This is a genomic window from Flavobacterium sp. UBA5153 (assembly GCA_002413745.1).
Taxonomy (GTDB): Bacteria; Bacteroidota; Bacteroidia; order Flavobacteriales; family Flavobacteriaceae; genus Flavobacterium.
Genome location: DHXP01000067.1, coordinates 30636 through 88306, shown reverse-complemented (window position 1 = coordinate 88306; position 57671 = coordinate 30636). Strand labels below are relative to the sequence as shown.

The 57671-nt window shown below is 35.7% G+C and carries 43 protein-coding genes and 1 tRNA gene (1 of these 44 only partly in view); 15 read left to right on the top strand and 29 right to left on the bottom strand.

All coding sequences use genetic code 11. The features are described 5' to 3' along the window. The 4 genes from B2145_RS13545 to truA all read right to left on the bottom strand — a co-directional run. A protein-coding gene (locus B2145_RS13545; protein ID WP_291103237.1) for a PAS domain S-box protein crosses the window boundary here: on the bottom strand, nucleotides 1-3565 show its 5' portion. 71 nt of this gene lie to the left of the window's left edge; the window shows 3565 of its 3636 coding nt (coding positions 1-3565); the start codon lies at nucleotides 3563-3565; the stop codon falls past the left edge of the window. A gap of 258 nt (nucleotides 3566-3823) precedes the next feature. Next, entirely contained in the window at nucleotides 3824-5212 is a 1389-nt protein-coding gene (gene lpdA, locus B2145_RS13540; protein WP_291103234.1) for a dihydrolipoyl dehydrogenase, read from the bottom strand. A 196-nt stretch (nucleotides 5213-5408) separates the two neighbouring features. Next, nucleotides 5409-7163, bottom strand: a complete 1755-nt coding sequence (locus B2145_RS13535) for an ABC transporter ATP-binding protein (RefSeq protein WP_291103231.1) — start codon at nucleotides 7161-7163, stop codon at nucleotides 5409-5411. 36 nt (nucleotides 7164-7199) lie between these two features. Continuing rightward, nucleotides 7200-7961: a tRNA pseudouridine(38-40) synthase TruA gene (truA, locus tag B2145_RS13530; RefSeq protein WP_291103229.1), complete on the bottom strand. Its 762-nt coding sequence runs from the start codon at nucleotides 7959-7961 to the stop codon at nucleotides 7200-7202. Between the two features lie 217 nt (nucleotides 7962-8178). Here truA and B2145_RS13525 point away from each other — a divergent pair, with 217 nt between their 5' ends. Next, complete coding sequence (locus B2145_RS13525) at nucleotides 8179-8673, top strand: metallophosphoesterase family protein (protein WP_291103226.1); 495 nt, start codon at nucleotides 8179-8181, stop codon at nucleotides 8671-8673. A gap of 61 nt (nucleotides 8674-8734) precedes the next feature. On the opposite strand, the gene B2145_RS13520 is transcribed toward B2145_RS13525, so the two are convergent. Beyond that, on the bottom strand, nucleotides 8735-9148 hold the full coding sequence (locus tag B2145_RS13520) for a DUF4293 family protein (protein WP_291103224.1): 414 nt from the start codon (nucleotides 9146-9148) through the stop codon (nucleotides 8735-8737). A 181-nt stretch (nucleotides 9149-9329) separates the two neighbouring features. Between B2145_RS13520 and rho the strand changes: the two genes are divergently transcribed. Continuing rightward, nucleotides 9330-11051: a transcription termination factor Rho gene (gene rho, locus B2145_RS13515; RefSeq protein ID WP_291103221.1), complete on the top strand. Its 1722-nt coding sequence runs from the start codon at nucleotides 9330-9332 to the stop codon at nucleotides 11049-11051. A 108-nt stretch (nucleotides 11052-11159) separates the two neighbouring features. Here rho and B2145_RS13510 read toward each other — a convergent pair whose 3' ends face one another. The 3 genes from B2145_RS13510 to B2145_RS13500 form a co-directional block, all read right to left on the bottom strand. Further along, nucleotides 11160-12401, bottom strand: a complete 1242-nt coding sequence (locus B2145_RS13510; RefSeq protein WP_291103219.1) for an RsmB/NOP family class I SAM-dependent RNA methyltransferase — start codon at nucleotides 12399-12401, stop codon at nucleotides 11160-11162. 140 nt (nucleotides 12402-12541) lie between these two features. Then, nucleotides 12542-14503, bottom strand: coding sequence for a KUP/HAK/KT family potassium transporter (locus tag B2145_RS13505; RefSeq protein ID WP_291103216.1), 1962 nt, complete (start codon nucleotides 14501-14503; stop codon nucleotides 12542-12544). Nucleotides 14504-14629: 126 nt separating this feature from the next. After that, complete coding sequence (locus B2145_RS13500) at nucleotides 14630-15940, bottom strand: hypothetical protein (RefSeq protein ID WP_291103213.1); 1311 nt, start codon at nucleotides 15938-15940, stop codon at nucleotides 14630-14632. A gap of 219 nt (nucleotides 15941-16159) precedes the next feature. Between B2145_RS13500 and B2145_RS13495 the strand changes: the two genes are divergently transcribed. Continuing rightward, nucleotides 16160-17119, top strand: a complete 960-nt coding sequence (locus B2145_RS13495) for an oxidoreductase (RefSeq protein ID WP_349677760.1) — start codon at nucleotides 16160-16162, stop codon at nucleotides 17117-17119. Nucleotides 17120-17182: 63 nt separating this feature from the next. Here the strand turns inward: B2145_RS13495 and B2145_RS13490 are convergent, their stop codons facing one another. From B2145_RS13490 to B2145_RS13475, 4 genes are all read right to left on the bottom strand, one after another. Then, nucleotides 17183-17638 (bottom strand): sensor of ECF-type sigma factor, encoded by a 456-nt coding sequence (locus B2145_RS13490; protein ID WP_291103211.1) that lies wholly within the window; start codon nucleotides 17636-17638, stop codon nucleotides 17183-17185. 7 nt (nucleotides 17639-17645) lie between these two features. Beyond that, entirely contained in the window at nucleotides 17646-18059 is a 414-nt protein-coding gene (locus B2145_RS13485; protein WP_291103208.1) for a hypothetical protein, read from the bottom strand. Between the two features lie 33 nt (nucleotides 18060-18092). Beyond that, nucleotides 18093-18635, bottom strand: coding sequence for an RNA polymerase sigma factor (locus tag B2145_RS13480; RefSeq protein WP_291103205.1), 543 nt, complete (start codon nucleotides 18633-18635; stop codon nucleotides 18093-18095). Nucleotides 18636-18697: 62 nt separating this feature from the next. Further along, complete coding sequence (locus B2145_RS13475; protein WP_291103202.1) at nucleotides 18698-19810, bottom strand: SRPBCC family protein; 1113 nt, start codon at nucleotides 19808-19810, stop codon at nucleotides 18698-18700. 299 nt (nucleotides 19811-20109) lie between these two features. Between B2145_RS13475 and B2145_RS13470 the strand changes: the two genes are divergently transcribed. Further along, nucleotides 20110-22146, top strand: a complete 2037-nt coding sequence (locus B2145_RS13470) for a dipeptidyl-peptidase 3 family protein (RefSeq protein ID WP_291103200.1) — start codon at nucleotides 20110-20112, stop codon at nucleotides 22144-22146. A gap of 339 nt (nucleotides 22147-22485) precedes the next feature. Then, a complete protein-coding gene (locus tag B2145_RS13460; protein ID WP_291103195.1) occupies nucleotides 22486-22875 on the top strand; it encodes a nucleoside triphosphate pyrophosphohydrolase family protein in 390 nt (129 codons plus the stop codon). A gap of 143 nt (nucleotides 22876-23018) precedes the next feature. On the opposite strand, the gene B2145_RS13455 is transcribed toward B2145_RS13460, so the two are convergent. Continuing rightward, on the bottom strand, nucleotides 23019-24086 hold the full coding sequence (locus B2145_RS13455) for a branched-chain amino acid aminotransferase (protein ID WP_291103192.1): 1068 nt from the start codon (nucleotides 24084-24086) through the stop codon (nucleotides 23019-23021). A gap of 299 nt (nucleotides 24087-24385) precedes the next feature. Between B2145_RS13455 and mnmD the strand changes: the two genes are divergently transcribed. The 3 genes from mnmD to B2145_RS13440 all read left to right on the top strand — a co-directional run bounded on the left by mnmD (nucleotide 24386) and on the right by B2145_RS13440 (nucleotide 25858). Continuing rightward, a complete protein-coding gene (mnmD, locus tag B2145_RS13450; protein ID WP_291103190.1) occupies nucleotides 24386-25048 on the top strand; it encodes a tRNA (5-methylaminomethyl-2-thiouridine)(34)-methyltransferase MnmD in 663 nt (220 codons plus the stop codon). A 164-nt stretch (nucleotides 25049-25212) separates the two neighbouring features. Beyond that, on the top strand, nucleotides 25213-25410 hold the full coding sequence (locus tag B2145_RS13445; RefSeq protein ID WP_291103187.1) for a hypothetical protein: 198 nt from the start codon (nucleotides 25213-25215) through the stop codon (nucleotides 25408-25410). Between the two features lie 250 nt (nucleotides 25411-25660). After that, the gene (locus B2145_RS13440; RefSeq protein WP_291103185.1) at nucleotides 25661-25858 is read left to right on the top strand and encodes a hypothetical protein; all 198 of its coding nucleotides are present in this window, start codon (nucleotides 25661-25663) and stop codon (nucleotides 25856-25858) included. 48 nt (nucleotides 25859-25906) lie between these two features. Here B2145_RS13440 and B2145_RS13435 read toward each other — a convergent pair whose 3' ends face one another. Next, nucleotides 25907-26848 (bottom strand): LysR substrate-binding domain-containing protein, encoded by a 942-nt coding sequence (locus B2145_RS13435; protein ID WP_291103183.1) that lies wholly within the window; start codon nucleotides 26846-26848, stop codon nucleotides 25907-25909. Between the two features lie 243 nt (nucleotides 26849-27091). Here B2145_RS13435 and can point away from each other — a divergent pair, with 243 nt between their 5' ends. After that, nucleotides 27092-27727: a carbonate dehydratase gene (gene can, locus B2145_RS13430; RefSeq protein ID WP_291103181.1), complete on the top strand. Its 636-nt coding sequence runs from the start codon at nucleotides 27092-27094 to the stop codon at nucleotides 27725-27727. A 28-nt stretch (nucleotides 27728-27755) separates the two neighbouring features. Here can and B2145_RS13425 read toward each other — a convergent pair whose 3' ends face one another. Both B2145_RS13425 and B2145_RS13420 read right to left on the bottom strand, forming a co-directional pair. Next, nucleotides 27756-28958, bottom strand: coding sequence for an LETM1-related biofilm-associated protein (locus tag B2145_RS13425; protein ID WP_291103179.1), 1203 nt, complete (start codon nucleotides 28956-28958; stop codon nucleotides 27756-27758). A 114-nt stretch (nucleotides 28959-29072) separates the two neighbouring features. Further along, nucleotides 29073-29600 carry a superoxide dismutase family protein gene (locus B2145_RS13420; protein WP_291103176.1) on the bottom strand — a complete coding sequence of 176 codons (528 nt, stop codon included), beginning with the start codon at nucleotides 29598-29600 and terminating at the stop codon, nucleotides 29073-29075. A 280-nt stretch (nucleotides 29601-29880) separates the two neighbouring features. On the opposite strand from B2145_RS13420, the gene B2145_RS13415 reads away from it, so the two are divergent. Then, on the top strand, nucleotides 29881-30798 hold the full coding sequence (locus B2145_RS13415; RefSeq protein ID WP_291103174.1) for a YihY/virulence factor BrkB family protein: 918 nt from the start codon (nucleotides 29881-29883) through the stop codon (nucleotides 30796-30798). Between the two features lie 235 nt (nucleotides 30799-31033). On the opposite strand, the gene B2145_RS13410 is transcribed toward B2145_RS13415, so the two are convergent. From B2145_RS13410 to B2145_RS13370, 9 genes are all read right to left on the bottom strand, one after another. Next, the gene (locus B2145_RS13410; RefSeq protein WP_291103172.1) at nucleotides 31034-34234 is read right to left on the bottom strand and encodes a PAS domain-containing sensor histidine kinase; all 3201 of its coding nucleotides are present in this window, start codon (nucleotides 34232-34234) and stop codon (nucleotides 31034-31036) included. Between the two features lie 433 nt (nucleotides 34235-34667). Next, complete coding sequence (locus B2145_RS13405; protein ID WP_291103169.1) at nucleotides 34668-36458, bottom strand: acyl-CoA dehydrogenase family protein; 1791 nt, start codon at nucleotides 36456-36458, stop codon at nucleotides 34668-34670. A gap of 65 nt (nucleotides 36459-36523) precedes the next feature. Further along, a complete protein-coding gene (locus tag B2145_RS13400) occupies nucleotides 36524-36889 on the bottom strand; it encodes a four helix bundle protein (protein WP_291103167.1) in 366 nt (121 codons plus the stop codon). A gap of 125 nt (nucleotides 36890-37014) precedes the next feature. Further along, nucleotides 37015-38196: an acetyl-CoA C-acyltransferase gene (locus B2145_RS13395; RefSeq protein WP_291103165.1), complete on the bottom strand. Its 1182-nt coding sequence runs from the start codon at nucleotides 38194-38196 to the stop codon at nucleotides 37015-37017. 242 nt (nucleotides 38197-38438) lie between these two features. Continuing rightward, nucleotides 38439-38900: an IS200/IS605 family transposase gene (gene tnpA, locus B2145_RS13390; RefSeq protein ID WP_291103163.1), complete on the bottom strand. Its 462-nt coding sequence runs from the start codon at nucleotides 38898-38900 to the stop codon at nucleotides 38439-38441. 143 nt (nucleotides 38901-39043) lie between these two features. Next, the gene (locus B2145_RS13385; RefSeq protein WP_291103161.1) at nucleotides 39044-41434 is read right to left on the bottom strand and encodes a 3-hydroxyacyl-CoA dehydrogenase/enoyl-CoA hydratase family protein; all 2391 of its coding nucleotides are present in this window, start codon (nucleotides 41432-41434) and stop codon (nucleotides 39044-39046) included. 45 nt (nucleotides 41435-41479) lie between these two features. Further along, entirely contained in the window at nucleotides 41480-41911 is a 432-nt protein-coding gene (locus B2145_RS13380) for a MarR family winged helix-turn-helix transcriptional regulator (RefSeq protein WP_291103159.1), read from the bottom strand. 214 nt (nucleotides 41912-42125) lie between these two features. Further along, the gene (locus tag B2145_RS13375; protein ID WP_291103157.1) at nucleotides 42126-43178 is read right to left on the bottom strand and encodes a proline iminopeptidase-family hydrolase; all 1053 of its coding nucleotides are present in this window, start codon (nucleotides 43176-43178) and stop codon (nucleotides 42126-42128) included. Between the two features lie 23 nt (nucleotides 43179-43201). After that, entirely contained in the window at nucleotides 43202-44974 is a 1773-nt protein-coding gene (locus tag B2145_RS13370; protein WP_291103154.1) for an AMP-dependent synthetase/ligase, read from the bottom strand. A gap of 172 nt (nucleotides 44975-45146) precedes the next feature. Between B2145_RS13370 and B2145_RS13365 the strand changes: the two genes are divergently transcribed. Beyond that, the gene (locus tag B2145_RS13365) at nucleotides 45147-47078 is read left to right on the top strand and encodes an LTA synthase family protein (protein WP_291103152.1); all 1932 of its coding nucleotides are present in this window, start codon (nucleotides 45147-45149) and stop codon (nucleotides 47076-47078) included. 198 nt (nucleotides 47079-47276) lie between these two features. Here B2145_RS13365 and purL read toward each other — a convergent pair whose 3' ends face one another. Both purL and B2145_RS13355 read right to left on the bottom strand, forming a co-directional pair. Continuing rightward, nucleotides 47277-50930 (bottom strand): phosphoribosylformylglycinamidine synthase, encoded by a 3654-nt coding sequence (purL, locus tag B2145_RS13360; protein ID WP_291103252.1) that lies wholly within the window; start codon nucleotides 50928-50930, stop codon nucleotides 47277-47279. A gap of 84 nt (nucleotides 50931-51014) precedes the next feature. Beyond that, nucleotides 51015-52541, bottom strand: a complete 1527-nt coding sequence (locus B2145_RS13355; protein ID WP_291103150.1) for a hypothetical protein — start codon at nucleotides 52539-52541, stop codon at nucleotides 51015-51017. Between the two features lie 138 nt (nucleotides 52542-52679). Between B2145_RS13355 and B2145_RS13350 the strand changes: the two genes are divergently transcribed. The 4 genes from B2145_RS13350 (at nucleotide 52680) to B2145_RS13335 (ending at nucleotide 55203) form a co-directional block, all read left to right on the top strand. Next, complete coding sequence (locus tag B2145_RS13350) at nucleotides 52680-53114, top strand: PaaI family thioesterase (RefSeq protein WP_291103147.1); 435 nt, start codon at nucleotides 52680-52682, stop codon at nucleotides 53112-53114. A 2-nt stretch (nucleotides 53115-53116) separates the two neighbouring features. Beyond that, complete coding sequence (locus tag B2145_RS13345; protein WP_291103144.1) at nucleotides 53117-54181, top strand: isochorismate synthase; 1065 nt, start codon at nucleotides 53117-53119, stop codon at nucleotides 54179-54181. Between the two features lie 169 nt (nucleotides 54182-54350). Then, entirely contained in the window at nucleotides 54351-55067 is a 717-nt protein-coding gene (gene bshB1 / locus B2145_RS13340; RefSeq protein ID WP_291103142.1) for a bacillithiol biosynthesis deacetylase BshB1, read from the top strand. Nucleotides 55068-55129: 62 nt separating this feature from the next. Then, nucleotides 55130-55203, top strand: a tRNA-His gene (locus tag B2145_RS13335). A gap of 291 nt (nucleotides 55204-55494) precedes the next feature. On the opposite strand, the gene B2145_RS13330 is transcribed toward B2145_RS13335, so the two are convergent. Continuing rightward, nucleotides 55495-56562 (bottom strand): M28 family metallopeptidase, encoded by a 1068-nt coding sequence (locus B2145_RS13330; RefSeq protein WP_291103140.1) that lies wholly within the window; start codon nucleotides 56560-56562, stop codon nucleotides 55495-55497. Nucleotides 56563-56695: 133 nt separating this feature from the next. Beyond that, nucleotides 56696-57469: a dienelactone hydrolase family protein gene (locus tag B2145_RS13325; protein WP_291103137.1), complete on the bottom strand. Its 774-nt coding sequence runs from the start codon at nucleotides 57467-57469 to the stop codon at nucleotides 56696-56698. Nucleotides 57470-57671 lie beyond the last annotated feature (202 nt).

Genomic DNA, 57671 nt, shown 5'->3' with positions numbered 1-57671 from the left:
ATCCTGCTGCTATTGCGTTGTTTTTGTCGCCGGCAAAAGCATTTGCCGTTTGCGCGATGATGATTACTTTTTTATTGAATTGACGTATTTCCTTGGTGGCTTCATAGCCATTCATCACAGGCATGTTAATATCCATCATTATTAAATCAATGTCGGGATTATTGCGGCAAGCCTCAACGGCTTTGATTCCGGTACTTACCGTTAGAATCTCACTGCTAAACTTGGTGACGGCTTTCATAATCAGTAATTTTGATATGGCATCGTCTTCGACAATGAGTATTTTTAGGTTTTTTACCTGATTCTCCGATTCTTTTTCCTGTAGCGTCTTTATGGGAGCAGTTTCTGTTTTTTGGATTGCATTGTAGGGAATAGTAAAATAAAATGACGAACCAACTCCCACTTCGCTTTCAACCCAAATTTTTCCGCCCAGCATTTCCACGTAAGCTTTAGAAATGGACAATCCCAAACCGGCACCCTGGAATGCCCTTTTGTCTGAAATGTCAGCTTGAATGAAGCGGTCAAATACGGCATGTTGCCTGCCGTTTGGAATTCCCACTCCGGAATCTTTTACATAAAATTCAAGTTCGGGACTTTTTCGATCTGTTTTTAATTCATAACCAAAATCTATTATGCCATTATCACAAAATTTAATGGCGTTTTTAACCAGATTGGTTAAAACGGCATATATTTTTTCGCCGTCAGTGGTAATGAAAGCTTCCTTTTTGGCCAAGCCGTTTTTAAAATCAAGATAAATTCCCTTGCTTGATGCTTCCGGTTTAAAAAAATCATATATGAATTTAATTTTTTCGTTGACATTTGTTTCTGAAAGGGAAACCATCATTTGGTTGGATTCGATTTTTGAAATATCAATAATGTCATTGATAATGTTGAGTAGGCGAGTCCCGCTTTGGTCAATGATTTTGATGTATTCTTGTTGATTTTCAGCAGTGAGATTAGTTTCTTTCAACAAACTGGTGAACCCCATAATTCCGTTCATTGGAGTTCTAATTTCATGGCTCATATTGGCTAGGAAAGCTGACTTGAGACGATCACTTTCCTCTGCTTGTTCCTTAGCTTTTATAATTAAATCTTCAGCCTCCTTGCGACTTGTAATATCATGAATCGAAACCTGAACGGCAGGACTTCCGTTATAATTAACCAATATAGATTGTGTTTCTGCGTCTATTGGAGTTCCATCAATCCTAAGAAGTTTTGTTTCTGTCATGGGTGTGAAATCGCCAATTTTGATTTGTATTTTCGACCTTTCCATTATCATTGCACGACTGTCTGGATGAATTAAATCAAAGGAGGATTTGCCCAGTAAATCATGGATATTATTTGCTTTAAGGAGCTTGATGGCAGCAGGATTCGCATAGAGTATTATCCAGTCCTGATGCACGATAATAGCTTCTGGAGACCATTCAACAATTGCACGATACCGCTCTTCACTTTCTTTTAGGGCATTTTCCGTCTGCTTTCGCTCGGTAATATCCTTTATTGTACCCAACATCCTGAGAGGATTTGACTTATCATCGTATTCGAGTTTGCCAATGCCATGAACCCAGCGTACTTCATTGTCGCTTTTTCGTATAATTTGGTATTCTTTATCGAATGGTATTTTATTACCGATCACTTCTTGAATGAAGAAATTATTCATTGTTTCCTGCCACTCAGGATGAATGATTGAAATCCATCCCTGAACTGATTTATCATAATTTTTTTCTATTCCAAAAATTTCGTCCAGAATTTCGGAACTTGACCAAATACCCGTAGCAATATCGAGAGTATAAGCCCCTAACCGCGCAATAATCTGTGTTTCCCTCAAATGATTTTCGCTCTCTTTTATCTGTTTTTGGGCAACATACGAATCGGTTATGTCTGAAAAAACCAAAACCACCCCGTTAATATCACCTTCTTTGGTTTTGATAGGGGCAGCGCTGTCAGAAATCTGGCATTCGGTTCCATTTCTCGAAATCAAAACCGTATGGTTTGCAAGCCCGACAATTCCTCCACTTTTCAATACTTTTTTAACTGGATCATCAACCGTTTCACGGGTTTCCGCATTAATAATTCTGAAAACGTCAGCCAACGGTTTGCCAGCTGCATCGGCCAATTTCCATCCGCAAAGATTTTCAGCTATCGGATTCATTCGAACGATTAAGCCATTATTATCGGTAGATATTACTCCATCGCCAATGGAATTAAGGGTGATGGACAAATTCTCTTCACTCTTAAGCAATATTTCTTCTGCTTTTTTGCGCTCCGTAATGTCATATAAACTGCCTGTTAACCGAATGCATTTGCCATTTTCGTTAAAAATAGGCGAAACAGTAACAATGGCTGTTTTTACTCCGGTGGGATATTCCGTTTCTTCTTCCCATCTGACGGTTCTTCTGGTTCGAATTGCTTCGTGGTATTTACCAAGTACTAAATCTAACGATGGCTGTGGAATAATTTGCTTTACATTTTTATTTCTGATTTGCTCCAATGTGATCCCAATGGCATTCAACCCGGATTCATTCATCGAAATAAATATAAAATCAGTTTCATTTTGGACCTCGATTTGAAAGATGGTGTCATTTACCGAATCATAAATGAGTTGTAGTTGCTGTTTGCTTTCAAGCAACATATTTTCTACCTGTACCCTTTCGGTGATATCCCGAAGTATTCCTTCGTGAAAAAGAACGTTGGTGGTTTCATCATAATTTAACCACCCATGGTCTTCAACCCAAATTTCGGAACCATCCTTTTTTTTCATCCTGAAAATCCCAAGTTCTTTATTGTTTTCCCGAAGCACTATACTATCGCGGTCAGAAGGCTCAAAGTACAATTGGGTTAGAATATTTATGGACATCAGTTCCTCTTGGTTTGCATATCCAAGCATTTTAACTAAGGCCAGATTAACATCAATAAATTTACCTTCCTCAGTACTTTTATAAATACCATCAGGCATATTTTTAACTAAATTACGGTATTTATCCTCATTTTTTAGTAGCGTTTCTTCTGCTTGCTTGCGCTTACTAATATCTCTGGCAACGGCTATAATTGCTGATTTTCCAAAAAAGGTTCCTAGAGACAAATTGACTTCTTTCGGAAAAATCCTGCCGTCTCTTGTAATTCCCCAAAATTCGAAACTCTGGGCGATACCTTTCCAGGCCAATTGAATCACTTTTGTGATTTTATCTAAATCATTTTTTCCGGGAGCAGAAAGAAATTCAGGTGTTTTTCCAATAAAACTTTCCCTGTTATAACCATATGTTTTTTCGGCGGCTTCATTTACATCAAGAAAACATCCGTTTTCGTCTTGAATATAAATCAATTCGGTAATGCTGTTCAGAATGCCACGATATGTTGTTTTTGATAGTCTACTATTTTCCTCTGCCAGCTTGCAGTCAGTGATGTCTTGATGGGTTCCTTCTAAAATATTAGAAAGGCTTTGTTTTTCAATCTGAAGTACTTTATTCTGAGATTCAAGTTCATTCCTTTGTTCCTTCAATTCTTGGATGAGTTTCAGCATTTCGGCTCCTTGAAGGTCGAAACCTAGTTTTTGCAATTTATCTTTCAAAGTATTGTCTTTTATTGGGGTAGACCGAAATTTAATATTTAAATATTGAGTGATTTCATTCCTTTATCTTGTTGGGATTAAAATTATCTTTTTTTATTGGAAAACATTAAAAAAATTCAATTATTTTTTTCAAAATTCAAAATGCACCCTAATAATTTAAATAAAAGGCATAAAAAATCCGACTTGCTTTCACAAATCGGATTTCAATATAATATTGTAGAGACGCACTGCAGTGCGTCTCTACATCGCGTTGTTCATCTACAAATGGATTACCTCGCCATACGCTTCGGCAACGGCTTCCATCACGGCTTCACTCATCGTTGGGTGAGGGTGAATCGATTTTAGGATTTCGTGTCCCGTGGTTTCCAGTTTGCGCGCTACAACTGCCTCGGCAATCATATCCGTAACGCCGGCACCTATCATGTGACAGCCCAACAATTCGCCATATTTGGCATCAAAAATCACTTTTACAAAACCATCCGGTGTTCCGGCGGCTTTGGCCTTTCCTGAAGCAGAAAATGGAAATTTTCCAATTTTCAGTTCATATCCTTTTTCTTTGGCTTGTTTTTCGGTCATTCCTACTGAAGCAATTTCTGGCGTGGCATAGGTACAACCTGGAATATTTCCGTAATCGATAGGATCCACGTGCAATCCTGCGATTTTTTCTACACAGGTAATTCCTTCGGCAGAAGCAACGTGTGCCAAAGCCGGTCCCGGAACGACATCGCCAATGGCGTAGTAACCCGGAATGTTCGTTTGATAGAAATCGTTTACCAGAATTTTATCCCTGTCGGTAGCAATTCCCACTTCTTCCAAACCTATGTTTTCGATGTTGGTTTTAATTCCAACAGCCGAAAGCAATATGTCAGCTTCCAGAATTACTTCTCCTTTTGCTGTTTTTACAAAGGCTTTAACTCCGGAACCCGAAATGTCAATTTTTTCGACAGAGGAGTTGGTCATAATTTTAACGCCCGCTTTCTTCATCGAACGTTCCATTTGTTTCGAAATATCTTCGTCTTCCAATGGTACAATGTTAGGCAAGAATTCAACTATGGTTACATCAGTTCCCATCGAATTGTAGAAATGTGCAAATTCAACTCCTATAGCGCCTGAACCTACAACAATCATCGATTTTGGTTGTGTTGGCATGGTCATCGCTTGACGATATCCAATTACTTTTACGCCATCCTGAGGCAAGTTTGGCAATTCACGGGAACGTGCACCAGTGGCAATAATAATATGGTCGGCGCTGTATTCAGTAACTTTATTGTCTTTATCAGTAACATCGATTTTTTTGCCTAGTTTCAGTTTTCCAAAACCATCAATAACATCGATTTTATTTTTTTTCATCAGGAATTGAACTCCTTTGCTCATGCCTTCAGCGACACTTCTGCTACGATTTACGACAGCCGAAAAATCCTTGTCGAATTGGGAAACAGTCAATCCATAATCGGAAGCGTGTTTTAAGTAATCAAAAACCTGTGCTGATTTCAACAATGCTTTTGTTGGGATACAACCCCAATTTAAGCAAACACCGCCTAAGTTTTCCTTTTCGATTACGGCAACTTTAAAGCCTAATTGTGATGCTCTAATGGCAGTAACATAACCGCCTGGACCACTTCCTAAAACTATGATATCGTATTTCATTTTTGTATGTTTTCTTAATTAATTTCAGTTGGCAAAATTAAGGATTTATTTGATTAAAGAAAAAGTTTAGGGTTTAAAGTTTTGCATTGGAAAAATCTTTGAGAACTATTGTAGATGCTAGGCTTCTCGATGCATCACGCAAAAAAGCGTGATACTCGAAGTGATGTACTATTTTGGGTTATCGGGAAATCAATCACTACTCCAGGGTAACAAACTGTGAATCGTATAAATTTTTGTAATAACCTCCTTCTCGGGATACCAGTTCTTGATGCGTTCCTTGTTCTACAATCAGACCCTTGTCCATAACAACAATTTTGTCGGCGTTGACAATGGTGGCGAGTCGATGTGCAATAACAATTGAGGTTCTTCCCTTGGTGATGGTTTCGGTGGCACGTTGAATCAACTCTTCGGAGTAGGTATCGATGGAAGAAGTCGCTTCATCAAGAATCAGAATGCTGGGATTGCTTACATAAGCCCGAAGAAAAGCAATCAATTGGCGTTGCCCGGAAGACAACATTACGCCACGTTCCTTCACGTCAAAATCGTAATTATCGGGCAGGCTCATAATAAATTTGTGGACGCCAATTTTTTTGGCCGCAGCCAAAACCTGCTCGCGAGATATTTCGGGATTATTCAGGGTGATATTGTTAAAAATGGTATCGGCAAAAAGAAAAACATCCTGTAAAACTACCGCAATTTGCTTGCGCAGCGAACTCAAAGTGTAGTTTTCTATGTTTTGGCCGTCAATGCAAATTGTTCCGCTGTTGATTTCGTAAAAGCGATTCAGCAAATTGATAATCGTTGATTTTCCGGCACCTGTCGAGCCAACAATGGCGATGGTTTTTCCGGCAGGGACAGATAGATTTATACCTTTAATGACATTTTCTTCTGAAATATAGCCAAAATGAACATCCTTAAACTCTATGTTTCCCCTAAAAATAGGTGCTTCGATAGTTCCTGTATCCTGAATTTGGTCTTGTGTATCCAGAATGTTAAAAACACGATTGGCGGCAATCATTCCAAGCTGCATTTCATTGAATTTATCAGCGATTTGACGCAGCGGATTGAATAACATTGATATGAACATCGTGTAGGAAAACAGATCGCCAAAAGTGGTAAAATGATCGCCATCCAAAATCTTGATTCCACCATATAACACGATAAATCCCAAGGTTAATGACGAAATGATATCGGCAATGGGGAAGAAGATGGAGTTGTATAATATTGTTTTTATCCAGGCTCTATTGTGCTTGTCGTTGATGATTTTAAATTTTTCGAATTCAATGTCTTCCCGATTAAACAATTGAACAATTTTCATTCCCGTAACCCGTTCTTGCACGAAGGAATTCATATTGGCAATTTGTGTTCGCACTTCTTCGAAAGCCAGCTGCATTTTTCTTTGGAATATTCGGGTGATGTAAATTAATATTGGCATCGCAACAATCACGATCCAAGTAAGTTTCCAATTCATATAAAACATAAAAATCAGTACGACGGCCATTTTCATCATGTCACTTATAATCATGAACAATCCCTGACTAAAAATGCGAGCTATCGCCTCAATATCAGAAACGGAGCGTGTAACGAGCTGTCCCACGGGTGCATTGTCGAAATATTTCATTCGGAAACTTAAAATATGCCGAAACATTTTAGTTCGAATGTCTTTCACAATATCTTGCCCGAGCCAGTTAGCCCAATAAACGAAGAAAAATTGGGAAAACACTTCTAATAAAAGTACCAATCCCATTATGGAGACATAGACCAATAGTCCGTGTTGATCCTGGGTTTTTATGTAGCCATCAACAGTTTGCTTCAATAAATAGGGACGCAATGCCGCAAAAATCGATAACGAAACGGCGAAAATAATTACTCCGTTAAAACGCGATTGATAGGGTTTGGTGTATTTTAATATTTTTTTGAATAATCGGGTATCAAATGCTTTTGCTTTCATAATTCTGTCATTGCGAGCTTGCGAAGCAATCTGCCGTTATAAATAATTATAATCAATTTTTGTTAAATACAATCCATGTGCCGGTACTGAAAATCCAGCATTTTCGCGATTTTTACTTTTAATAATTTCGCTGAAATCGTCCAAGGTAATTTTGTGCAATCCCACGTTTACCAATGTTCCCACAATGGCGCGAACCATGTTCCGCAGAAAACGATTGGCCGAAATCGTGAAAATAAGCTTGCTGTTCTCCTGTTTCCAATGGGCTTCAAAAATAGTGCAATCGAAGGTGTTTACATCCGTATTTACTTTTGAGAAACATTGAAAATCGGTGTGATGGAACAATAATTGTGCCGCTTCATTCATCAAAGTAACATCCAACTCTTGGTGAAAATACCAACTTTCGTCTTGCGAAAAAACATCCTTAAAGACGTTGATATGGTATTCATACGTTCGTTTCGTGGCATCAAAACGAGCGTGCGCTTCATCGTGAACAGGAATAATGTCATAAACCGCAATGTCTTTGGGTAAATAGGAGTTGAGTTTGTGCACTAAACTGGAAACATCGAATGGAGTTTCAAAATCAAAGTGGGTAAACATTTCCTTGGCATGTACGCCAGTATCGGTGCGCCCTGCGCCCATAAGATTGATTTGCTTCGCCTGTTCGCTATCGCTCGAGCCCGTGTTCAACAAAACCGAAACCGCTTTGTTCAGTGTTTCCTGCACAGAGGAAGCATTGGGTTGGTATTGCCATCCATGATAATTAGTTCCGTTATAGGCCAGTTTTATAAAATACCTCAATTCAGATTTTAGATTTTAGATTTCAGATTTATTCAGAAATTGAAACCGATATTAAAAATGCAAATCTACAAAGATTGTCAATCGTATTGACTATGTTTTATTTCAAAGTTTTGCCAAATCTCAAATCAAAAATCGTTAATCTTCAATCTTAAATGATAACTTTGAGGCTTCGTAAAAAAAAAGAGGATGAGATTGCTTTGTTCCTCGCAATGACAAAATGAAAAAAATTCTATTACTTTCAGATACGCACAGTCATGTTGACGACACGATTTTGAAATATGTTGCACAGGCTGACGAGGTTTGGCACGCAGGCGATATTGGCGATTTAGTCGTGACGGATGCGATAAAAAAAATCAAGCCGTTGCGCGGTGTTTACGGCAATATTGATGACGACAAAGCCCGAATGGAATTTCCGTTGCACAACAGGTTTATGTGCGAAGGTGTCGATGTTTGGATTACCCATATCGGCGGCTACCCCGGAAAATACAATCCAAATATTAAATCCGAAATGGCTTTAAACCCGCCAAAGTTGTTTATTTGTGGCCATTCCCATATTCTAAAAGTGATATTCGACAAGAAACACAATCTATTGCACATGAATCCCGGAGCTGCCGGAAAGAGTGGTTTTCACCAAGTGCGCACGATGTTGCGTTTTGTGATTGATGGCAACAAGATTAAAGACTTGGAAATCATTGAAATTGAAAAGAAATAAAAAAACCGAACTTTTACATTCGGTTTTCCTTCGCACTAATAATAAAATTAAGATTATAGGATTATCTCAATCTGTCCACAGATTTTACAAGATCTTCATCCTTTTTGATGGCCTTATTAGCTAACACTAATAATACGATAGCAACAATAGGTAGAAACATCCCAATACCTTTCTCCGAAACAGCAAGTGTTTCTCCAGATAAATTTAGCGAACGATATACAAACAAGCCTAATAAAATTAAATTTAATATGATATTCAATCTGCCAATAACAAATTGATTTTGTCTTTTTTTATAGGAAATAATACTCAACAAGGAAAGCGTAGTGCTTAACCCCAACAAAACAACATACACTTGGTTTTGCATAAAAAAGTAATCTTTGCCACCGGTCATTGTCCATAACGGAATAAAGAAAGGCAAAATTCCTGTGACCGCAAAGGCAAGAAGTAAATATATGGTTTGAATTCTTTGTATCATTATCTCGATTTCTTTTACAAAAATATATTTTCTTTTTAATAAATACTATTGTATGATTAAATTTTATTCGTAATATTGCATAACAAATCCGTAAGTACTTCATTCTTCGGCCAATTCAAAATCAAAAATTTACTACTCACTTTTATAGTATTCCCAAATTAATTAAACTCATAGAACATTCATGTTTGATATTTCTGCATTAAAAGAAATGAAGCTTTCTGAGCTTCAAGAAATAGCTAAAGCAGCTAAAACAATAAAATTTAACGGCGTAAAAAAAGAGGCATTAATTAGCCAAATTTTAGACCACCAGTCGGCAAGTATGGATTCAACTTCAGACGATAAAAAAATTGAAACCAAAGTCGAAGAAGATAAGCCAAAAAGAGCCAGAATTGTAGCTCCAAAAAAAGTTGCTATTCAGAAATCTTCGAACAAGTCTCTTTTTACAGAGGAAGAAATTACAGTCGAATCAAGTGTTCCAGAAGTAGAAAAAGAGATTACGGAGGCAGTTGTACCTGAAAAGAAAGTAGGTAAAGTTATAAAGTTTAATAAATCGGCTTACGAAAAAAAGATTGCGCTTCAAAAGGAAAAAGAAGAAGTAAAAGAAACAATTGTAGAAAATGAATCAGTTTCAGAATCTGATTCAGATGCTGCAATTATCGAAAATGCAGAAGTTAGCGTTCCTACAAAAAAACTAAATCCAAACCAGCTGCACAAGCAAAATCCAAACGGAAATGTAAATCCCAATTTCAAAAGTAAGAAAAGTAATTTTAGGGATTCTGATTTTGAATTTGACGGAATAATAGAAAGTGAAGGCGTTCTGGAAATGATGCCTGATGGATATGGTTTCCTTCGTTCTTCGGATTACAATTATTTGGCTTCGCCAGATGATATTTATTTATCTACATCACAAATTAGATTGTTCGGACTTAAAACCGGAGATACAGTTAAAGGAGTGGTTCGTCCTCCAAAAGAAGGTGAGAAATTTTTCCCATTAGTACGCGTTTTAAAAATCAACGGACATGATCCACAAGTGGTTCGTGACCGAGTTTCATTCGAACATTTGACACCCGTTTTTCCATCCGAAAAATTCAAATTAGCCGAAAGACAAAGTACTATTTCCACCCGAATTATCGATTTGTTTTCCCCAATTGGAAAAGGGCAACGTGGCATGATTGTGGCACAGCCCAAAACGGGTAAAACAATGTTGCTGAAAGATATTGCAAACGCTATTGCCGCCAATCATCCAGAAGTTTATTTGATTGTTTTATTAATTGATGAACGCCCAGAAGAAGTTACTGATATGCAACGAAGCGTTCGTGGGGAAGTAATTGCTTCTACTTTTGACAGAGAACCGCAAGAACACGTAAAAATCGCGAATATCGTTCTCGAAAAAGCAAAACGTTTGGTCGAATGTGGTCATGATGTCGTGATTTTATTGGATTCCATTACCCGTTTGGCAAGAGCTTACAACACGGTACAGCCTGCTTCCGGTAAAGTATTGAGTGGTGGTGTTGATGCCAATGCGTTGCAGAAACCAAAACGATTTTTTGGAGCTGCCCGAAATGTTGAAAATGGAGGCTCTTTGACTATAATTGCCACAGCACTGACAGAAACAGGTTCGAAAATGGACGAAGTTATTTTTGAAGAATTTAAAGGAACTGGAAATATGGAATTGCAGTTGGATAGAAAAATTGCCAACAAACGTATTTTCCCTGCCATCGATTTGACTTCTTCAAGCACGCGACGTGATGACTTGTTGTTAGACGCAAAAACATTGCAAAGAATGTGGATTATGAGAAAATATCTATCGGATATGAATCCGGTGGAAGCGATGGATTTCATCAACGACCGTTTCAAGAAAACAAGGAATAACGAGGAGTTTTTAATCTCGATGAATGATTAAGAAGAAAAAAGAATATAGAGAATAGAATATAGATTGGTCTCCAGAATACAAAAAAATCCTCGATTTTGTTCGAGGATTTTTTTATGATTCTTATCTTTTTTCTATATTCTATTCTCTATTTTCTTTCTGTTCTAAACTTTCTTTACGTTCCAACAATGCCATATAAAAGCCATCGAAACCAGATTCTGAAGCCAATATTTTTTGATCTTTTATAAAATTAAATTGTTTTCCAATATCCGTTGTAAGGAATTTTTCAACTTGTTCTTGATTTTCTGAAGGTAATATGGAGCAAGTGGCATAGACTAATTTTCCACCTGGTTTTACAATTTTAGAATAATTTTCCAATACTTCGGCTTGCACTTTGCGAATGTTGTCAATGAATTCAGGTTTTAATTTCCATTTGGCATCAGGATTTCTTTTGAGAACTCCCAAACCACTACAAGGTGCGTCAATCAAAACTCGATCAGCTTTTTCGTGCAGTTTTTTGATGACTTTTGTCGTGTCGATAATGCGATATTCAATATTGAAAGCACCATCTCTCTTGGCTCTTAATTTTAATTGTTTCAATTTGCTTTCATATAAATCCATTGCAATTAATTGTCCTTTGTTTTCCATCAAAGCGGCAATATGTAATGTTTTTCCTCCGGCACCGGCACAGGTATCCACCACTCGCATTCCAGGTTTCACGTCAAGGAAAGCGGCCACTAATTGAGAATTGGCATCTTGAACTTCAAAAAAACCTTGTTTAAAAGCATCAGTCATGAAAACATTGGCTCTTTCTTTTAGCACCAAAGCATCGGGTTGATTCTCCAAAAATTCGGTTTCAATGTTCAAGTCCATCAATATGGCTCTTAATTTTTCTTTGGTCGTTTTTAGCGTGTTTACTCTTAGAATTACTTTTGCAGGCTGGTTTTGGGCTGCTATTTCTTTTGCCCAAATTTTCTCTCCTAATTCTTTAACCCCCAATTCGTCCATCCAATCCGGGATAGATTCTTTTAGAGCTCTGGTTTTTGAAAGTTCGTCAAAACGTCCTTTTATTTTTCTTTCGGGAGTTCCTTCCAGTTGGCGCCAATCGGGGATAGGGTAGCCTCTTAAAACTGCCCAAACCGAAAACATTCTCCAAAGGTTATCTCTGTCAAAAGGTTCTTTTACTTCGGCTATTTCGGCATACAGTCTTTTCCAACGCACAATTTCGTAGATGGTTTCGGCAACAAATTTCCTGTCGGAGCTTCCCCAACGTTTGTCTTTTTTTAAGGCTCTTGCTACCACTTTATCAGCATATTCCCCTTCGTTAAAAATAGCGTTTAGGGAATCTATGGTGGTGTAAACTAAATTTCTGTGTAATCTCATTTTAAATAATTGAGGTGCAAAGGTACTACTAAAAGATTTAAAGTTAAATTTTTAATACTGAATGTTGATTTTATGTGTTTTGGACAAAAAAAAACACTGTTTGTGTTACAGTGTTTTTTAGTTCTTTATATAGTAAGAAGTTATGTAATTCTGGTTAATCCCAAATTTTCCGGTGGGTGAAGAACTAATGGGAATTTTTCTATTTTTACAGAACTACTGTCCAATCCAAATGCACTTTCTTCGGATAAACTTAATTTTTTAAGGAAGAAATAGGAGTTCATGATTAATTTTTCGTGCCATAAGATGTCGCTTTCATTTGACAGGAATTTCTCGGACAATACAAATTTGAAATCACCAATAATATTGTTTTTATTCAATGATTCGTATCGACTGGTGATGTCCACTTCGCCATTTTTCACCATGTCTTTGATGACCTCTCGAAACATCAAGTTGATTTTTGTAGGTTCTCTAAAGCCTAAATTAAAATCGACACGGTACAAGTCATCTTTGACAATTTCTGTTACTTTATATTCGGTTTTATAAGGTACTGATAATATATTTACATGCACAAACCAATATATATCCGCTCTTTTTGGTCTGTTTTGTAGAATGGAGTACATTACTTTTTCCTCAATTTCGTCGGTTTTGCCAGCATTTGTCATGTAAACTAAATGGGTTGCATATTTTGGAATGGATAAATCGGCACTTAATTCTATAAGCACTTTTTTATAATCCTCAATTTTTACAATTTTAGTATAACTCTTATTGATTTTCTTGGCTAAATACCATATTGTCATAATCGAAACAAGGACTAAAGCAATAAATAAAGTTACATAACCGCCATGAGAGAATTTTTTAAGATTGGCCAGCAAAAAGCTAAATTCAATCACTAAATAAATTGTAATTAATGGCATTATAAAGTACAATTTGACCCTTTTCATAATTAAATAGAAATTGAGTAGAATTGTAGTCATTATCATGCATAATATAATAGCCAGTCCGTAGGCATGTTCCATATTACTTGATTCCTCAAAATGCAACACAACGCCTACACATCCCAGCAACAGTAACCAGTTTATGGACGGAATATACAATTGTCCCTTTAATTCAGTTGGGTATTTTATTTTTACTTTTGGCCAAAAATTCAATCGCATGGCTTCATTTATCAAAGTAAACGATCCGCTAATAAGTGCTTGAGAAGCAATAACGGCGGCTAGAGTCGCAACTATAATTCCAATGGGCTGAAACCAGTCGGCCATAATCAAATAAAATGGATTTCCATTTTTTCCGCCCAAACCCAGCAAGGTTTCCCCTTCATGGTGAATTAAATAAGCCCCTTGCCCGAAGTAATTCAAGACCAATGTAGTTTTTACAAAAATCCAGCTAATTCTAATGTTTTTTCGTCCACAATGTCCCATGTCCGAATATAATGCCTCAGCACCAGTGGTACACAGAAATACAAAACCCAGTACATAAAAGCCTTCAGGATGAATATTCAATAAATGATAAGCATAATAAGGATTAAGCGCTTTTAGAACTTCAATGTGTTTCGTAATTTGTATTAGCCCTAAAGTACCAAGCATACCAAACCAAAGAATCATCATTGGTGCAAAAAACTTTCCGACTAATTTGGAACCAAATTGCTGAATGGTAAACAATGCAAATAAAATTCCAATAACAATAGGAACTGTATTCATTTTGGGGTAAAACATTCTAATTCCTTCAACGGCAGATGCCACAGATATGGGGGGGGTAATAATACCATCAGCAAGTAAGGCACTTCCTCCAATAATGGCAGGAACAATTAACCATTTTATTTTTGTTTTCTTAACCAATGCATATAGAGCAAAAATCCCGCCTTCACCATGATTGTCTGCACTCAAAGTAATGATTACGTATTTGATGGTTGTTTGTAAAGTAAGTGTCCAAAAAACACATGAAATTCCTCCTAAAACAATGTCTGTATTTATGACATAGTGGCCTATTATGGCCTTCATTACATATAATGGAGAGGTTCCAATATCACCATAAATTATTCCTAATGAAATTAATAAACCTCCTAGTGTTAATTTACTATGAAGGTCTTTGTGCGATGTGCTCATGTATATTTTTTAAAAAACTCGTCAAAATTACTCTTTTTAAATTAGATTAATGATGTTTATTTTTTAAAAATCCACAAAAAAAACACGGTTGATTGAACCGCGTTTTCTACTCTATTTCCGAAGCCTTTATTCTCTTCTGTTATTTCCTCTTGAAGAAGATGAATTATCCCCAGATGATGAATTTCTGGATTGCGAATTATCTCTTTGAGATTCTGTTCTTTGTGGCGCATTTGCTCTTGGAGCTTCAGTTCTGTTTTGAGAATTATCTCTTTGTGATTCCATTCTTTGCGGCACATTTGCTCTTGGAGCTTCGGTTCTGTTTTGAGAATTATCTCTTTGTGATTCCATTCTTTGCGGCACATTTACTCTTGGAGCTTCCGTTCTGTTTTGAGAATAGTCTCTTTGGGTTTCTGTTCTTTGAGGCATATTTACTCTTGGGGAATCAGTTCTGTTTTGAGAATAATCTCTTTGGGTTTCTGTTCTTTGCGGAGAATTTACTCTTGGAGATTCTGTCCTGTTTTGAGAATAATCTCTTTGTGATTCCGATCTTTGCGGAGTGTTTACTCTTGGAGAATCCGTTCTGTTTTGAGAATAATCTCTTTGTGATTCCGATCTTTGCGGAGTGTTTACTCTTGAAGAATTATTCCTGTTTTGAGAATAACCAATTTCATTTCTTGAACCAACATTTCTTGTGTTTCTTCTTTGATCCAATTCGTATCTATTGGTTACATTAGAATTTCTTCTGGAAAAAGCATAATCAGGATGTTGTCTTTCATAACCATTGGAACGTCTGGAATTATATAAGATAGCTGCTTGACTGCTTCTTCTGGAATTTACATAATTATAATTGTTATTAATATTTAAGCTAAGGCCGATGTTATTTCTATATCTGAAAACAGAGAACGGATTCCATGCATAATAATAAGAAGGATAGAAATCCCAAGACCAAGTAGAATAATACGGACGATAATTATAACTCCAGAATGAAGCATAAATTGACGGTGTGTTATAATAAACCGGTTCGTAAATATAATTTTGACCATACAGATAGGCATCACCTATAACTTGTACATGAATGTTATTATACCTGTCTTTTTCCACATCAATTGTGGCTACATCTTGATACACATCGCGATCAAGAACGGACTGTATGATGATAACATGGGTCCGGTTATCAACTGATTCGATTACTCTTAAATAATCGACCTCGTTGTCGTTATTCAAATCTAAATTTGATATTTGAAGATCTGGGTCATTTAATCGTCTTTCAAAATCCTGAAGATTATTTGAATCACCAAATATAGAAGCGACAGCTTTTAGATCTAAATTATCGCTAATTTCGGTATTCATGGCATTTATTCTTGTTCTATCTTGGGCTTGTATTTGTGTCGCAAAAACGAAAGATAATAGGGTCAATAATAGTAGTTGAGTTTTCATAATTAATAAAATTAAGATTAATGATTTCTGAATATCCAATTACTGTGCCAATAAATAATTTGGGCAATCGTTATTATTTTATTTAGTTGTAAATTAGCTTCAGATAATTATAACTTCATGAGAAATATTTTTTTAGAAATATTGGTTTTTTGTATTTTAACATCTTGTAAAACAGATATTTATATAAGTAATGACCATTCTAAAACTATTTTTTAATCAGTGCAAATTGACACTCTTCTAGAAGATAAAATAAGTATTAGAGCTATTCTTGTTGATGAAAATAAAGTTTGGTATTCGGCAAATGAAGGAAGATTCGGGTTTTACAATTTGGATAATAATCAAAAATTTGAAGGTAAAATTACCAAGGACAGTCTTCAAATTGAGTTTCGAAGTATAGCCAAAACTTCAAAATATATTTTTATTCTATCAGTGGCAAATCCAGCTTTATTGTACAGGATTCCAAAAAATGGTGCAGCAACTCAATTAGTGTATCGGGAAAACGATGCGAAAGCATTTTATGATAGTTTGCAATTTTGGAATGATTCCGAAGGAATTGCCATTGGCGACCCAATAGCCGATTGTCTTTCAATACTAATTACACGCGATGGAGGAAATTCATGGAATAAAATTTCTTCCGGTAAATTACCAAAAGTTTTCGACGGAGAAGCGGCTTTTGCGGCAAGCAATACCAATATTGTGATAAAAGGAAATCATACCTGGATTGTTACGGGAGGGAAAAAAGCAAGAGTTTTTTATTCGCCTGATAGAGGAAATAAATGGAAAGTGTATGACTCACCAATAGTGCAAGGAAAAACCATGACAGGAATTTTTACAGCTGATTTTTATGATGCTGAAAACGGATTTATTGCCGGAGGTAATTATGAAGTGCCCAATCAAAATTTTGCAAATAAGGCCATCACGGCCAATGGCGGAAAAACTTGGAAACTTATAGCTGAAAATCAAGGCTTTGGGTTTGCTTCCTGTGTGCAATATGTTCCTAAAAGTAATGGGAAGCAATTGGTGACGGTTGGCGCTTCGGGCTTATATTATTCCTCCGATAGTGGCAATTCCTGGAAACAATTGGCAACTGATTCAAGTCTTTTCACGATTCGGTTTTTAAATAGCCATACTGCTATTGCCGCTGGTTTAAATAAAATAATTCGGATCAATTTTAAATAAAAGAACCAAAAAACAGAATAAACTACCTTTTGGTTCTTTTAGGACTATTGAAATAATGCAATGTTATTTTCTTGGACCTTTGTCCCGATATTGTTGTAATAATTTTCTATTGAAATTCTCTTCGGCTTTTTTTAACTTTATGATTTTTATTGGGGAAATAACGACTTTTAGGTTGTTAACAAAATTTTTTCGATTTTGGTACAAATCCTCTTCGTTACTTTCCATCTGATTAAGTAAATCTGAAGCTTCTTTTTCACTCATTTTGTCCAAAGCGCCTTCATCCATTCTATCCATGAATGATTTCATTTTTTGATGCCTCAATTCAAATTGCTTGTCATCAAAAGCATTATAGATTGGCCAAAATCGGGCTGCTTCATCAGAAGTCAATGATAATTCATTGGTGATAAAAGCTACTTTCAGGGCTTTAATTTGCTCTCTTTTTTCCCCAAATCGTGGTTGCGAAAAAGAATGAATTGAAAGTAAAAATATAATAATTGGAAATAATCTGTTCGTTTTCATTTGTATCTTAATTTAATAAATATTGTTCTAAATTTTCATTTGTTGAAAGTTCATTTTCTATGGATTTATCTTCGATATTTAGGTCAACAGTCATTTTTTGAATATCCTTTTCGTCCAGAAGATTAACTATATCTGCATCAGAAATAGTGGAATTATAGGCAATGTAGTTTTCTAGGGTTACAGTATCAATTTCGGATGAACGATTCGAAAAATGATTGTAAACAGGAATAGTCAATGCTAAAACTATTACTGCGGCAGCCGCATACATCCAGATTTTTCTTCTCGCAAAAAGAGAAACTACTTTTGATTCATTTTTAGGTAATTCTTGTATTATCCTTGACGAAAAATTCTCGAAGTAATTTTCTGGGGATGTAAACCCGGATTTAATTTTCGGTTCGTTTTCTAGTTTAAAAGTTTTCATGATATTCTTTAGACTTAATTTGATGCAAAAGGTTTAATTTGTTGTTACAAAGCTTTCAATTTTTTTTACGGCATGATGGTAGGATGCCTTTAATGCTCCTACTGATGTTCCTAGAATCTCGGATATCTCTTCGTATTTGAGCTCTTCAAAATATTTCATTTTGAAAACCAATTGTTGTTTTTCAGGTAATGATACAATTGCTTTTTGCAATTTTATTTGAATTTCGTCGCCATCAAAATAGGCGTCGGCTTTTAGATTATCGATGGTTTTGTTTTGCAATGTTTCTGATGAAATTCCATTTTTTTTTGCTTTTTGATTTAAGAAAGTCATGGCTTCATTGGTAGCAATGCGATACATCCAAGAAAAAAGTTTGCTTTCCCCTTTAAAGTTTTTCAAATATTGAAACACTTTTACAAAAGTGTTTTGCAAAACATCGTCAGTGTCATCATGGTTCAAGACGATATTGCGAATATGATTATAGAGTGGTCTTTGATACTCCTGCAAGAGTTTTTCAAACGCCTCGTTTTGCGTCTTGGGGTTTAATAATTTCTGAATGAATTCCTTTTCCTCTTGCAAAGCTATTATTTATCAGTTTAGAACGGAATTTATCAAATAGGTTTAATCACGGTTTAAAAATATTAAAATTCGGAAGGGATGTCCTTCTCGATTTTAGCTGGTGGAACAATCTCCTCGGTTTTTATAACCGATGGTTTATAGAATTTAGCCGGAATAACTTTGGGTTTTACAGGAATGTAAATTTCGGTTACCCATTTCGAAGGATTTTTTATTTCAGTTTTGCCAATAGTGTAAATTTCAAGATGGGAAAATGCCAGGTCAGGACTAAGATGATTTGCGTCAAGATATTCCGTCGTTTTATCCAATGCTTCCTTGTTATGGGAATAATCGCCAGTCAAGGTTGTTTTTACGGATTGAAACGGTTCCAGTTTTTTCGATAAAATATCGCTTCCCTCGACTATGAAAATTTTCTCTTTGATGGGAATGCAAATCGATATTCTTGTTAGGTCATTATCACTATCATAAGTGTGATAAATGACAAATGGTTTTCCATTTATGGTAAGATTATTTTGTTTGCAAAATTTAATGATTTTCGGAAAAACGATTCCTGCATTTTTGGTAACATTAGAAATTTTGCTCGTAAAACTTTGTTCTAAATAAAAAGTTTCGAGTTTTTTTACCAAACCATTTACTTTTATGGAAAAGGTATTTATTTCATAATCCAGTTTTTTGTCCAAATTATTTAAACTTTTTTCAAACATCATCCCTATAATCTTGTTGGCACCACCATTGAAAACGGTCAGAACTTTATAACCGAAACCCATTTTTCCTTTTGTTTTCCAAGTCACTTTTGTTCCTCCCAAAGTATCCTTGAAACTCCAAAAAACATCGGAAGAATTACCGTCGTAATTCATTTTTTGGATGATGCTGTCGTTTTCTTTTACATATAATGTTTGTATGTCACCATTTCCTTCTTTTCCTTCCCATGAATAAGAGCTTCCTTTGCCAATAGTATTTTGAGAATGGGTTACCTTAATTCCAGAATCTTCAACTGCCCAAGAACTCCAATCCTCCCAATTTTTATTGTCATTCACATAATTATACACGGCCGATTTTGGTGAATGGATAATTTTGCTTCTTTCCACGACAAAATATCCTTTTTGTGTTGCAATAAAAATTGACAATGCTACTAAACTAAGCAATAGTAAAAGAAATAAATATTTTAAAATTCTCATGATAATTGGGATATTTTCTGATGTAAAGTTAGAGATTTTATTAATATGTTAACTGTCAAAAAAATATAAAATGCTGTTTTCGATTTATTTCGATAAATTTCAATTCCAAAATTGTCATTTTTGAAATACAATTCCAATTTGAGATTGCCCGATATAAATTAGGAATGTTAGACTAATGAGAAATATTTTGATATTATTATCGAATTTGATTCTAAATTAGGGGTGTTATTTATTGTATGTTTAAAGAATACTTATATTTGTTGAATAATAATTTATAAAATAACTAAATATAACTAATAATGAAATTACTTAAAATTACAGGTATTTTTATGGCTGTTGGGTTTTCTTTTATTTGTAATGCACAAATAACAAAAACTACCAATGTAAAAGTTTCCGAAAAATCCCCCTTTGATTATGTTGCAGAACAATTTTCCGACATAAAAGTATTGCGTTATCAAATTCCTGGTTGGGAAAATCTAACGCTAAAAGAGCAGAAATTAGTATATTATCTCACTCAAGCGGGAACTTCAGGGCGTGATATAATTTGGGACCAGCATTATAAATACAACCTGAAAATTAGAAAAGCACTCGAAAATATATATGTAAATTATAAAGGAGACAAAACAACAGCTGACTGGAAAAACTTTGAAATATATCTAAAAAGAGTTTGGTTTGCCAATGGAATTCACCACCATTATTCGTCGGCTAAAATCAAACCTGACTTTTCAAAAGAATATTTCATTAGTTTGACAAAAGCTACTAAAACCAATTTGTCACCAGAAATTACCGATGTTATTTTTAATGATGTCGATACCAAAAAAGTAAATCTTGATGAATCAAAAGGACTGTTGGAAGGTTCTGCAATTAATTTTTATGGCAAGGGAATTACCGCAAAAGAGGCCGAAGATTTCTATGCGAAGAAAACAAGTCCTGATGCCAAAAAACCATATTCTTTTGGTTTAAATTCTAAATTAGTTCGTAATGCAAAAGGACAGTTGGAAGAAAAAATTTGGAAAAGTGACGGTATGTATGGTGCGGCTATCGATAAAATCATTTATTGGTTGGGAAAAGCAAAAAGTGTAGCCGAAAACAAAAATCAAGCTGTTGCTTTGGGATTATTGATTAGCTATTACCAAACGGGAAGTTTAAAAACTTGGGATGATTATAACATTGCTTGGCTGCAAGCAACCGACGGGAATATTGACTACATCAACAGTTTTATCGAAGTATATAATGATCCGTTGGGATACCGTGGTTCGTATGAAAGCATAGTCCAAATAAAAGATTTTGACATGTCGAAAAAAATGGAGGTTATTTCTAAAAACGCTCAATGGTTTGAAGACAATTCTCCATTAATGCCAGAACACAAAAAGAAAAATGTGGTTGGTGTTTCGTATAAAACCGTTATTGTTGCAGGCGAATCCGGCGATTCTTCTCCAGCGACACCCATTGGTGTAAACCTTCCAAATGCCGATTGGATTCGTGCCGAACATGGTTCGAAATCAGTGTCTTTAGGAAATATTTTAGATTCGTATTCAAAAGCAGGAGGAAAAGGAAGATTAAAGGAATTTGCCAATGATGCCGAAGAAATTGCCTTGTCAGAAAAATACGGGGAATTAGGAGACAAGCTGCATACCGCTTTGCATGAAGTGATAGGTCACGCATCTGGACAAATAAATCCGGGTGTGGGGACTCCGAAAGAAACCTTGAAAAGTTATGCATCAACTCTCGAAGAAGGAAGAGCTGATTTGGTGGGATTGTACTATGTTTATAATCCAAAAGTACAGGAATTAGGTTTGGTTGACGATTGGAAAAAATTGGGAATGGAATCCTATGACGGTTACATTCGAAACGGTTTGATGACCCAATTAATTCGCTTGGAACCAGGTGCAAATATCGAAGAAGCGCATATGAGAAATCGTCAGTTTGTGAGTGCCTGGGTTTTCGAAAAAGGAAAAGCCGACAACGTAATTGAAAAAATTACCCGTAACGGAAAAACCTATTTCAACATTACGGATTATGATAAACTACACAATTTATTTGGACAATTATTGCGTGAAATTCAACGTATAAAATCAGAAGGGGATTATGAATCAGGAAAAGCTTTGGTCGAAGATTATGGTGTGAAAGTAGATCAAAAACTACACGCTGAAGTATTGGAAAGAAACAAACAATTTGCATCTGCTCCCTACAGCGGTTTCGTGAATCCTGTTTTGGTTCCGAAATTAGACGCAAAAGGAAACATCATTTCGATTGAAGTAACGCAGCCAAAATCATTCGCAGAACAAATGTTGAATTACTCTAAAAAATACGGTTTTCTGCCTTTGGAAAACTAAGGAACAATTATTAAACAAAAAAAGGATGTCTTGATGGCATCCTTTTTTTATTCCGAAAAACGAAAAACTCTACCTTTTAAAAAATATTTTTATCATAAACAAAATCACGATAAAAAGGATAAAACCAATCAAAATCTTGTAATTTCCTTTGTAAAAAGTTTTATGCAACTTCGCATCTTTTCTATAGGCATATATCATTGCGATAACAAAAGCAACAAAAAAACAGCCGGCAAACAGCAATTGTCCTTGACTAAACATAATTTAAAATATTTTGGGCAAATTTAGGGATTTGTTTAGGAAAAGTTACTAATTTGCCCTTTCATTTAACCAAATAAATTTATGCAAAAGCAAATCAATGCCGTCAAAGAATTTCACACAGCATTCATCATTGGTCACAGTGAAACTCCAATAGCCGATTTGGGTGAAACCAAAAACATGCTTCGGTACAATTTGATGAAAGAAGAAAACGAGGAATACCTTGAGGCAGTACAGAATAATGATTTAACAGAAATTGCCGATGCACTGGGCGATATGATGTACATTCTTTGTGGCACCATTATAGAACACGGTTTGCAGCATAAAATTGAAGAAGTTTTCGATGAAATTCAACGAAGTAACATGAGCAAACTAGGCGAAGACGGAAAACCTATTTATCGCGAAGACGGTAAGGTGATGAAAGGTCCGAATTATTTTAAACCGGATTTCTCGAAAATACTTGGAGGAAGATAGCAGGTTCAAGATGGCAGTCCGCAGGAGATAGATGTCAGATTGTATTAAAAAAAAGCAGTTTAAAGATGAAAATTAATCATCTCTAAACTGCTTTTTAATAATTTCTGTTTGCATACGGCAACCTGCTATCCACAACCTGAAAACTATACCTTAACTGTCCAGCCAAAAGTATCTTCGGCCAGTTTATGTTGGATGTTTGTCAATTTATCTTTGAGTTGTAAAGCGTATGAATTTTCGATTTTCGGCAATTCATAATAAACATCTTGATACGAAAATCCAACAATTGGATTCACCACAGCGGCTGTTCCGGCTCCGAAAATTTCTTTCAAACTGCCGTTTTTGGCTCCTTCAACAAGTTCCGACACTAAAACCGGACGAATCACCACCTCAATATTTTCTCTTTTGGCCATATCGATAAGACTTTTTCTGGTCACGCCATCAAGAATTCTCTCGCTTGTAGGGGCAGTATAAAGGGTGTCGTTTATTCTAAAAAACACATTCATTGTTCCCGCTTCTTCCAGTTTAGTATGCGTTGCATCATCCGTCCAAATCACTTGTTGGAAACCTGCTTTATTGGCCAAATTGGTTGGGTAAAATTGCGCGGCATAATTTCCTGCAGCTTTTGCAGCTCCAATACCACCGTTTGCGGCTCTACTGAAATGCTCGGCAATTAACACCTTTACTTCACCTGAATAATAGGATTTTGCAGGAGACAAAATTATCATGAATTTATAATTATCTGACGGGTTCGCAATTACTCCAGTTCCGGTAGCAATCATAAAAGGTCTGATATAAAGAGTATTTCCTTTTCCTTTTTTTATCCATTCCTTGTCTAATTGCAACAATTGTTTTAGGCCTTCCATAAAGACATCCTCTGGAACTTCCGGCATCGCCATTCTTGTGGCAGAATTATTGAAACGTTTGAAGTTTTCATCAGGTCTAAAAAGCCAAATCGCATCTTGATCATCTTTGTAGGCTTTCATTCCTTCAAAAATGGCTTGACCATAATGGAAAACTTTCGCGGACGGATCCAGCAAAAATGGAGCATAAGGTTTGATGACTGGTTTTTGCCATTCACCATTTGTAAAATCACATTCGAATAAATGATCTGTAAAAACTTCGCCAAAATGTAAATTATCAAAATCCACCTCATTTATTTTTGAAGTTGGGGCTTTTATTATTTCAATTTTGTTGGTTTGGGTTGTACTCATAATTAGTTATTATGTTTTAAAAATATTTTATATAATGGATCGCGCCTAAAATGTTGAGATGATATTCAAATTTATGTTTTGCAAAATTAAATAAAAATCGACAAAATCCTTGTCAAAAATCCATTAATTATAGCATTTAACTGAGATTTATTTATATTCGAAAAAAACTCAGAAAAGGGGAGTCAATTTTATGAAATTTATAAAAATATTAGATTTTTTGATGGCTTAACCTAATTTGTTTTTAATTAAATTTGGCCGGTATCTAAACTGATTACAATTAAAAAATATCTAAGTCTATTTTGAAAAGGGAAATAATTCAAACTCTTGACGGCTCTACAACCATTCATATCAAGGAATGGGACGAATGTTATCATTCTAAATTTGGGGCCATCCAGGAAGCCCAACACGTTTTTATCAAAAACGGACTTTCGCTGTTCGAAAACAGTACACTTTCCATTTTAGAAATAGGATTTGGAACCGGTTTGAATGCTTTTATCACTTTTTTAGAATCACAAAAACTACATCAAACCATAAATTATGTTGGTGTCGAAGCGTACCCGGTTTCAGCGGAAGAAGTTATGTTGATGAATTATGTTTCCGAATTGGATGCCGAAAAGGAAAGATCTGTTTTCGAAAAAATGCACGAAAGCAACTGGGAAGAACCAATTGTTTTAAGAGATGATTTTTTGTTTACAAAAAGAAAGCAGTTTTTTGATGAAATAGATGATTTCGATAAATTTGACTTGATTTATTTTGATGCTTTTGGTTATACGGTTCAACCCGAATTATGGAGTACGGCAATTTTTCAAAAAATGTACAGTGCTCTCAAACCAAATGGTGTATTAGTTACCTATGCTGCTCGTGGGGTTGTAAAAAGAAGCATGATCGAAGTGGGGTTCACAGTAGAAAAACTCGAGGGACCGCCAGGAAAAAGAGAAATGTTTAGAGCTAGAAAAATCTAATTTCATTTTTCGAATAGAAAGCTTAAATGTTTATTTTAAAAATATTTTTTTGTGTGCAATAAAAAATAAAAAAACACGTTAAATTTTATATTTTATTTATTAAATATGTATTTTTACAATACGTTTAAACCAAGATTCAACCCTAACCCTAAATCTTATTTAGTATGTCGAAAATAATGTTTGATTACACAAAATCTGTACTTGAAAGAGTGAGTTTTGATCCGATACTTTTCTGCAAAGAATTAGAAAAAGCGATAAAAGCTTTGTTACCTTACGAAATGGAGCTATTACGAGAATGGTTATTAAAATTTATAATTGAAAAGCCTGAATTAAAACAATGTCTGTTAATAGTAAACACATAATAAAAAAAAGGAACCTAAACAGGTTCCTTTTTTTATGGCCATTTTATTGGTATTTGGGTTTATGCCCTCCATAAAAAAAAAATTGTATATTTTTTCACAACTTACTTCTTGTTTTTAACCGGAAATAACGTTGATAAACGTATTTTTTAGCACTTTATTGATTATTTTTATTATTTTTTATTGTAGCTAATATTTTTTTGTTTTATCTTTATACTACGTTCTTTTAAAGATAACCCTAAATCTTTTTATTATGTCTTATAGAATGATATATGATCACACGAAATTTGTACTTGAAAAAGTGAGTTTTGATCCTTTCCTTTTTCGCAAAGAATTAAGAAAAGAGAATAAAAGTTTGTTGCCATACGAGATAGAACAATTAAGAACATGGCTGGAAGATTTCACTAATGAAAAACCTGAACTGCAACAATATTTAAGTATTGTATGTTAATAATATAAATAAAAAAGGAGTCCCGATAGAGCTATCGGGACTCCTTTTTTATTTCTTTTGAATTGGACTTATGATTTGAACATTCTGAAAAGTAATAGCTCCTTTTACAACTCCTGAAATTGTGTTTCTTAAGGCATCAATAATATGGATTTTCAATTCGCTTTTTGGATAAATCAAACTTACTTCGCGTGCCGGTTTTGGTTCTTTGAATTGTCTCAATTTTGATTTGTCTTTTTCCTTCAAATCCAAAGTGTGCAAATAGGGAAGAAGCGTAGTGCCCAAACCTTCGTCGGCCAGTTTTATCAAGGTTTCAAAACTGCCGCTTTCCAATTGAAATGTATTTTCGGAAACGGCGGTTTGATTTTTACATAAATTTAAAATCCCGTCACGGAAACAATGTCCGTCCTGCAACAACAAAATATCACCAAGATTTAAATCAGAAATTTCAATTTCGGTTTTAAGTGAAATTTTAAAATTTTCGGGAATATATGCCACAAATGGTTCATAATACAAAACGATCTCTTTTATTTTCTCGTCTTCCAATGGTGTTGCCGCAATAGCAGCATCAAGATGGCCGTTTTTTAAACGGTGAATAATTTCATCAGTGTTTAGTTCTTCGATGATGAGTTTTACTTTTGGATATTTTTTGATAAAATTATTCAAAAACATGGGTAATAGCGTAGGCATAATCGTCGGAATAATTCCCAGTCGAAATTCACCACCGATGAATCCTTTTTGATATTCTACAATGTCTTTTATTTTGCCTGCCTCATTGACAATGTTTTTGGCTTGATTTACAATTTTTTGACCAATATCGGTGAGTTGAATAGGTTTTTTACTCCTATCAAATATTAGAACGTTAAGTTCTTCCTCTATTTTTTGAATTTGCATACTCAATGTGGGCTGGGTGACAAAACATTTTTCGGCGGCAAGTGTGAAATTTCTGTGTTCGGCTACGGCCAAAACGTATTGAAGTTGAGTAATTGTCATAGTATAGTATTTTGTGATGTAAATATAAAAACAATCAATTTAATTTATAGCATTAAGTTTTCTTATTTTGTAACTTTATGTAAAATAAAAAATCATGAAATGAGCATAACCGAAACTGGGTCGCAAAAACCATTTGGATGATGAAAGCTTGGCAACAAGAAGAATTATAAAAATCAATTTTTCTTATTGTCTGGATATTGATTATATTTTTTACTTTTGAAAAAATATAATCAATGTATATCAATGAGTGATTTCTACAAAAAAATATTAGACAATAATAAGGATTGGGTTGAATCCACCTTATCAAAAGACCCCAATTATTTTATAGATATAGCTAAAGGTCAAACGCCACCGCTTTTATGGATTGGATGTTCAGACAGTAGAGTGCCTGCCAATGAGCTTATTGGCGCAAAACCCGGAGAGGTTTTTGTACATAGAAATATAGCCAATATGGTAGTGCACTCAGATATGAATATGTTGAGCGTATTGGATTATGCAGTCAACGTTTTGAAAGTAAAACATGTTCTTGTTTGTGGTCATTATGGTTGTGGAGGCATAAAAGCGGCGATGGGAAATGAATCTATCGGGATTATTGACAACTGGATTCGTCATATAAAAGATGTGTATCGTCTGCATAACGTTTATTTAGATTCTATAATTGATGAAAATGATCGTTTTAACGCTTTCGTAGAAATAAATGTAAAAGAGCAGGTTTTTGATTTGGCAAAAACTTCGATTGTACAATCAGCTTGGAAAAACGGTCAAGAATTGGCTTTACACGGTTGGGTTTATGGTTTGAATTCGGGTTTTGTAACTGATTTGAATGTCAATATAAGTTCCAATAAGGATTTAGATACGGTATATCAATTAAAATTTTAAAATAAAAATCGCTTTTGGGCGATTTTTTTTATTCGTTTTCCTCAAGATTTTCGTTGAAAGCAGAAGGTAATAGAGTCGGAATAAATTTGATCAAAATAGGGAGCAATAAACTGCCGCCAGGAAGCATAAATATTGTCAATGAGGGGATAGTTTTACAAATATCCAACAACTGTTTTTTTACTTTCTTCTTCTCTTTTTCATTCAAATCTCTTCGAGTGGAAAAGGCTAATAACAGCATCAATTCTTTGCTTTGAATGATTTCTTTAATCAATCTGTTTTTATTTCGTGTAATTAGCGTTACAACGATTTGAGTCGTTTGGTCATAAAAATGTTTGACCGGATTGGAGTAATTAAAATAAGGAATTTCTTTTTTATGTTTTGTAATAAATTCATTTGTCTTCTCGATACTTTCGGCTACAAATTCATCTGGAACCGTCATCAATTCGGCTAATTTATATAGAAAATAAGCTTCATTTTTTTCGATAATTCCATCACTCCATAATGCCATTCCTGCCATATCGATCAGGTAATTTTTTTCCAACTCGTTTGTGAAATAATCTAATTTCAATTCCTCCAGATTTTGGACATTAACTTTTGAAAATTTACTGTAACGAACGGACGATTCAAAAAGTTTAATCAATAAATCATCATATTTTGATTTGTTGGATTTGGTTTTCAGCGCAAGTGAAACAATACTGACAATGGTTTCTTCAATTTTTTTTAAATATTTTTCAGGAATTGCACCGTGAATCAAGTATTGTCGGAAAGCCAAAACATCTATAAAAAGCAAGGCATTGGTAACAATGTGAGAAAAATTTTTGCTTATGATTGCGATATTGGTTTGAACCCGACTATCGATTATTTTTTCTAAATTTAAAGAAGGAGAACTGTCGGGCAATACTTTTTTAAATAAATTAAATCCTTGCGGATTCATTTCGTTATAAAAAGCCAATGCTTTTGATACAAAGTTTTCAGGATTGTTTTCGTGTGTTGTTAATCCATAAATACCATATAAAGTATTGAGTAATGCGACTTTAGAAATTTCATTTTGAAGCCAACCTTTTGTTTCTATTGGAACAAGTGTGTCAAAAGAAATAATATGTCCATATATAAACCCCGTTTCCCTAACTTTTTTATAAAATATATTTGGATAAACATCAATAGGAAGCAATAAAGGTTTTTGCTTCAAGAAAAATTTATCTATCCAACCGTTTGCCGAAGGGTTAATCATTAGTTTAATTTGAGGCTACAAATCTATGTTTTTTTATTAAATAAAAATTAAAAAACTGTCTCTTCCCGTTTTTTGGAACGAGAAGAGACAGTTTTTATTAAAAAATCGAGAATCTTACTTGATAATTGCCGAACAAGCTACCCTGGCTCCTGAATTTCCTGTAGGTTGTGTAATAAAATCATCGGCGCCTTGGTGTACAATTAGTCCTTTTCCCAGTATATCTTTTGTTGCATCTCCGCAACCAATGCACCATTCATCAGTTGTCAAAGTAATGGTTCCATTTCCTTTTTCATCGGCAATAAAATTGCCAATATCGCCTTTGTGATATTCACCAATTCCCCATTTACCATGTTTTTTGAAAGTAGGATTCCAATGTCCGCCAGCAGAACTTCCATCCGCAGCCGAACAATCTGATTTTTCATGAATATGTATAGCATGAACTCCGGGTTTTAGTCCGGCTAATTTTGCTACAAAAGTTACTTTACCATTTTTTTCTGTAAAAGTGGCATTTCCGGATACATTACTGTTGCTTTTCGGTTCAAAAACAATGTCTAATTTTTTATCAGGATTAGAAATAATATTGGTTTTACAACCAATAATAACCGCAATAATAACTGCAATAGATAGGATTATTTTTTTCATGATATTTTTCTTTCAAATATAAGAAAATTTTGATTCCATTTAATATGATTTTTTATAAAAAATCTGCGAAGTGGGAATTATATAAGATTCATTTAAAATTCTTAAACAATATATTTGTATTTTTAGAAACAATCTTAATTAATTTAAACTGAAGAATTTGGGTAAATTATCATTAGATCTTTTATAGAAATTGCATCACTTTTTTCTTGATTACCATGGTTTTAATATAAGGAAAATCAACCAAGACACTTATTTTTGAATAATATAAATAGTTTTAAATATGAAACACAAAGAAATAGCAAAGATAAGTTGGGCTTTATTAAAGTCAACTTACCGTGAATTTGATGATGACAATGCGATTAAATTAAGTGCATCATTGTCTTATTATACTATTTTCTCATTGTCCCCATTGTTAATTATTATTTTATCCGTTTTCGGTTTTTTCTTTGGAAGAGAAGCAATTACCGGAAAATTTTTTGGACAAATAAATGGAATGGTTGGTAATGAAGCTGCGATTCAAATTCAGGAAACAATAAAGAATATCGAATTATCTAATAGTAATGTATTTGCAACCATATTTGGAGCAATTATATTGCTAATAGGAGCTTCAGGGGTTTTTGCTGAAATTCAAAGTTCTATCAATTTTATTTGGGGTTTGAAAGCGAAACCCGATAAAGGAATTATAAAGTTTGTTAAAAACAGATTAATGTCCTTTTCTATGATTGCGTCAGTTGGTTTTTTATTGTTGGTAAGTTTACTGGTAAATACTGTAATGGATCTTATAAACTCTCGCTTAATCATTTACTTCCCTGATTCAACAATCTATTTATTTTATATACTTAACATATTGATATTGTTTGCAACCACGTCGATTTTGTTTATGATTATTTTTAAAACATTACCTGATGGATATATAGCCTGGAAAGATGCATTGATAGGCTCCAGTTTTACTTCTTTTTTCTTTATGTTTGGTAAATTTGCAATTGGTTTTTATTTAGGAAGTTCAACAGTAGCGTCAGTTTATGGAGCAGCGGGTTCTGTAATTATCATTTTAATTTGGGTTTATTATTCGGCTATAATCTTATATTTTGGAGCAGAATTCACCAAAGTATATTCAAGAGAACACGGAAAAAAGATCATTCCAAATGATTATACTGTTGAAATTAAAAAAGAGATTTTTGAAATTAAAAAGAAATAAATATTTTCAATTTTTAAACGTATCTATTCATCCCCAATAAGAAGAATTCTAAAAAAATAGCTGACCGTTTTTTAAAATGAAATGCATTTTTTTGGAGACATCTAATTTTTTACAAAAAAACCGCACTGTTTATGATAACAGATACGGTTCTTTAACAATTAAATTAGTTAAAACTATCTTTATAATTGGAAACAGTATTCGTTTTCTGTCACTAGTTTTGTTGTAATCAATTCTCTTAATCCAATGATGTTTGAATTGGCAATGTGATTGTAAAGGTTGTTACTTTACCTGGCTCGCTTTCAACCGTAATTTTACCACCAAGAGTCTCTACCTGTGTTTTGGTCATGTGTAAGCCAAGTCCTTTGCCCTCCGATTCCATATGAAATCGTTTGTACAAACCAAAAATACTTTCTCCATATCTTTTTAAATCTATTCCTATTCCATTGTCTGACACCTTTATTAACAGGCTGTCATTTATTCTTTTTGATGAAATGGTTAATTCGAGTATTCTTTTGGAAGATTTATATTTAATGGCATTATTAATTAAATTATACAGGATACTCTCTATATAGCTTTTTATGGAGAAAATTTCTTTGGCATCATCAGAAATATTTGTCTTGATACTAGCTCCTGATTCTACAATTTGTTTATCAAGTGTGTCGAGAATATTGTTGATTACATCAGGAATTTGAACCATTTCCTTTCTGGTATTCAAAGGGGAACGGGAAGCAAGAATCATATTCAAATCTCTTACCAAGTCATCCATTTTGATTGCGGAAGTTTCAATATGTTCAATAATTTCAAGTTTTTCTTCCATACTGGTATCTGACATACTGATAACATTAGCCAGACCCATGATGTTTGCAATAGGGGCTCTTAAATTATGCGATACAATGTAACTAAACTGCATTAGCTCGTTATACTTATCGTTAAGTTCAGCAACTGTTTTTTCTAATTCATTCTCAATGATTTTCTTTTCCGTGATATCCTGTACCGTGCCTCTTGCTTTAATTGGTTTTCCTGCTTCATCAACAATAATTTCTCCCTGTCTCTGGAGATGCTTGATACTGCCGTCAGGATTGTATATGAAATAATAGAAAGAAGGTTGTGAAATACCGGATGTGGTTTCGATTATCGAGTTATTCATGGCCTCCCTGTGCTCGGGAAGTAACAAGGAGATAAGAGATTCCACGCTAGGTTTAAAAGTTTTTGGATCACAATTGTAAATAGTGTACATTTCATCAGACCATTTCAGCTCGTCCCTTGCAAAATCCAATTCCCAACTGCCAATTTTGGCAATTCTCTGTGCGTGCGCCAACCGGGATTCTTCTTCCTTTATTTTTTCAAATGCATCGGAAAGTTCAGCGGTGCGTTCCTGCACTTTTTGTTCGAGCTCGTTTTTGTATTCCAGCAAGGCATTTTCAGTCTGTCTGCTGCCCGTAATGTCCCAATTGGTTCCAATAAATCGCAGGGCTTTTCCATTGGCATCTTGTTCCACCTTGGAAATCGCCTTAATATAATGGATAGAGGAATCGGGCCAAATCACTCGAAATTCACTAACAAAACCCTTTGTGCCTTTTATGGCTGCTTTTACTTCGGCATTGCATCGTTGAACATCATCAGGATGAAGCCCTTTTTTCCACGATTTATACGCACCGCCAAATTGTCCTTTTTCCAAACCATATAGCCGATACATCTGGTCATCCCATTTAAGTTTGTTTTCTAGGATGTCCATTTCCCAGATTCCCACACCGCCTGATTGGGTGGCAAGTGATAAACGAGCGCTGATTTTAAGCAGAGTCTCTTCCACTTTTTTTCGCTCTGTAATATCTATGCGGATTGCAACATATTGAAAGGGTTTTCCTTTTTTGTTCAAAAAAGGAACAATGGTGGTATCCGTCCAATATAAAGTCCCATCCCCAGCTTTATTTCTTATTTCACCGTGCCATATTTTTCCGTTGGCGATAGTTGTCCACAAGTCACGGAAAAACTCTTTTGAATGATAACCTGAATTAACAATACGGTGATCCTGCCCGATTAGTTCTTCTCGTTCATGTCCCGATATTTTGCAGAAATTATCATTGGCGTATTTAATGATTCCCTTGGTGTTGGTAATAGCCACAATAGACGATTCATCTAACGCCTGTTTAAGGTCATTTATTTCTTTTATGTAATCCTTGAGGGTTTCTTCCGATTTTTTAAGTTCACCGTTAGCAATGGTCAGCTCTGCTGCCCTTTTTTCTTTCTCATAATTTTGATAGGCAAGTTCTTTGATGGCAATGCTTAACTCTGCTGCCCGTTTTTCTTTCTCATAGTTTTGATGGGCAAGTTCTTTGTTGGCAATGCTTAACTCTGCTGCCCGGTTTTCGTTCTCTTCGTTTTGAAAAGCAAGTTCTTTGTTGGCAATGCTTAACTCTGCTGTCTGTTTTTCTTTCTCTTCGTTTTGAAAAGCAAGTTCTTTGTTAGCAATGATTAACTCTTCTGCTTTTTTTCGTTCGCTTATATCCTGCACAAAACCCACCGAACGAATAACGTTACCCGAAGCATCCCGCTCGTGATGGCATTTTTCAAATACATATTTTATTTCACCAGTGCTCTTGTTCAACAAACGGTGTTCTGTTTCATAGCTGTCTTTACCTTCTTTTATAGAGTTTGCATAAGTTGCATTAACTTTGTCGTGGTCATCGGGATGAATCGCGTCGAGAAAGGCTTCATAAGTGGCTTCAAATTCCTGTGGCTGTAGTCCGAAAATGCGATACACCTCGTCGGACCAGATGAGTTGGTTTGATCTGAGATCCAAAATCCAACTGCCGAGATGGGCCATTTCCTGGGATTGTTCTAAAAGTTTAGTCCTTTCCTCTACCTTTTTTTTCAAGTTGTTGTTTAATCCCTTGATTTCTAGTTCAGTTTTCTTCATAAAGGTAATGTCCCTTGCAAGAACAGCTATCCCATTGCCTGAGGGATAAATAGACATATCGAAATAATGGAGTTTTTCTCCAAATTGGTATTGGACGGTTGAGTTTTTAGGGATGCCTGTGGTTAATACCTCCTTATGGTCATTATCAAGTGGCATTCCTTTTAGATCGGGAAACAATTCGTAAAAAGTCTTGCCAATAGCGTCTTTCTCTAGGATGCCCGTTACTGTTTCAGTGGTCTTGTTCCAATGGACAAATCTGAATTCGCTCTCTAAAGCGTAAGATTGAACCGGAATGCTGTCGACCAGCACACGGAAATTTTTTTCACTCTCTTCCAGTTTTCTTTTTGAGTCAACCATTTCTTTGAGTTGCTCTGACAGCATATTTATACCGGATGCAATAGCATCCAGTTGATCACCTTCTTCTTTTGTTATTGCCTTATGGGAATAGTCGAACTGGGATAAACGCACAATGGCTTCCAAAATACTGTTGATTTGCTCCTTGTGTTTATTTTTGTTCACAGTGTATCATTTTTTTATTAAAAATGCGATCAGTCATATCGTCCTGTCGCTAGGAGGTTTTCTTTCAGCCAGCTTGGCGTAGTTTGAGGTTAATATATCCAAATATAACAAATTAAAGACAGAAGTTCAAAGTACAGGACTATTTTAAATTAAGCCTAAAACTAATACTGTTTAATCTTTGAAAACACTGTAATTATTTCTTGATGTCAGGCTGAGCGCAGTTGAAGCCGGTTGCCCTTCGACCGCGCTCAGGGTGATGCAGGTCTGCCATTTATTCCAGTAAAATCTATACAAAAAAAGTATAATATCTCTTAAAGGCTACCATTCAACATATTTGTTTTTTGATACTACCCCATAAAATAAAAACCGCACTGTTTATGGCAACAGCAGCGGTTTTTTTCAACAAATTAAATCAGTTAAAACTATCTTTACATTAGAAACAGTATTCGTTTTCTGTAACTAATTTTGTGGTAATCATTTCTCTTAATCCAATAATATTTGGCATATTGGTATATTTTGTGAATCGGCGCAAGCCCATCAACATCATACGTTGTTCATCGCCTTCGGCAAAGGAGATAACGCTTTCTTTCCCTTTTTGGGTAACGACGTCAACCGCTTTATACAAGTACAATTTTGCCATTGCAATTTGTTCTTGTACTTTATCTTCTCCTTCTTTTTTTGCCAATTTTTCGGTTCTCAATATGGTAGATTCAGCCATATAAATTTCGATTAATATATCAGCCGATGCCATTAGCAATTGTTGGTGGGCATCTAAATCAGGGCCGTATTTTTGTACAGCGCCACCGGCAACCATAAGGAATGCTTTTTTCAATTTGCCAATCATTTCTTTTTCTTCCGCAAATAATTCGGAATAATCTGGAGTGTCAAAGGACGGAATTCCCATCAGTTCTTCCTGAACTTTAGTTGCTGGACCAATTAAATCTACGTGACCTTTAAACGCTTTTTTGATTAACATTCCAACGGAAAGCATTCTGTTGATTTCATTTGTACCTTCATAGATACGTGCGATTCTGGCATCTCGCCAAGCACTTTCCATTGGAGTATCTTCAGAAAATCCCATTCCGCCAAAAATCTGAATTCCCTCATCGGCACAATTTTGGATATCTTCAGAAACGGCTACTTTTAAAATTGAACATTCTATGGCGTATTCTTCCACGCCTTTCAATTCGGCTTCTTGATGTGATGTACCTTCAGCTTCACGAACCGTAATTCTATCTTCGATATCTTTTGCAGTTCTGTAAGTGGCACTTTCGCCGGCATAACAGGAAGTTGCCATTTCGGCTAATTTCAAACGTATGGCGCCAAATTGTGAAATTGGAGTATTAAACTGTACTCTTTCGTTAGCATATTTTACGGCTCCGGAAGTAACTCTACGTTGTGCATCCAGACAAGCGGCAGCCAATTTGATGCGTCCCACATTCAAGGCGTTCATCGCAATTTTGAAACCGTTTCCTCTTTCGGAAAGCATGTTTTCGACGGGAACTTTGGTGTCGGCAAAGAAAACTTGACGCGTCGAAGAAGCCCGAATTCCCAATTTATGTTCTTCTTCACCCATTGTAATTCCATTACTTGGGTCATTTTCTACAATGAAACCGGTAATGTTTTTGTCGTCTTCAATACGTGCAAAAACGATAAATAAGGAACAAAATCCCGCATTAGAAATCCACATTTTTCCTCCGGTAATGTTGTAATATTTTCCATCATCAGACAATACTGCTTTTGTTTTTCCTGAATTAGCATCGGATCCAGCATCCGGTTCCGTCAAACAATAAGCACCAAACCATTCGCCAGAAGCCAATTTTGGCACATATTTTTGTTTTTGTTCTTCAGTTCCGTACAAAGTAATTGGCATTGTCCCAATTCCGGTATGCGCCCCAAAAGCGGTCGAGAAGGATCCCGTAGCTCCCGAAATATAATCGCAAACCAGAACAGTATTGACAAATCCCATTCCCATTCCGCCATAAGCTTCAGGAACTGATACGCTTAGGAAACCTAAATCACCTGCTTTCCGCATTGTTTCTTCCGTCAATGCATAATCCTTCTTCTCGAAACGGCTTTTGTTGGGCCAAATTTCTTTGTCCACAAACTCCTTAACCGAGTCGCGCATCATTATTTGCTCTTCGTTGAAATCTTCTGGTGTGAAGACGTCTTCGCATTTAGTTTCTTTTACGATGAATTGACCACCGCGAGTTTTGTCGTTCATTTTTTATAAAGATTAGAGATAATAGACGAATAGATAATAGACGTCCTACCTTGATTTGAAAATTATTATTTATTTAGAGTATTTTGAAAAGACATAGTTGCCTTTTGGAATTCTTCAATTTTTATTTCAATGAAATTGGTGTATTCTTCGGTTATATATTTTCTGTGATTTGCTAGTAAAAGTTGTGTTTGTAATTCAAAAGAAGACCCTAACGATATATCTAGAAAATGACTAAAGGATTTGTCCGTTCTACTTGAACCTTCTGCAATATTTGAAGGCATTGAAATAGAACATCTATCCATTTGACTTTTTAAACCAAATTTTTCAGAACTTGGATAAGTATCCGTAAGATCTAAAATTAGTTTAGCTATTTCCATTCCCATTTGCCAAATTTTTAGTTTCTTAAAATTGTGTCTTTTGAACTCGCTCATATGTTTTTTTAAAAGATTATAGATGATAGACGAAGAGATAAAAGACTTTGATTTGATAGAGTAGGTTTGAATGATAAAAATCTATTATCTCTTTGTCTTTTTCAAATGTATTATCTTTTCGTCTTCTAAAGCAATTCGTAAATCCCCGCACTTCCCTGTCCAGTTCCCACACACATTGAAACAATTCCGTATTTATTTCCCCGTCTTTTCATTTCGTCGAATAGTTGAACCGACAATTTTGCACCAGTACAACCCAAAGGATGTCCTAATGCAATCGCTCCACCATTAACATTCACGATATCGGGGTTCAAACCTAATTCCCGAATTACCGCCAATGATTGTGAAGCAAAAGCTTCGTTCAATTCGATTAAATCAATATCTTTTAATTGCAATCCGGCTTGTTTCAAGGCTTTTGGAATGGCTTTTACTGGTCCAATTCCCATAATTCTTGGCTCAACTCCTGCTGAAGCAAAATTTACCAAACGTGCAATAGGAGTGAGGTTTAATTCTTTGACCATTTCTTCGCTCATAATCAAAACAAAAGCGGCGCCATCACTCATTTGTGAAGAATTTCCAGCAGTCACGCTTCCGTCAGCAGCGAAAACTGGTCTTAATCCTGCTAATGCTTCTACCGAAGTTCCAGCTCTGGGTCCTTCATCTTTATTTACGACATATGATTTGGTTTCTTTTTTGCCATTTTCATTAATGAAAGTTTGTTCGATGGTAATTGGAACAATCTGTTTGTCAAATTTACCTTCGGCTTGTGCTTTCAATGCTTTATTATGCGAATGAAATGAAAATTCATCTTGATCAGCTCTTGTGATGTTATATTGTTTGGCAACAGCTTCAGCAGTCAATCCCATTCCCCAATAATAATCTTCGTGTCCGGCTGCTGCGACTGCATAATCAGGTGTTGGTTTGTAACCACCCATTGGAATGAAACTCATACTTTCGGCACCACCTGCAATGATGCAATCGGCCATTCCTGACTGGATTTTGGCCGTAGCCATCCCGATAGTTTCTAATCCTGAAGCGCAATATCTATTGACCGTTACACCTGGGACATCTTCGATTTTTAATCCCATTAGGGAAATCAATCGCCCAATATTTAATCCTTGCTCTGCTTCAGGCATTGCATTTCCCACCATTACGTCGTCGATGCGTTTCTTGTCGAAATCAGGCAATTCATTCATCATAAACTGGATGGTTTCGGCTGCCAATTCATCAGTGCGTTTAAATCTAAATACGCCTTTCGGTGCTTTTCCCACGGCGGTTCTGTATGCTTTTACTATGTATGCTGTTTTCATATTTTTTAATTATTTTGATATTTTACAGGTCGCTCCTATGGAGCTAAATTGATATTCAAATTATATTTTCTACAAACAGTTGACCTCTACGAGGTCTTTTTAAAACAATACTATATTTTTTTTATTCTAAAAATACATTTAGAATGTTATTTTATTTCTATTATTAATTGCCTCGTAGAGGCGTACTGTTTGTAGCATTAATTGCGTATTTGTTGAGAAGCTCCGTAGGAGCGACCTGTTTGTTATTCAATCCATTCAAACAAATATTTCTCATCATATTCAATTTCAAATTTTTCTAAAAACGAATGATATTCATCTTTAAATGTTTCTTTTTTGTGGTGTTCTTCCTGATTTAGAATGTATTTTATAACATTATCCATATTGCTTTTTGAATAGGAGAATGCTCCATATCCTTCCTGCCAATTAAATTTCCCATTAATCCATTTGCTGTCATTAATAAATTTTGACGAACCTGCTTTTATGTCTCTTACCAAATCTGATATTGAAATATTTGGTTTCATTCCAACCAAAATATGAACGTGGTCTGGCATTGCAAAAATGGCTAATAGCTTTTGTTCTCTATTTTTAATTATCCCAGCTATGAATTTATGCAATTCTTCACGGTTTTCTTTTGTAATCAGGTTTTCTCTTCCTCTTACAGCAAAAACAATTTGAATATAAATTTGCGAATAGGTATTTGCCATACAAACAGGTCGCTCCCACGGAGCTAAATTGATGTCTAATTATCGTTCTACAAACAGTTGACCTCTATGAGGTCTTTGTTTTAATTTTTAAGATAATAGACTTTTTGAATTACAGATTTTGTCTATCGTCTTTTATCTATTATCTAATTTCTTAGAGGTTTCCCTTTGGTTAACATAAATTGAATTCTCTCCAATGTTTTTCTCTCCGTACATAAAGACAAGAAAGCTTCTCTTTCGATATCCAATAAATATTGCTCACTTACTAATGTTGGTTCGGATAAATCGCCACCAGCCATTACATAAGCCAGTTTATCAGCAATTTTTTTGTCGTGTTCCGAGATGTATTTTCCAGCTTCCATTTGGTCAGTTCCAACCAAGAACATTCCCAAAGCTTGTTTTCCCAAAACTTTTACGTCATTTCTGCGAATAGGTTGGGTGTAACCGGCTTCAGCCATTAACAAGGCGTATTTTTTGGCTTCGGCAATTTGACGGTCTTTGTTGACTACGACAACATCTTTCCCGTGTTGTAAAACCCCTAAATCAAAGGCTTCATAAGCCGAAGTCGAAACTTTGGCCATAGCCACAGTCAAGAAATATTCCTGCAAAACATTTAGTTCCACATCGTTTTTGCGAAATAAATCCGAAGCTCTCAATGTCATTTCTTTCGAACCTCCTCCACCTGGAATTACACCAACTCCAAATTCGACCAAACCGATATACGTTTCCGCAGCAGCAACCACTTTATCGGCGTGCATACTCATTTCGCAACCGCCTCCCAAAGTCATTCCGTGCGGCGCAACGATTACTGGAATTCCAGAATAACGTACGCGCATCATCGTGTCTTGGAACATTTTTATCGCCATATTTAATTCGTCGTATTCTTGTTCGACCGCCATCATAAAGATCATTCCAATATTGGCACCAACAGAGAAATTCACTCCTTGGTTTCCAATAACCAAACCTTGATATTCCTTTTCCGATAAATCAATGGCTTTGTTGATGGCTTGTAAAACGTCGCCACCAATGGTATTCATTTTCGATTGGAATTCTAAATTCAAAATCCCGTTACCCAAATCCTGGATAATGGCTCCGCTGTTGCTCCACACTTTTTTGCTTTCGCGAATGTTGTTTAGGATGATAAAAGCATCTTGTCCCGGAACTTTAGTCTGCGTTTTATTTGGGATATTGTAGAAATAAGTAGCTCCTTCTTTTATAGTATAAAAACTTGAATTTCCGGAAGCTAACATTTCATTAACCCAAGAATTTGGTTCCAATCCTTCGGCTTTCATCATTTCGATTCCTTTTTCTACGCCGATTGCATCCCAAATTTCGAAAGGCCCGTTTTCCCAGCCGAAACCTGCTTTCATCGCATCGTCGATTTTGTATAATTCGTCCGAGATTTCAGAAATTCTATTGGAAACGTAAGCAAACATTCCGGCGAAACTCTTTCTGTAGAATTCGCCCGCTTTGTCTTTTCCTTTTACCAAAACCTTGAAGCGATTGATAGGTTTGTCAATGGTTTTTGTCAATTCCAAAGTGGCAAACGAAGCTTTTTTCGCTGCACGATATTCCAAAGTATCCAAGTCCAAAGACAGAATATCTCGTCCTTCTTTTTTGTAAAAACCTTGACCTGTTTTGCTTCCGAGCCAATTGTTTTCCATCATTTTGTTGATGAAATCCGGCAATTTGAATAGCTCGTGTGCTTCGTCGTTCGGGCAGTTTTCATAAATTCCGTTGGCAACGTGTACCAAAGTATCCAATCCCACCACATCGACCGTTCTGAAAGTCGCCGATTTTGGTCTTCCAATAACTGGCCCTGTTAATTTATCAACTTCTTCGATGGTTAATCCTAATTCTTTTACCAAATGAAATAGACTCTGGATTCCAAAAATTCCAATTCTGTTTCCAATGAAAGCTGGAGTGTCTTTGGCAACAACCGAAGTTTTACCCAAGAATTTCTCTCCATATATAGTGAGGAAGTCCAAAACTTCGGCTGAAGTTTGTGGGCCAGGAATGATTTCGAATAATTTTAGGTAACGTGCTGGGTTGAAAAAGTGCGTTCCGCAAAAGTGCTTTTGGAAATCTTCGCTTCGTCCTTCGCTCATAAAATGAATTGGAATTCCGGAAGTATTTGAGGTAATCAACGTTCCGGGTTTGCGGTATTTTTCTATTTGTTCGAACACCATTTTTTTGATGTCCAATCTTTCCACAACCACCTCAATAATCCAATCGACATTGGCAATTTTAGCCAAATCGTCCGTGGTATTTCCAGTAGTGATTCTACTGGCAAATTTCGGGTGATAAATAGGAGAGGGCTTCGATTTTAAGGCATTCTGGAAATGCTCGTTGACCAATCGGTTGCGAACTATTTTGCTTTCAAGAGTTAGACCTTTCTTGGTTTCGGCTTCGGTAAGTTCTCTTGGAACAATGTCCAAAAGCAATACTTCGAGCCCAATGTTGGCAAAATGACAAGCAATTCCCGAACCCATAATTCCGGATCCGATTACTGCAACTTTTTTAATGGATCTTTTCATTTATAAAAATCTTTAGGCTTTATGCTTTAAGCAATAAGCGTTTAGTTAAAATATTTTCTTTTCTGTGATTAATTCATTGATGATTTCTGAAACTTCAATAAAATGTTGAAGTTTTTCTTCGGGAATATGTTGCTTCAAAGTTTCGTTGAATTTTAAAACGGTGTTTTTTGACAATTCTCTTTTTTCTTTTCCAAATTCGGTCAGGTAAATTAAAACACCGCGACCGTCAAAAGGGTTTTTCTTTCTAATAATTAAACCTTTATCTTCCATGGATTTCAGTGTCCTGGTTAAACTCGTGGCTTCCATTCCCATTTTTGGTCCCAAGGCTGTAGAAGGAGTTCCGTTGTCTTTGTCAATGCTCAATAAAGCAAAACCGGTTGCCATTGTGGCACCATATTTTGCGGCCTCTTCGTTGTACATTCTGGCAACGGCTTGCCAAGTGGCACGAAGTATGTAATCTATTGTTTTGTCTTTCATTTATGTTTTTTGATTATGTTATAACCGGTTATAAAAAAGATGATTTCTTTTCAATTATGTTTCGGTAAAACAGGGTATTAATTTACGCAATCGTTTTCAAAGATAATAAAAAATACTATGCACGCATAATAAAAAAAATATTTTTTTGTTATTTTTTTGACATAAAAAAACTCCTCAGAAGCGGAGGAGTTTGGAATATTTAAAGGTTGGATTTTCAAGATTTCTTAAAATCACCACTATCCACATCTTTCAGGAATTTGATTATACCTGGAAAATAGGTTTTTTGATCATCATATTGGGAGAGATGACTTCCATTGGGACAAAACAAGAATCGTCCATTTTGAACTTCTTCTGAAATCCATTTCATATGTTCTGGATCCATCGTGTCATATTTTGCGCCAATTGTCAGCGTCGGAACCGTCAGGGTTTTAAGTCTTGATTTCACATCCCAGTTTTTGAGAGTGGCATTTCCAGTAATCCCAAATTCGCTTTGACCTTGCATATAAACATACACATTAGGGTTAAGATGTTTGAAAGCTCGGGTAATTGACTCTGGCCATTCTTCCAATGGTTTTCTGAGAATGTGTTCTGTATAATAATATTTGAAAAGGAGTTCGCTGTATTTTGGATTGGCAAAATCATTGTTTTTTTCGATGTCTTGAATTTGTTTCAAGATTTTTGGATCCATTTGTGGCCCTAGTACTTCTGCTGCATATTTATTATAATCTGGAGCACTTGCCATCATATTTGAAATAATCAAACCTTTCAGGTTTTTTTGGTATTTCAGCGCATATTCCATTGCTAGAATTCCTCCCCAAGATTGTCCCAACAAATAAAAATTGGTATTGTCTAATTTCAATGCTTTTCTGGCTTGTTCCACTTCTTCGACGAAACGTTCAGTAGTCCATAATTGATTGTCGTTGGGTTGATCACTGTAATACGAACCTAATTGGTCATAATAAATATATTCGATACTTTCTTGTGGAAAATAACCATCAAAACTTTCAAAACATTCGTGTGTTAAGCCTGGTCCACCGTGAAGCAGCAGCACTTTTATTTTGGGATTGTTTCCAACGGTTTTCGTCCAAACTTTGAATTTGCCGATTGGAGTCGTAATTGGAATCATCTTTATACCACCCGTAAACTGGTCGTCACGTTTGGAGAAGTCCAAGTAATTTGCTTTTATGGAATCTTCTTTTGTTTTTTCGTTACAATTAGTAAATAAAAACGGCACAAATAATAAATAAATTAGGGTTTTGAGTTTCATAATTTTTAGTTTTATGTGAGATGCTAATTATATATTTTATGGAATAAATCAATATATTTATCCATTACTATTTTTCGTTTTAGTTTTAGAGTAGGCGTAAGGTGACCGCCGGCAACAGACCAAACATCAGGAGTTAGTTCAAAACGTTTTATTTTTTCCCAATTGCCAAATTTTTCATTAAAAAAGTCCACTTCTTCTTGAATGCGCTCGATAACTTTTGGATTTTTAATAATTTCTTCATTGGTTGAACCAACAGTTATTCCGTGGATTTTTTCCCATTGTCTGACAAAATCAAAGTTGAGTTGAATAAAGGCTGCAGGCATTTTTTGTCCATCTCCAATGACCATAATTTGCTCGATAAAACGGGATTGTTTCATTGCATTTTCCAGTAATTGCGGCGAAATATATTTACCTCCCGAAGTCTTAAACATTTCCTTCTTGCGATCCGTAATTTTAAGGAAGCCTTCACTGTCAATTTCGCCAATGTCGCCCGTGTGAAAATAACCATCCACTATTGCTTCACTAGTTAAAGCATTGTCTTTGTAATAACCTATCATCACGTTTGGTCCTTTACACAAAATCTCTCCGTCTTCGGCAATTTTTACCTCTACGTGATCAATTATTTTACCTACGGTTCCAATTTTGAAACCGTGGTTGCGAGTGTCATTTACCGCGATTACGGGAGAGGTTTCGGACAAGCCATAGCCCTCCATTACAGGAATTTCTGCTGCGGCAAATATTCTGGCCAGTCTTGGCTGTAAAGCGGCGCTTCCGGAAACCATTAGATCTAAATTGCCACCCAAACCTTCTCTCCATTTGCTGAAGATGAGTTTTCTTGCAATTTTTAATTGCATTTCGTACCAAAATCCATTGGCTCCATAAGGTTCATATTTCAGTCCTAAATCGATGGCCCAGAAGAATAATTTTCTTTTAATGCCTGAAAGTGAAGCGCCTTTGGCGAAAATTTTATCATAAACTTTTTCAATAAGCCTAGGAACAGCGGTCATTACGGTAGGTTTTACTTCTTTTACGTTGTCGCCTATTTTGTCAATTGATTCACCAAAATAAATGGAAACTCCATAATATTGATATAAATACAACACCATTCTTTCTAAAATATGGCATACGGGCAAGAAGCTCATAGCACGACTTTTTCCGGCTTCAAAAGGAATTCTCATGGCGCTGGCCAAGACATTGGACACGATGTTTTGATGCGAAAGCATCACTCCTTTTGGTTTTCCCGTTGTTCCGGAGGTGTATATTATGGTGGCTAAATCTTCGGATTTAACGTGGTTTTTCCTGTCTTCGACAACATCTTGATTGCTTTGGTCTTCGCCAAGAATTAGCAATTCCGTCCAATTTTTACAACCTTCAATCTCGTTAAAGGAATATACTTCTTTTAGATTCGGGACTTTATGTTTTATTAAATTTACTTTTTGCAATACTTCGTCATCAGAGACAAAACAATAAATGGAACCGGAATGGTTCAATATGTATTCGTAATCATCTTCGGAAATTGTGGGATAAATTGGAATAGTTTGTGCGCCAGTTTGCAAAACCCCGATATCCATAATGTTCCATTCAGTTCTATTATTGGTAGAAATCAGGGCAATTTTATCATCTTTTTTAATTCCCATTCTCACTAATGCTCTCGAAATTGCATTTACTTTTGCGATGTATTCTTCAGTCGAAGTTTTTACCCAAACACCATTATACTTGGTAACCAAAGCATCTGGAATCGAATAATGCTCTAATTGAAAATAGGGAAACTCAAATAATCTGGTGATTTCTGCCATTTGGAATAATGTTAATTTATCGCAAATTAAGTAATAAATAATTAGTGAACAATTTTTATTCTTTTAAATGTTTTGTGCAAAATTCGCAAGTTTTGATTTTTTTGATCTTTTTTTAACAATTTGTAATAGATTAATTGTAATACCTTTGCAAAGTTTAATTAATTTATACAAAATGCACAAACACTTGCGCTTGAATGAATATAAAGTCCTGTTTTATAGACTATCCTTGGCTTATATTTTTTATTTTATTGCACGAATTCTTTTTTATCTTTATAATACTGAGCTGTTGCGAGTTGATTCGGTTTCGGATTTGCTATCTCTTTGCTATTATGGTTTGGCCTTTGATACTACGGCAATTTTATATGTGAACCTTCTTTTTATTCTGTTTTCGGTATTGCCATTTTTTAAAAACACGAATGTCGGCTATCAAAAGTTTCTTTTATTTCTCTATTTTATCACTAATTTGCTGGCTTATGCCACCAATTTTATCGATTTTATTTATTACAAATACACTTTTGCGCGTACCACAATCGTGGCGCTGAATGTTATAGAGCATGAAACCAATAAAAAGGTTTTGTTTTTCAGCTTTTTGATTGATTATTGGCACGTAGTTGTTCTGTTTCTTCTTTTTTCGACACTTTGGATTTATTTATATAAAAAGGTGGAAGTTCAGGTTTCTCGACCAACCAAAAAATTGCATTACTTTGGTTTCTCGACAATTGGATTTTTGATAATCGTATTGTTTACGATAGGAGGCATTCGTGGAGGCGATTTCGATAAATCCACTCGACCAATAAATCTTTTGGACGCCAGTCGTCATGTGAAAAACATTGTCCATTCGGACATTGTGCTCAACACACCTTTTGCGATTTTCCGAACATTGTTTACCAATAGTTTCCTAAAAACGAACTATCCGGATGTCAACGATCAAGTGATTTTAGATAAAATCCAACCCATAAAACAATACCACAATAATCCTGAAACCAAGCCCAATGTGGTTGTCTTTATTTTGGAAAGTTATGGGCGGGAATATATTGGAGCGTTCAATAAAAACGCTAAAATCCCCAATTATAAAACACATGCACCGTTTTTGGATTCCTTGTCACAACACAGCATGATTTATACAAATGCTTATGCCAATGGTCGACAATCCATTCACGGAATGTCTTCAGTTTTAGCAGGAATTCCGTCCTTTAAGGATGCTTTCACCTCTTCACCTTATCCAAAACAGAAAATAGAATCGCTGGTTTCCACACTAAAAGGTGAAGGGTATGATACTTCCTTTTTTCATGGAGCGGCAAATGGTTCGATGGGATTTTTGGGTTTTGGAAATATTCTTGGCATCGAACATTATTATGGAAGAACCGAGTTTAATGACGATTCGCAATTTGATGGTTTTTGGGGAATTTGGGACGAACCTTTTCTTCAATTCATGAAAAACACCTTGGACAAAAAGAAAACGCCATTTTTTGCCACCGTTTTTACCGTTTCTTCCCATGAGCCGTATATTATTCCTGATAAATATAAAAATAGGTTTCATGAAGGCGGCGTTCCCATTCATAAATGTGCAGAATATACCGATTTTGCCTTAAAGCGATTTTTTACCGAGGCTAAAAAACAACCTTGGTTTTCTAATACCATTTTTATTTTGGTTGCCGATCACTGTAACCAAATTTATTATGATGAATATCAAAAACCAATAAACCGGTATGCAGTTCCCATTATTATCTATAAACCTAACAGTAAATATGTGGGTGTCGACGATGATTTGGCACAACAAATAGATATTTACCCAACGATTTTGGACATGATTGGTTACAAAAAACCGTTTAGAAGTTGGGGCAGAAGTTTGTTCGACAAGAAATCAAGCGAACCATTTGTTATTAATTCTACTGGAAATATCTATCAATTTTCAAGAGGAAATTACATTTGTACTTTCGATGGTAAAAAGGCTCTTGGGTTTTATGATAAAAATGATAAAGGCTTAAAAAACAATTTAATAAAAAATAGAAATTCAGAAATGGATGATATTGAATTGCGTTGTAAAGCATTTATCCAAGATTACATGGATAGGGTAATGGACAAAAAAATGTATACCAAATAAAAATCACCAACTATTTTTGACCATATTACCAATATCATAAAATGGAGTTCCTTTGAGGATGGTAAACCTAAAGGCGAATATTTGAAGACCTATAAAAACAGGAAAGAATTAGCCGGAAAAAAGAGGTAATTTTCCAGTGAACACATAAAAAAACCATTCGCTTGCGAATGGTTTTTTTTATGTGTTATAAGTTTCTAATTATACTTTCTCAATCCACAATCTTGCATTCACGAATGCTTCGTGCCAAGGCGTAACTTCATCGTTTCTGTCTTTCGGATAATTTGCCCAGTTCCATTGGAAAGTGGAACGCTCAATGTGTGGCATCATAACCAAATGTCTTCCTGTTGTATCGCAAAGCATCGCCGTGTTATAATCAGAACCATTAGGATTTGCCGGATAACCTTCGTAACCGTATTTTCCAACAATCTGGTATTGATCTTCGGCTAGTGGCAATTGGAATTTTCCTTCTCCGTGTGAAACCCAAACTCCCAATGTGCTTCCAGCTAAAGTCGAAAGCATCACCGAATTGTTTTCTTGCACTTTCACCGAAGTAAAAATACTTTCGTGTTTGTGGCTTTCGTTGTGCAACATTCGTGGTTTCTCTTCGTGTTCCGAATTGATTAATCCTAATTCCACAAATAATTGGCAACCATTGCAAATCCCAACAGACAAAGTGTCTTCCCGTTTGAAGAAGTTTTCCAATGCTGCTTTTGCTTTCTCGTTGTATAAAAATGCTCCAGCCCAACCTTTGGCAGAACCCAAAACATCTGAATTCGAGAAACCTCCAACAGCTCCAATAAATTGAATATCTTCCAGATTTTCACGTCCCGAAATCAAATCAGTCATATGAACGTCTTTTACGTCAAATCCAGCCAAGAACATTGCGTTTGCCATTTCACGCTCGGAATTACTTCCTTTTTCACGAATAATAGCAGCTTTCGGTCTCTCGACTGCGCTCGAGATGACAGGTAATTTACCTGTAAAATGCGCTGGAAAAGTATAGTGTAAAGCTTGGTTCTTGTAATTGTCGAAACGTGCCTGAGCCGTTCCGTTTTTGGCTTGTTTTTGGTCGAGTAGGAAAGAGGTTTTAAACCAAATGTCTCTGTATTTTGGGATGCTTAAACCACAAGGGCCAAAGTCCAAAGTTTCTTCATTGGTAACTGTTCCTAATTTATAGAAAGCTACATTATTTGATTTTAATTTGCTTTCAACAACAGCATCGTCTTTGGCTTGGAAAACAATCGCAATATTTTCGGAAAATAAGTATTTGATAATGTCTTTTTCTTCAAAAACAGAGAAATCTATTTTGGCTCCCAAATTCACATCAGCAAAACACATTTCTAATAAAGTAGTAATCAAACCACCACTTCCTATGTCGTGTCCAGCCAAAATTTGATTGTCTAAAATCAATTCTTGAATTGTATTAAAAGCATTTTTGAAAAAAGTAGCGTCTTTAATTGTTGGTGCTTCGTTTCCGATAGAATTCAAGATTTGTGCAAATGATGAACCTCCTAATTTGAAATCATCTTGCGAAAGGTTGATATAATAAATCGAACCACCGTCTTTCTGCAAAACAGGTTCTACTACTTTTCTAATATCGGTGCAATTTCCACCAGCCGAAATAATCACCGTTCCCGGCGCAATTACTTCGTCGTTTGGATATTTTTGTTTCATCGAAAGCGAATCTTTTCCTGTTGGAATGTTGATTCCCAATTCGATGGCAAAATCGGAACAAGCTTTTACCGCTGCGTATAAACGAGCATCTTCGCCTTCGTTTTTACACGCCCACATCCAGTTGGCCGAAAGAGAAATTCCTTTCATTCCCTCTTTTATTGGAGCCCAAACGATATTCGATAATGATTCGGCGATTGCGGTTCTGCTTCCTGCAACAGGATCAATAAGTGCAGCAATTGGGGAATGTCCAATAGAAGTTGCAATTCCCTCTTTTCCTAAATAATCCAAAGCCATTACGCCACAATTGTTCAATGGTAATTGTAAAGGGCCAGCACATTGTTGTTTGGCCACTTTTCCGCCCACGCAACGATCGACTTTATTGGTCAGCCAGTCTTTACAAGCAACCGCTTCCAGTTGAAGCACTTGCTCTAAATAAGTGGTGATATTTTTTATTGAATATTCTAAATCTGGATAATTGTAAACGATGGTTTTATCGTTCATTACCACTTTTGGCGAACTGCCAAACATGTCTTCCAAGGCAAAATCCATTGGTTTTGCGCCAGTCGATTTTGATTCGAAAGTAAAACGATGGTTTCCTGTAACTTCACCAACCTGATACATCGGAGAACGTTCCCTGTCGGCAATTTTTTGGAGTAAATCGATGTCTTTTTGCCCAATAACCAATCCCATTCTTTCCTGAGATTCGTTACCGATTATTTCTTTGGCCGAAAGAGTAGGATCTCCCACTGGCAATTTATCTAAATCAATCAATCCTCCTGTTTCTTCCACCAATTCCGAAAGACAGTTTAAGTGTCCGCCGGCACCATGATCGTGAATTGAAACGATTGGGTTGACGTCGCTTTCTACCATGCCACGAATCGCATTGGCAGCGCGCTTTTGCATTTCTGGGTTCGAACGTTGCACTGCATTCAGCTCAATTCCTGAACTAAAAGCACCTGTATCGGAACTGGAAACGGCAGCTCCGCCCATTCCGATTCTATAATTTTCACCACCAAGAATAACGATTTTATCGCCTTCCTGCGGTTTGTGTTTGATAGCTTGGTCTAATTTTCCGTAACCAATTCCGCCCGCTTGCATAATTACTTTATCGTAACCAATTTTGCGATTGTTTTCTTCATGTTCGAAAGTAAGAACCGAACCCGTGATTAAAGGTTGTCCGAATTTATTTCCAAAATCGGAAGCACCATTGGATGCTTTTATCAAAATGTCCATTGGCGTTTGGTACAGCCATTTTCGTTCTTCAACGGCGTTTTCCCATTCTCTGTTTTTTTCTAATCTAGAATACGAAGTCATGTAAACTGCGGTTCCTGCCAATGGCAAAGAACCTTGACCACCAGCCAAACGATCCCGAATTTCTCCTCCTGAACCTGTTGCAGCTCCGTTGAAAGGCTCCACGGTTGTTGGGAAATTATGGGTTTCTGCTTTTAATGAAATAACCGAATCAAATTCCTTGATTTCGTAAAAATCAGGTTTGTCGGCAGTTTTTGGAGCGAATTGTTGCACTCTTGGCCCTTTTACAAAAGCCACATTGTCTTTATAGGCCGAAACAATATCGTTAGGGTTTTCGGATGACGTTTTTTTGATTAATTTAAATAAGGAAGATTCTTTTTCTTCTCCATCGATTACGAAAGTTCCGTTGAAAATTTTATGACGGCAGTGTTCCGAATTCACTTGCGAAAATCCAAAAACTTCTGAATCGGTTAGTTTTCGTCCTAATTTAGTGGATAGATTATCCAAATAATCGATTTCTTCTTGGCTCAAAGCCAAACCTTCTTTTTTATTATATGCCGCGATATCATCGATTTCCAGAATAGGTTCAGGCTTGATATTAATGGTGAAAATTTCCTGGTTTAATTCAGAATATTTTTGCGAAAGCATAGGGTCAAAATCAGAAGAATCAGCCGAAGTTTTATGAAATTCTTCGATTCGCAAGATTCCTGAAATGCCCATATTTTGGGTAATCTCTACGGCATTGGTACTCCACGGCGTAACCATTGTGGCGCGAGAACCAACAAAAAAATCCGTCAGTACGGATTTTTCTATTTTATTAGAGTCGGCAAAAAGCCAGTTGAGTTTTGAAATGTCTTGAGCCGAAAGAGGGTTTTGAGTTTGAACTGCAAAAATCGTCTTGCTTTGGTTTTCAAAGAAATGAATCATTGGAATAATGTAGTTATTGTTGTTTTGCAAATTTAGTTTAAAAAATTAGTAAGAGCAAAATAAACAATAATAAAGACTTTAAAATTATTTAGGAAATGGCATATTTTGATAGGCGCCCAAATCAGGAGGCAAAGTTCGAGTGTTTCCTATAATATCAAAAGGAATAAGATAAGCAGCATTTCCTTTGGCGAAAGCCGCAGATGTGCCATCAATGTTGAGTTTGTTTTGGGAAACATTCAAGAATTTAGGGGCTGTGTTTAATAGTATAGAATTATAATGTACGGCATCAGTATTGAATTGATAATTAGGGTCATTGGTAAATTTATTGGAGACATTGTTAAATTTTAAAAGGCAGTTATTGAATTGGTATTCAAATGTGGCACCCGGTTTTTTGTCTAAAATCATTTCATTTGAATAAGAACCATAGATAATGCAATTATTGAATGATGCCGTTACAAGATTTTTTTCTTCGGGAACTGCACCTAAAAAGTAATTATTTACCAAAACAGCCACTTGACTAGAACTGTTCCAATTATTATTGAAAGTGCAATGGGTAAAAGTATAATCTCCGCCGTAAGTACAAGCTAAACCTGCCAGTCCGGCATTATTGATAACTATATTTTCTCCACTTATTTTCGCTGTTTGTGCCAAAATTCCATAATTGGTAGAATTATAGATTTGTGTATTTTTAATTTTTACCGTTGTTCCGTCATTGTTTTGGATTAACATTCCAATGCTTGCATTTTTAATGGTCAAATGATTAAATTGGTTGTTTGTGCTGCCGTCAGTGAGCCATATTGTTCCCCATTGTCCAGAAACATCAGCAAAATCAGGTTCAAGTCGATCTCCTTCAAAAATGACTTCATTTTCGAGTTTGTCTGTACTCGAATTTGTTCCGTTTACGTTAATGGACGCATTTGAAGTCAAAATTATCCCAGAATTAGCATGAAAATAGACTCTGGCTCCCGCATCAAAAATAGCCGTTTTTCCTGGAGGAACTGCCGCATAGCCATAGATTACGTATGGTTTTTGTTTTGTGAAAGTGAGTTCGTTGCCATTTATTGGGTCATTTTCATCCAAATAAAAACCGTAGATTGTTTCATTTCCAATGGGAAGTGTTTCGGTGGTGCCGTCATTAAAACGTTTCGGATAAAGAAAAATGGCATCTTGAACAAGTGTCACCAATTCTACATTTTGAAGATTTGCTCCGCCGTCAAATTGAATTTGGTCGGTGTATAGAAAGTCTGCGGGATTTGCATCAGCGCTATTTGCGGTGGTTTCAATAAAAATATACAAACTATCCTTGGCTAAAATAGTCACGTTATTGAATGCTTTTCCTTGATTTCCCTGCATTCCATCAACCGTCATCCTGTATTTTGAATTTAATCCTTTGCCTAATTTTATGCTGGGGATAGTAATGTCGTTTTTGCCGTGATTATATACTTTTAAAGTATAAGTACTTGAACCAATGTTGGTAAAAACGGTATCCAAATAAACAGTGTCTTTTGAAAATTCCAAATCACCGGTGCTTGGCACGGTCACAAAATCAGTCCGACACGAGCCAAGAGAAATAAGTATTCCAATAAAAAGCAGAAAAACAAACTGACGCATTTCGTTAGATTTTTTGTAAAAATAGGAAAAATCTAATAGGATTGAAGAACGATTTTCAATTTTGGATTTATAATAACAATTGTATTTACTATTTTGTGTCTCATCTTTTACATAAATTTGTTTTTTAAAGTAAAACATATGACATTCGACAAAGATAAAATCCTTGAATATTATAATAAAATTTCAAGAAATACCTTGATGACCACACTAAATATAGAATTTATTGATGCGGGACCAGATTATTTAGTGGCGAAAATGCCCGTGAATCCTTCAGTTCACCAACCCATGGGTTTGTTGCATGGAGGAGCTTCGGTTGCTTTGGCCGAAAGCGTGGGAAGTGCCGCATCGATGATGTTTGTCAATTCCGAACATAGTGAAATTCGTGGTATCGAAATATCGGCAAATCATTTGAAAGCAAAACGGGAAGGAATTGTTTATGGAACGGCAAGAATACTTCACAAAGGACGAAGCATTCATCTTTGGGAAATTAGAATTACCGATGAAAATGATAATCTGATTTCGCTTTGTAAATTGACCAACATGGTTTTGCCAAAAAGAAAAATCGAAGACTAATAATGGAAATATTTTTAGATAAAGCCACAAAACAAATAGAGAAAAATCTTCCTTTTGTGGTTTACAAAAAGCCTGACGAGGCTAATGTTATTGGGCTATTTCAAGAAAATGACACCTTGTTTGAAGTTAATGATTTTACGGAAAAAGGTTTCGTTTTTGCTTCTTTTGACGGAAGTCAAACGTTGATAATTCCAGAAAATCAGTCTGAAATAATTAACGTAGACCGGATTGAAGACAAAACTGATATTCCGGAAAAAGAAGCTAATTTACCCAATGAAGTGGCCAGAAATAATTTTGAAACCTTGGTTGCCAAAGGGATTCAAGCCATTGAAAACAACGAATTCAAGAAAGTGGTTTTGTCTCGAAAAGAAACAGTTGACTTGGTCGATTTTGATTTGGTTACCGCTTTCGGAAAATTGGTTCAGTTGTATCCTTCCACTTTTGTCTATTGCTTTTTTCATCCAAAAGTTGGGATTTGGCTTGGTGCCACACCAGAACAATTGTTGAAAGTAAAAAATAATGCATTTGAAACCATTGCTTTAGCTGGAACGCAAAAAGATACTGGTTCAGTGGAAGTTATTTGGGCTAAAAAAGAAGAAGAAGAACAGCAATTTGTCACCGATTATATTGTGGAAAGATTGAAAGATGTTGCTTCTGAAGTAATAGTTTCAAAACCGTACAGCATTAAAGCGGGAAGTATTTGGCATATAAAAACAGACATTTCGGGTGTTTTGAATTCGAGTTCCAGTCTGCAAAAGGTGATCCAATTATTGCACCCAACACCTGCCGTTTGTGGTTTGCCAAAGAACAAATCGAAAGCATTCATTTTGGAAAATGAAAATTATGACAGAACTTTTTACACTGGTTATTTGGGCGAGTTGAATAGCAGTTTAGCAAAAGATTCCATAAGTTCTGATTTGTTTGTAAATTTGCGGTGTATGGAGATTTGTGATTCTCAAGCTCATTTATATATGGGTTGTGGTGTCACAAAAGACAGCATTCCCGGGAAAGAGTGGGAGGAAAGCATCAATAAATCGGCGACGATGAAGAGAAGTTTGGATTTTTAATTTTAGATTTTTAGAAAATAGAGCATAGAAAATAGATGGTAGAAAGTAGAACTTAGATTTTTTTGCTTTTTTAGATTTTACTATTGAAATTGCCATTGAAATTGCCATTGAAATTGAAATTGCCATTGAAATTGAAATTGCCATTGAAAATAATTAAATAAAACATTAGATGAAACTAGACATATTAGCATTCGGGGCGCATCCAGACGATGTGGAATTAGGCTGTGGCGGAACAATTGCCAAAGAAATAGCATTGGGAAAAAAAGCAGGAATCATTGATTTGACTCGCGGAGAACTGGGAACGCGTGGTTCGGTCGAAATTAGAAATCGAGAATCCGCTAATGCAGCAAAAATTCTGGGAGTTTCCGTTCGGGAAAACCTGGATATGCGCGATGGTTTTTTTGTAAATGACGAATCGAACCAGTTGGAAATCATTAAAATGATTCGGAAATACAGACCCGAAATCGTGTTATGCAATGCCATTGATGACCGCCATATCGATCACGGAAAAGGAAGTGAATTGGTTTCGGATGCCTGTTTTTTGTCGGGTTTGATGAAAATCAAAACGGAATACAAGGGAGAAGAACAAGAAGCCTGGCGACCAAAATTAGTGTATCATTACATACAATGGAAGAATATTGAACCAGATTTTGTGGTTGACATTACGGGTTTTAACGATAAAAGGGTAGAAGCCATTTTAGCTTACGGTTCGCAGTTTTACAATGCAAATTCTGATGAACCAGAAACGCCAATTGCATCAAAAAACTTCCTGGAAAGCCTCAGTTATCGTGCGCAGGATCTAGGAAGAATGATTGGTGTCGATTATGCCGAAGGATTTACGGTCGAAAGATATTTGGCAGTCAATAGTTTAGGCGACTTGTTGTAATTTTTTGATAATTTTCTTTGTAAAAGCCAACTTTTGTAATATATTTGCACTCGTTAAAAATGGTGGTTGTAGCTCAGCTGGTTAGAGTATTGGTTTGTGGTGCCGAGGGTCGCCGGTTCGAACCCGGTCAGCCACCCAAAACGCAAAAGCTTCGAAGAAATTCGAGGCTTTTTTTGTGGGGTTAACTTTCTCGTGCATTTGTATAAAAAAATATGACTGTCCGCTTTGTGGACTATTTTTATTCGCCACGAATTTCACGAATTAACACGAATTCAAGTTTAATTTACCCCGTTTATTGATAAAAATTAGTGAAAATTGGTGAAATTCGTGGCGAAAATATTTTTTTGGTATCGTTAACGGATAGTCATAAAAAAAAAGAGCTTTAAATTTCTTCAAAGCTCTTTGTGATTTTATTTAAGTTCTGCAACTACTTTCCATCTTTATCAACCACGGGGCGATTTTCCCTATTGGCTAATTCCCAAGCGATGGCAAATGCTAATTGCGCCCTTTTTGCCAAAGCATCAAATTCAATTTTGTCGACTTTATCAGTGGCTTTGTGATAATCAGCGTGGACACCATTGAAGAGGAAAACCGAAGGAATGCCGTTTTTGGCAAAATTGTAATGATCTGAGCGGTAATAAAAACGGTTCGGATCTTTTCTGTCGTTGTATTTGTAATCTAAAGATAAGTTCACATAGTTTTTATTGGCGTCTTCGCAAATGTTGTACAAATCGGTCGATAGATAATCGGAACCAATTAGATACACATAATTGTTTGATTCTTTGTGAAATTCATCACGGCGACCAATCATGTCGATATTGATGTCGGTTATGGTGTTTGCCAATGGAAACAAAGGATGCTCGGAATAAAAAGTGGAACCCAGCAGTCCATGTTCTTCGCCGGTAACGTGAAGAAATAAAATGGAGCGTTTCGGTCCGTGACCTTCTTTTTTTGCTATTTCGAATGCTTTGGCAATTTCGAGTAATGCCACCGTGCCGGAACCATCATCATCGGCACCGTTATAAACTTCGCCATTTTTTATACCAACATGGTCATAATGAGCCGAAATCACGATGACTTCGTTTGGTTTTTCGGAGCCTTCGATGTATGCCCAAATATTTTCTGAATCTGGCAAGTTATCATTGCGTTTGGCATTCAGGAAAGAGGCTGGAATCTTTTGGTAATAATCTGTTGCTCCTTTTGGAAAAGGAATAGTGTTATTTTTATATTGATTAATGATATATTCCCCCGCTTTTTTCTGTCCCTTGGATCCAGTGTCTCGTCCTTCCATCGAATCTGAGGCGACGATGTAGAGATATGTTTTTAAATCACCGGCTGTTATAGTGTTTGCATATTTTGTGAGACTGGCACTGGAAATGCTAGTTTTAGAAGGTTCAGCGCTCCGCAGATTTCCTTTTAAAGTCAGTTGACTGGCATTTTGTGAAGCGCAAGAAATTGTGGAGGCAATCGTAAAAATAATTAGGATTTTTTTCATAGTAGACAATTTTTTTTATAGGAATATGGGATATGACATCTTAAATAAAACCTTCATTCTTATTTGTGTTTTGGTTAAACATGACTATTCTATACAGAATGTGGGTAATAAGTATTTGGGTTTAAATTAGTTTCTATTTTTTAAGGACTTCATTCAGGAAAAGTTTCATGTGTTCCCACGACCGTTTTGCCGCTTTTTCGTTGTAAGCCGCTCCTTTGGAATTGTCATTTCCCGATTCAGGATTGGTAAAGGAATGTACGGCATTGGCATAATAAATCATCTGCCAATCGGCTTTTGTTTCTCTCATTTCCTGTTGGAAAGCAGCGATTTCTTCTTTGGATTCATAAGGATCATCGGCTCCGTGGCAAACCAAAACCTTTGCCGTGATTGGTTCTATAATTCTTTTGGAATCTCTGCCCAATCCGCCGTGAAAAGATACAACTCCTTTTACATTCAAATGTGCTCGTGCGACTTCAAGTGTCCCAGTGCCGCCAAAACAATAGCCGATAACAACAATGTTGTCCGGATTTGCGCCGGAACGAATTAATTGTTCCAATGCCAAGGAAATTCGTTTTTGATATTCCAAGAAATTAGTTTTATAAAAACCAGCATTTTTCCCAGCTTCGGAGTAGTCTTTTGGATAATTCCCTTCACCATAAATATCGGCTACGAAAGCATAGTATCCCAAATTCGCCAAGTTTTCGGCAGTGTCTTTAGAAAGTTTATCAATTCCCATCCAAGCCGGTAGTATCAGGATTCCCGGTTTTTGTTGGCTTTTTTTCGAAGGTTGAATTTGAAAACCATTCAAAACTTGGATTCCATCCTTGTATTGTATGGGTTTCAACTGTGCAAAGGAACCATTTGAATACAATAGGATTGCTAAAAATAAATAGATGCCATTTTTCATAACGTTATAATTTTTGGTAAATATCTGAAATAAAAGGGAGAAAAAAACCTCGAAATAAAAAATTACGAGGTTTCCATTTTTAAAACTCTAGTTGGTGACATTTTTTTCCGGGACTAGTTACAAAATCCAAAATTATACCATTGGTTAATATGTTTTAGTCCAATCGTTCTGGTATAATGCCGCTGTATATTTCATTTAGTTC

Coding starts and splice junctions, on each gene's coding strand:
- B2145_RS13510 (WP_291103219.1), bottom strand. CDS start 12,401: ATGAGATTACACAGAAATTTAGTTTACACCACCATAGATTCCCTAAAC.
- B2145_RS13345 (WP_291103144.1), top strand. CDS start 53,117: ATGGAAATATTTTTAGATAAAGCCACAAAACAAATAGAGAAAAATCTT.
- B2145_RS13475 (WP_291103202.1), bottom strand. CDS start 19,810: ATGAGAATTTTAAAATATTTATTTCTTTTACTATTGCTTAGTTTAGTA.
- B2145_RS13505 (WP_291103216.1), bottom strand. CDS start 14,503: ATGAGCACATCGCACAAAGACCTTCATAGTAAATTAACACTAGGAGGT.
- B2145_RS13400 (WP_291103167.1), bottom strand. CDS start 36,889: ATGAGCGAGTTCAAAAGACACAATTTTAAGAAACTAAAAATTTGGCAA.
- tnpA (WP_291103163.1), bottom strand. CDS start 38,900: ATGGCAAATACCTATTCGCAAATTTATATTCAAATTGTTTTTGCTGTA.
- B2145_RS13365 (WP_291103152.1), top strand. CDS start 45,147: ATGCACAAACACTTGCGCTTGAATGAATATAAAGTCCTGTTTTATAGA.
- lpdA (WP_291103234.1), bottom strand. CDS start 5,212: ATGAAATACGATATCATAGTTTTAGGAAGTGGTCCAGGCGGTTATGTT.
- B2145_RS13500 (WP_291103213.1), bottom strand. CDS start 15,940: ATGAAAACTCAACTACTATTATTGACCCTATTATCTTTCGTTTTTGCG.
- B2145_RS13370 (WP_291103154.1), bottom strand. CDS start 44,974: ATGGCAGAAATCACCAGATTATTTGAGTTTCCCTATTTTCAATTAGAG.
- B2145_RS13375 (WP_291103157.1), bottom strand. CDS start 43,178: ATGAAACTCAAAACCCTAATTTATTTATTATTTGTGCCGTTTTTATTT.
- B2145_RS13435 (WP_291103183.1), bottom strand. CDS start 26,848: ATGACAATTACTCAACTTCAATACGTTTTGGCCGTAGCCGAACACAGA.
- bshB1 (WP_291103142.1), top strand. CDS start 54,351: ATGAAACTAGACATATTAGCATTCGGGGCGCATCCAGACGATGTGGAA.
- B2145_RS13470 (WP_291103200.1), top strand. CDS start 20,110: ATGAAATTACTTAAAATTACAGGTATTTTTATGGCTGTTGGGTTTTCT.
- B2145_RS13460 (WP_291103195.1), top strand. CDS start 22,486: ATGCAAAAGCAAATCAATGCCGTCAAAGAATTTCACACAGCATTCATC.
- B2145_RS13405 (WP_291103169.1), bottom strand. CDS start 36,458: ATGAACGACAAAACTCGCGGTGGTCAATTCATCGTAAAAGAAACTAAA.
- B2145_RS13535 (WP_291103231.1), bottom strand. CDS start 7,163: ATGAAAGCAAAAGCATTTGATACCCGATTATTCAAAAAAATATTAAAA.
- purL (WP_291103252.1), bottom strand. CDS start 50,930: ATGATTCATTTCTTTGAAAACCAAAGCAAGACGATTTTTGCAGTTCAA.
- B2145_RS13420 (WP_291103176.1), bottom strand. CDS start 29,600: ATGAAAAAAATAATCCTATCTATTGCAGTTATTATTGCGGTTATTATT.
- B2145_RS13485 (WP_291103208.1), bottom strand. CDS start 18,059: ATGAAAACTTTTAAACTAGAAAACGAACCGAAAATTAAATCCGGGTTT.
- rho (WP_291103221.1), top strand. CDS start 9,330: ATGTTTGATATTTCTGCATTAAAAGAAATGAAGCTTTCTGAGCTTCAA.
- B2145_RS13395 (WP_291103165.1), bottom strand. CDS start 38,196: ATGAAAACAGCATACATAGTAAAAGCATACAGAACCGCCGTGGGAAAA.
- B2145_RS13330 (WP_291103140.1), bottom strand. CDS start 56,562: ATGAAAAAAATCCTAATTATTTTTACGATTGCCTCCACAATTTCTTGC.
- B2145_RS13380 (WP_291103159.1), bottom strand. CDS start 41,911: ATGAAAGACAAAACAATAGATTACATACTTCGTGCCACTTGGCAAGCC.
- can (WP_291103181.1), top strand. CDS start 27,092: ATGAGTGATTTCTACAAAAAAATATTAGACAATAATAAGGATTGGGTT.
- B2145_RS13525 (WP_291103226.1), top strand. CDS start 8,179: ATGAAAAAAATTCTATTACTTTCAGATACGCACAGTCATGTTGACGAC.
- B2145_RS13325 (WP_291103137.1), bottom strand. CDS start 57,469: ATGAAAAATGGCATCTATTTATTTTTAGCAATCCTATTGTATTCAAAT.
- B2145_RS13425 (WP_291103179.1), bottom strand. CDS start 28,958: ATGATTAACCCTTCGGCAAACGGTTGGATAGATAAATTTTTCTTGAAG.
- B2145_RS13440 (WP_291103185.1), top strand. CDS start 25,661: ATGTCTTATAGAATGATATATGATCACACGAAATTTGTACTTGAAAAA.
- B2145_RS13385 (WP_291103161.1), bottom strand. CDS start 41,434: ATGAAAAGATCCATTAAAAAAGTTGCAGTAATCGGATCCGGAATTATG.
- B2145_RS13455 (WP_291103192.1), bottom strand. CDS start 24,086: ATGAGTACAACCCAAACCAACAAAATTGAAATAATAAAAGCCCCAACT.
- B2145_RS13350 (WP_291103147.1), top strand. CDS start 52,680: ATGACATTCGACAAAGATAAAATCCTTGAATATTATAATAAAATTTCA.
- B2145_RS13415 (WP_291103174.1), top strand. CDS start 29,881: ATGAAACACAAAGAAATAGCAAAGATAAGTTGGGCTTTATTAAAGTCA.
- B2145_RS13355 (WP_291103150.1), bottom strand. CDS start 52,541: ATGCGTCAGTTTGTTTTTCTGCTTTTTATTGGAATACTTATTTCTCTT.
- B2145_RS13490 (WP_291103211.1), bottom strand. CDS start 17,638: ATGAAAACGAACAGATTATTTCCAATTATTATATTTTTACTTTCAATT.
- B2145_RS13445 (WP_291103187.1), top strand. CDS start 25,213: ATGTCGAAAATAATGTTTGATTACACAAAATCTGTACTTGAAAGAGTG.
- B2145_RS13520 (WP_291103224.1), bottom strand. CDS start 9,148: ATGATACAAAGAATTCAAACCATATATTTACTTCTTGCCTTTGCGGTC.